Annotated in this window: 40 protein-coding genes (2 of these 40 only partly in view); 20 read left to right on the plus strand and 20 right to left on the minus strand. The window is 42.5% G+C overall.

Features of this window, described 5'->3' with window-relative positions; translation table 11 throughout:
- The 6 genes from LX92_RS11545 to LX92_RS11570 form a co-directional block, all read left to right on the plus strand.
- Positions 1–1,220, plus strand: partial view of a PhoPQ-activated pathogenicity-related family protein gene (locus tag LX92_RS11545; RefSeq protein WP_211315859.1) — the 3' portion only. Its footprint begins 199 nt before the window's first position; the window shows 1,220 of its 1,419 coding nt (coding positions 200–1,419); its start codon lies beyond the left edge, outside the window; its stop codon occupies positions 1,218–1,220.
- The gene (locus tag LX92_RS11550) at positions 1,204–2,121 is read left to right on the plus strand and encodes an alpha/beta hydrolase (RefSeq protein ID WP_109650659.1); all 918 of its coding nucleotides are present in this window, start codon (positions 1,204–1,206) and stop codon (positions 2,119–2,121) included. The genes LX92_RS11545 and LX92_RS11550 overlap by 17 nt, the downstream gene beginning before the upstream one ends.
- A gap of 5 nt (positions 2,122–2,126) precedes the next feature.
- Positions 2,127–3,146, plus strand: a complete 1,020-nt coding sequence (locus LX92_RS11555) for a polysaccharide deacetylase family protein (RefSeq protein ID WP_211315860.1) — start codon at positions 2,127–2,129, stop codon at positions 3,144–3,146.
- A gap of 147 nt (positions 3,147–3,293) precedes the next feature.
- Positions 3,294–4,376 (plus strand): sialidase family protein, encoded by a 1,083-nt coding sequence (locus LX92_RS11560; protein WP_211315861.1) that lies wholly within the window; start codon positions 3,294–3,296, stop codon positions 4,374–4,376.
- Positions 4,377–5,783 (plus strand): neutral/alkaline non-lysosomal ceramidase N-terminal domain-containing protein, encoded by a 1,407-nt coding sequence (locus tag LX92_RS11565; RefSeq protein WP_109650661.1) that lies wholly within the window; start codon positions 4,377–4,379, stop codon positions 5,781–5,783.
- Between the two features lie 10 nt (positions 5,784–5,793).
- On the plus strand, positions 5,794–7,350 hold the full coding sequence (locus LX92_RS11570) for a hypothetical protein (protein WP_109650663.1): 1,557 nt from the start codon (positions 5,794–5,796) through the stop codon (positions 7,348–7,350).
- A gap of 8 nt (positions 7,351–7,358) precedes the next feature.
- Here LX92_RS11570 and LX92_RS11575 read toward each other — a convergent pair whose 3' ends face one another.
- The 4 genes from LX92_RS11575 to LX92_RS11590 all read right to left on the minus strand — a co-directional run bounded on the left by LX92_RS11575 (position 7,359) and on the right by LX92_RS11590 (position 12,480).
- Positions 7,359–8,012 (minus strand): HAD family hydrolase, encoded by a 654-nt coding sequence (locus LX92_RS11575; RefSeq protein WP_109650665.1) that lies wholly within the window; start codon positions 8,010–8,012, stop codon positions 7,359–7,361.
- On the minus strand, positions 7,990–8,922 hold the full coding sequence (locus LX92_RS11580) for a dihydrodipicolinate synthase family protein (RefSeq protein WP_109650667.1): 933 nt from the start codon (positions 8,920–8,922) through the stop codon (positions 7,990–7,992). Before LX92_RS11580 ends, LX92_RS11575 begins: the two co-directional genes overlap by 23 nt.
- A gap of 44 nt (positions 8,923–8,966) precedes the next feature.
- Positions 8,967–11,222 carry a purple acid phosphatase family protein gene (locus LX92_RS11585; RefSeq protein WP_170117837.1) on the minus strand — a complete coding sequence of 752 codons (2,256 nt, stop codon included), beginning with the start codon at positions 11,220–11,222 and terminating at the stop codon, positions 8,967–8,969.
- Between the two features lie 124 nt (positions 11,223–11,346).
- Entirely contained in the window at positions 11,347–12,480 is a 1,134-nt protein-coding gene (locus LX92_RS11590) for a metallophosphoesterase family protein (protein ID WP_109650671.1), read from the minus strand.
- Between the two features lie 332 nt (positions 12,481–12,812).
- Here LX92_RS11590 and LX92_RS11595 point away from each other — a divergent pair, with 332 nt between their 5' ends.
- The gene (locus tag LX92_RS11595; RefSeq protein WP_109650673.1) at positions 12,813–14,390 is read left to right on the plus strand and encodes an FG-GAP repeat domain-containing protein; all 1,578 of its coding nucleotides are present in this window, start codon (positions 12,813–12,815) and stop codon (positions 14,388–14,390) included.
- A 133-nt stretch (positions 14,391–14,523) separates the two neighbouring features.
- On the opposite strand, the gene LX92_RS11600 is transcribed toward LX92_RS11595, so the two are convergent.
- Positions 14,524–15,609: a DUF6807 domain-containing protein gene (locus LX92_RS11600; RefSeq protein ID WP_211315862.1), complete on the minus strand. Its 1,086-nt coding sequence runs from the start codon at positions 15,607–15,609 to the stop codon at positions 14,524–14,526.
- Positions 15,610–15,677: 68 nt separating this feature from the next.
- Positions 15,678–17,162, minus strand: a complete 1,485-nt coding sequence (locus LX92_RS11605) for a Gfo/Idh/MocA family protein (RefSeq protein ID WP_109650675.1) — start codon at positions 17,160–17,162, stop codon at positions 15,678–15,680.
- 384 nt (positions 17,163–17,546) lie between these two features.
- On the opposite strand from LX92_RS11605, the gene LX92_RS11610 reads away from it, so the two are divergent.
- Positions 17,547–18,698 (plus strand): acetylxylan esterase, encoded by a 1,152-nt coding sequence (locus LX92_RS11610; RefSeq protein ID WP_109650677.1) that lies wholly within the window; start codon positions 17,547–17,549, stop codon positions 18,696–18,698.
- A 172-nt stretch (positions 18,699–18,870) separates the two neighbouring features.
- On the opposite strand, the gene LX92_RS11615 is transcribed toward LX92_RS11610, so the two are convergent.
- Both LX92_RS11615 and LX92_RS11620 read right to left on the minus strand, forming a co-directional pair.
- Positions 18,871–19,845 carry a metallophosphoesterase family protein gene (locus LX92_RS11615; protein ID WP_109650679.1) on the minus strand — a complete coding sequence of 325 codons (975 nt, stop codon included), beginning with the start codon at positions 19,843–19,845 and terminating at the stop codon, positions 18,871–18,873.
- A gap of 57 nt (positions 19,846–19,902) precedes the next feature.
- Positions 19,903–20,865 (minus strand): D-2-hydroxyacid dehydrogenase, encoded by a 963-nt coding sequence (locus LX92_RS11620; protein WP_109650681.1) that lies wholly within the window; start codon positions 20,863–20,865, stop codon positions 19,903–19,905.
- Positions 20,866–21,099: 234 nt separating this feature from the next.
- Here LX92_RS11620 and LX92_RS11625 point away from each other — a divergent pair, with 234 nt between their 5' ends.
- From LX92_RS11625 to LX92_RS11635, 3 genes are all read left to right on the plus strand, one after another.
- Positions 21,100–23,472, plus strand: coding sequence for a GH92 family glycosyl hydrolase (locus tag LX92_RS11625; RefSeq protein ID WP_109650683.1), 2,373 nt, complete (start codon positions 21,100–21,102; stop codon positions 23,470–23,472).
- A 200-nt stretch (positions 23,473–23,672) separates the two neighbouring features.
- Complete coding sequence (locus LX92_RS11630) at positions 23,673–25,910, plus strand: ligand-binding sensor domain-containing protein (RefSeq protein WP_109650685.1); 2,238 nt, start codon at positions 23,673–23,675, stop codon at positions 25,908–25,910.
- Positions 25,911–25,955: 45 nt separating this feature from the next.
- Positions 25,956–28,085 (plus strand): two-component regulator propeller domain-containing protein, encoded by a 2,130-nt coding sequence (locus LX92_RS11635; protein WP_109650688.1) that lies wholly within the window; start codon positions 25,956–25,958, stop codon positions 28,083–28,085.
- A gap of 51 nt (positions 28,086–28,136) precedes the next feature.
- On the opposite strand, the gene LX92_RS11640 is transcribed toward LX92_RS11635, so the two are convergent.
- The 9 genes from LX92_RS11640 to LX92_RS11680 form a co-directional block, all read right to left on the minus strand.
- Positions 28,137–29,369: a sugar MFS transporter gene (locus tag LX92_RS11640; protein ID WP_211315863.1), complete on the minus strand. Its 1,233-nt coding sequence runs from the start codon at positions 29,367–29,369 to the stop codon at positions 28,137–28,139.
- Positions 29,370–29,407: 38 nt separating this feature from the next.
- Positions 29,408–30,787: a DUF3748 domain-containing protein gene (locus tag LX92_RS11645; protein WP_109650692.1), complete on the minus strand. Its 1,380-nt coding sequence runs from the start codon at positions 30,785–30,787 to the stop codon at positions 29,408–29,410.
- 53 nt (positions 30,788–30,840) lie between these two features.
- Positions 30,841–31,476: a D-sedoheptulose-7-phosphate isomerase gene (locus tag LX92_RS11650; RefSeq protein ID WP_109650694.1), complete on the minus strand. Its 636-nt coding sequence runs from the start codon at positions 31,474–31,476 to the stop codon at positions 30,841–30,843.
- Positions 31,477–31,542: 66 nt separating this feature from the next.
- A complete protein-coding gene (locus LX92_RS11655) occupies positions 31,543–32,526 on the minus strand; it encodes an ROK family protein (protein WP_211315864.1) in 984 nt (327 codons plus the stop codon).
- Positions 32,527–32,593: 67 nt separating this feature from the next.
- Positions 32,594–34,924: a hypothetical protein gene (locus LX92_RS11660; RefSeq protein ID WP_211315865.1), complete on the minus strand. Its 2,331-nt coding sequence runs from the start codon at positions 34,922–34,924 to the stop codon at positions 32,594–32,596.
- A 34-nt stretch (positions 34,925–34,958) separates the two neighbouring features.
- Positions 34,959–35,654: a formylglycine-generating enzyme family protein gene (locus tag LX92_RS11665; RefSeq protein WP_109650697.1), complete on the minus strand. Its 696-nt coding sequence runs from the start codon at positions 35,652–35,654 to the stop codon at positions 34,959–34,961.
- A 15-nt stretch (positions 35,655–35,669) separates the two neighbouring features.
- A complete protein-coding gene (locus tag LX92_RS11670; protein ID WP_109650699.1) occupies positions 35,670–36,893 on the minus strand; it encodes a hypothetical protein in 1,224 nt (407 codons plus the stop codon).
- Between the two features lie 178 nt (positions 36,894–37,071).
- Positions 37,072–38,760, minus strand: coding sequence for a SusD/RagB family nutrient-binding outer membrane lipoprotein (locus LX92_RS11675; RefSeq protein ID WP_146197822.1), 1,689 nt, complete (start codon positions 38,758–38,760; stop codon positions 37,072–37,074).
- Between the two features lie 23 nt (positions 38,761–38,783).
- The gene (locus tag LX92_RS11680) at positions 38,784–42,143 is read right to left on the minus strand and encodes a SusC/RagA family TonB-linked outer membrane protein (protein WP_109650703.1); all 3,360 of its coding nucleotides are present in this window, start codon (positions 42,141–42,143) and stop codon (positions 38,784–38,786) included.
- Between the two features lie 560 nt (positions 42,144–42,703).
- Here LX92_RS11680 and LX92_RS11685 point away from each other — a divergent pair.
- Genes LX92_RS11685 through LX92_RS11725 form a run of 9 tightly spaced genes read left to right on the plus strand, consistent with a single transcriptional unit; the run spans position 42,704 to position 53,341 of the window.
- Positions 42,704–44,212 (plus strand): sodium:solute symporter family protein, encoded by a 1,509-nt coding sequence (locus LX92_RS11685; protein ID WP_109650705.1) that lies wholly within the window; start codon positions 42,704–42,706, stop codon positions 44,210–44,212.
- A 1-nt stretch (position 44,213) separates the two neighbouring features.
- Positions 44,214–44,429: a hypothetical protein gene (locus tag LX92_RS11690; RefSeq protein ID WP_109650707.1), complete on the plus strand. Its 216-nt coding sequence runs from the start codon at positions 44,214–44,216 to the stop codon at positions 44,427–44,429.
- 17 nt (positions 44,430–44,446) lie between these two features.
- Positions 44,447–44,680, plus strand: coding sequence for a manganese efflux pump (locus LX92_RS11695; protein ID WP_109650709.1), 234 nt, complete (start codon positions 44,447–44,449; stop codon positions 44,678–44,680).
- 10 nt (positions 44,681–44,690) lie between these two features.
- On the plus strand, positions 44,691–47,309 hold the full coding sequence (locus LX92_RS11700) for a glycoside hydrolase family 2 protein (RefSeq protein WP_170117838.1): 2,619 nt from the start codon (positions 44,691–44,693) through the stop codon (positions 47,307–47,309).
- 49 nt (positions 47,310–47,358) lie between these two features.
- Complete coding sequence (locus tag LX92_RS11705; protein WP_109650713.1) at positions 47,359–48,642, plus strand: DegT/DnrJ/EryC1/StrS family aminotransferase; 1,284 nt, start codon at positions 47,359–47,361, stop codon at positions 48,640–48,642.
- Between the two features lie 3 nt (positions 48,643–48,645).
- Complete coding sequence (locus LX92_RS11710) at positions 48,646–49,521, plus strand: glycerophosphodiester phosphodiesterase (RefSeq protein ID WP_109650715.1); 876 nt, start codon at positions 48,646–48,648, stop codon at positions 49,519–49,521.
- 31 nt (positions 49,522–49,552) lie between these two features.
- Positions 49,553–51,364 (plus strand): purple acid phosphatase family protein, encoded by a 1,812-nt coding sequence (locus LX92_RS11715; protein WP_109650717.1) that lies wholly within the window; start codon positions 49,553–49,555, stop codon positions 51,362–51,364.
- On the plus strand, positions 51,364–52,371 hold the full coding sequence (locus tag LX92_RS11720; protein WP_109650719.1) for a Gfo/Idh/MocA family protein: 1,008 nt from the start codon (positions 51,364–51,366) through the stop codon (positions 52,369–52,371). The genes LX92_RS11715 and LX92_RS11720 overlap by 1 nt, the downstream gene beginning before the upstream one ends.
- A gap of 4 nt (positions 52,372–52,375) precedes the next feature.
- Positions 52,376–53,341 carry an ROK family protein gene (locus LX92_RS11725; RefSeq protein WP_211315866.1) on the plus strand — a complete coding sequence of 322 codons (966 nt, stop codon included), beginning with the start codon at positions 52,376–52,378 and terminating at the stop codon, positions 53,339–53,341.
- 34 nt (positions 53,342–53,375) lie between these two features.
- Here LX92_RS11725 and glgX read toward each other — a convergent pair whose 3' ends face one another.
- The 3 genes in view from glgX to LX92_RS11740 are tightly spaced (each overlapping or abutting the next) and all read right to left on the minus strand, a layout consistent with a single transcriptional unit that may run on beyond the window.
- Positions 53,376–55,487, minus strand: a complete 2,112-nt coding sequence (gene glgX / locus LX92_RS11730) for a glycogen debranching protein GlgX (protein WP_109650721.1) — start codon at positions 55,485–55,487, stop codon at positions 53,376–53,378.
- On the minus strand, positions 55,484–56,656 hold the full coding sequence (locus LX92_RS11735) for an alpha-amylase family glycosyl hydrolase (RefSeq protein ID WP_109650724.1): 1,173 nt from the start codon (positions 56,654–56,656) through the stop codon (positions 55,484–55,486). The genes glgX and LX92_RS11735 overlap by 4 nt, the downstream gene beginning before the upstream one ends.
- Positions 56,653–57,671: the 3' portion of a pyruvate kinase gene (locus LX92_RS11740; protein WP_109650726.1), read on the minus strand. It continues 802 nt past the right edge of the window; the window shows 1,019 of its 1,821 coding nt (coding positions 803–1,821); its start codon lies off the right edge, out of view — the gene reads right to left on this strand; its stop codon occupies positions 56,653–56,655. The genes LX92_RS11735 and LX92_RS11740 overlap by 4 nt, the downstream gene beginning before the upstream one ends.

The raw sequence follows: 57,671 nt of genomic DNA on the forward strand, positions 1-57,671 counted from the left end.
TCAAGGATTCTTTTTCCATAGGGGGTGTAACCGCTTACGACCTTTTGTTAACCTCGCAAAAATGGCGTGAATTCACCTGGAAACACCAATTGACCCTTATGGTACCAGCAGAAATCAATTACGATGGGGCATTACTTTTTATTACAGGAGGAAGTCAATCCAATGGTATGCCCAATTGGAAATCAAAAGAGAAAACCGGAAGCGAAAGTGGTGCAATGGCCCAGATTGCCGAAAAAAACAAGGCAATCGTAGGCATTTTGCGACAGGTGCCCATGCAACCTTTATATGAAGGGGACTTAGTTGAAGACCAATTGATTTCCTATACCTTACATAACTATAAGAAAGATAAGGATCTATCATGGCCACTCCTATTCCCTATGGTCAAAAGCGCAGTACGCGGTATGGATGCCATTCAAGAATTCTCTGAGAAGAAACTACACCATCCCGTATCCCGATTTACGGTCACAGGGGCATCAAAACGCGGATGGACGACTTGGTTGACCGGGGCCAGTGATGAGCGTGTAGAAGCCATCGGACCCATGGTCATCGATGTACTCAATATGCCGATAAGCCTTGATTACCATATTGAGGCCTGGAAAGAGTACAGTATACAAATCAATGACTATATCAAACTTGAAATTCCCCAAACAGTCAATACCGAAGATGGCAATGCCCTAACCCAAATGATCGACCCATACTCCTATCGTGATCAATTGACCATGCCCAAAATTATATTTATCGGCACCAATGATGAATATTGGCCGGTTGATGCCATTAAGAATTATATCAATGATATTCCGGGTGAGAATTATATACATTACACCCCGAATGCCGGACATAACCTCAATGGGGGAGAAAAAGCATTGAAAGCCCTCAGTGCCTTTTGGGGCAGAACGTTAGCCAAAAAACCGTATGCCGATTTGGAATATGAGCTTTCAACCGATAAATCCTCGGCGCTATTAAAAGTTGGATCCGATGATGAAAACCTAACATCGGCCTTCCTTTGGTCAGCCAATTCCGAGGATCGTGATTTTAGGGATGAAAAATGGGATTCCATACCTGTGGAATTTTCCGGCCATGGGGAGGTACAAGAGCGAATCCCATTCCCAAAAGAAGGATTCAAGGCCTTTTATCTTGACCTCGAATACAAAGATTCCAACGGTGGCACCTATACCAAGAGCACCCGTATGTATTTGGCCGACGATGATGAAGTACTCTAAAAACAAACGTAATTGGCTAATCGGTATAAGCCTAATGGGCTTGGCCGCCTTGGGGGTATTCAAGTTGTTTTTTGACCCAAGTACCACGTTTCCCGTTTCGGATTATTATGAATACGACAAAGCCATTCCGCTGAAGGATACGACACATATAATTTTGGATACTACCGATTATCAAATGTTCAGCATTTCGTACACCAGTATCCATGATCAAAGGGTTAACGGATTATTAAGTATCCCCAAGAGCAGTTCAAAACCCTTGCCGACCATTATACTCATGCACGGCCTTGGAGACCACAAAGCCGTTGATTACGTCGCATATGGGAACGAACTCTTCCTTAAAAATGGTTATGCCGTATTGCGTATAGATATTAGCGCACATGGTGATAGGGAAAAAGACTTCTATGACTTCGACCTCACAGGTCCCAACAAATACTGGACACGCAATATCGTTAGTCAGACTGTTTTTGATTTGCGACGTGCGATAGACCTAATCGAGACAAAGCCAGAGCTCGACCCCGGTAAAATTGGATATTATGGCATTAGTCTGGGGGGTATCATCGGCTCCATATTTTGCAGTGTTGACGATCGGGTAAAAGTCCCTGTATTGGCATTGGCAGGGGGGCAATTGAATTTATTGTATGGGAAACAGGCTGCTACGAAGGAGGTCAAAGACTTTCTCGGCATCATTGAACCCCTCAATTTCATAGCCGATATTTCACCGAGGCCTTTGTTAATGTTAAATGCAAAAAACGATGAGATCGTACCACCTATTATGAGTAAATTACTTTACAGAAAAGCCAAAAAAGAAAAAGAAATAATTTGGTACGATGCCAAACATAGGGATGCTCCCCTTGATATTATTTTCGGTGATGGATTGGATTGGTTTAATCAATATTTATAAAAAAAATGAAAAATTACAAGCACTTAACAACCATTCTCTATTTTTTGATTCTATTCTCAGGATGCAAGGAGAAAAAGACCCCTACCACTACTCCCGAAACCACGATGGCAAACTCCGAAATCAATAAAAACCCCAGTACCTGGGCGGAGAAATTGGGTTGGCCAGCGGATAAAAAAGTCATTTTACTACACGCCGATGATATCGGCATGTGCCCCGAAGCCAATATTGCCGCAAAGAAGCAATTGACTGACGGGGTCATACAATCCGCTGCGGTAATGATTCCATGCCCCAACGCCCAGGAATTCATATCATGGGCCAAGGAAAACCAAAAATTGGACATAGGCCTTCACCTTACCTTGACCAGCGAATGGAAAACGTATCGCTGGGGCACTGTATCGGATAAATCCGAAGTACCGGGACTATTGGACGAGGAACATAAAATGTGGCATGAGGTACCCCAAGTAGTGCAACATGCCAGTGCGACAGAAATTGAAAAGGAAATAAGGGCGCAAATAGAACAATCCTTGGCCTGGGGTTATCGGCCAGACCATATCGACACCCACATGGGCACCTTATTTGGACATCCCTCCTACGTAAAAGTCTATATGAAGGTCGCACAGGAATATGGCATACCTGCCAATATAATAGACATATCCAATCCAAAAGTACTGGCAGAGTTCAGAAGTCAAGGTTACCCCATGGATGATAGTGTGGTTAGGATGACCGAAGCGTATAGCCTACCTAAACTCGATTATTTCACCAGTGTTCCCAAGGCCAAAACCTATCCCGAAAAAATCGCCAACTTTAAAAAGCTTATTGGCTCCTTGGATTCCGGACTTACCGAAATCATTTTCCATCCATCGGTGCTTACCGAAAACTTAAAGGGTATTACGAACTCTTGGCAACAACGCTCTTGGGAGGCACAAATGTTTTCCGACCCGGAACTCATCCAATTTTTCAAGGATGAAGGGATAATATTTACCAATTGGAGGGAAATCATGGAGCGTTTTCAAAAACAGAAATAATTCAACTATCCTAACACCCAATACCATTAAAACCGAAAAAACATTCAGCTATAGACAATATTTAATGTGTTTCGAATAATATTCAAGTAGCCTTGTGTTTAGATTAAGGTGTTATTTGTAATATATAAAATTTCAAATCCAAAAGGTATGAGACAATTTACTTTTTTCGCCCTGGTATTAATGATTTTCTCTTGTAAGGAAAAGTCTCCCCAATTACCCAAGGTCGTTCCCTTAAACCACCCAGCCGTGATCACCGAAGAATTCATTTATGAGATAGACAAGGCACCCACACCCGAGTGTCATGCCTCAACGGTAGCCGTAAGTAATGGGGTGATCGTCGCATCCTGGTTTGGTGGCACCAAGGAAAAAAACAAGGATGTAGGCATCTGGGTCGCTCGTAGAACGAACGGAAAATGGTCTTCCCCTATTGAAATCATCAATGGGGTACAGGAAGATGGCACCCGCTACCCGTGTTGGAATCCTGTTTTATTCAAACCTAAGGGAAAGCCGCTCTATTTGTTTTATAAGGTAGGCCCCAGTCCACAAGAATGGTGGGGACTTTATATGACCTCTAAAGACAATGGCCAAACATGGTCAGAACCGACAGAACTTCCTAAAGGCATTTTAGGCCCCATAAAAAACCAACCGATTCAACTGGCCGATGGAACCATTTTGTCCCCATCGAGCAACGAAACCACTTCCGGGGATTGGACCGTTCATTTAGAGTATAGTATGGATAGTGCAAACACATGGACCAAATCGAAACCTTTGAACCTACCAGAGGAATTTGGGGCCATACAACCTGTGATATTGAATTACGGAAACGGAAAGTTACAAGTATTGAGCCGTACCAAAAATGGTGTTGTAAGTGAAAACTGGTCCGATGACCATGGAAAAACCTGGAGCGCCATGACGGCTACTTCGTTACCGAACCCAAATTCAGGAATCGATGGGACCAGCCTTCTAGATGGACGACAATTTCTGGTGTATAACCCTACCGATAAAAATTGGGGTGACCGGGTACCTTTGAGTATTGGACTTTCAAAGGATGGCAAAAACTGGGACCGGGTGCTCGACTTGGAACCCTTACGCGAGAATACGGATAAGGAAGGAGAGGAATATTCCTATCCCACCGCTTTACAAGCTGAGGACGGAAAAATACATATCGTCTATACGTGGAACAGGAAAACGGTCAAATATGTGGTCATTGACCCCGTAAAACTTCAATAAATGAAAACAAAAAGATGGCATCGGCGACTTTTAAGGGTTTTTGCGACCCTCCTTGTCATCTTCCTTTTCCTCTTTATTTTTGCCACAAGGGCTATTGACAATACTCCGTATTTCGAAACGGACTATTACAAAAACACCATCGTGAACATGGATAGCGAAGTCAAAAGCATGACTGAAGCCAAAGGCTTGCTCTATTCAGGTTTCGCCAAGGTGAATATTACCCCGAAAATCGTTGAAGGCAACGCCGATGATACCAAAGGGGAATTCAATGCCATAAGAATGGCCGGTTATGGGGACGGAAAAATTGCAAAAGGTGCTCACGACCCATTATATGCAAAGGCCATTTCCCTTCAGGTCAATACCAAGGAAATAGTACTAATAAGTGCCGATATGGTCTTGATTCCCGAATCGGTAGTACTTCAAGTTTCGGAAAATCTAAAAAATAGGATTTCAAGAAAACAACTCTTTTTTGGTGCTACGCATACCCATGCCAGTATAGGCAATTGTATACCCGGTTTTGTTGGGGAAAGTTTTGGCGGGGAATTCAACCCTAAGGTGGTTCAATGGCTCAGTGATAAATTCACCTCCCTTATTTTAAAAGCATTGGACGACAAACAACCCTCAAAATTTGGATCCGGATATGTACAAATGCCGCACTTGGTACGAAATCGGATTATTGGTGAAACCGGCCGTCTCAATTCAAAATTTACCCTGTTATCAATCATTCAAGACAATGGGAAACATGCCGTCGCTGGTATTTTTTCGGCCCATGCCACCACAATTGGCCCTTGGAACGATACGTTCAGCGCCGACTACCCTGGCTACTTTCAGCGAGGTCTTGAAGCCAAGGGAATCGATTATGCCCTGTTTTTTGCCGGTACGGTAGGCAGCCAATCAAACAAAGGAAAAGGCAAAAAGTTCGATAAGGTGAAATATATCGGAGAAACTTTGGCTGACTCCGCAAAAGCAACACTTAACAAAATGCAATATGATTCGATCATGAATCTATCTGTCATCTCCCCTGAATTGGAAATACCCCGATTACAGGCTTTCTATGTGTCAGACAGCCGAAGATTTTCCCCGGCGGCAAGTCGACTGTTGATGCCTGAATTAAAATCGGTTTATATACAAGGACTACGATTAAATAACCTGATATGGATCGCCATGCCCTATGAACTGAGTGGTGAATATGGGATAGACCTCAAAAATGCCTTGGAACTAAAAGGCTATAATTCCGCCATGACGAGTTTTAACGGCCAATATCTTGGCTATATCGTTCCCTCGAAATATTATTATTACGATACGTATGAAGCCCGTTTGATGGGGTGGTACGGCCCTAGTATGGGCGATTATTTAATGGAACTGAACTATAGGTTGGCAAATATCCTCACACATTCACGATTATAATCCCAATAGTATGAAAAAAGTATTAAAAGTATTAGGCCTTCTGATTTTATTGATTGCCTTAATCATTGGCGGTATTTTTATCTATAACTGGCGCGATAGACACCCCAATTATAACATTGACCTGAAAACGATAAGCCAAAACCCTAGCCCCATAAAAGCCGGTTTTGCCAAACGCCCCATAACCCCGACTATTGTTGACACATGGAATGATGCCAATGGTGATAACAAATACAACGAGAAGGATGGGGACACCTATAACGACAATAACGACAATGGCACTTTTGATGCTTTCTGGATAGCCGGGATGAGCAATGCCAAACCTGCCCAAGGTGTTCATGATGATGTATGGTCGAGGGTAATGGTACTCGACGATGGTAAAAGTCGTGTTGCGATGGTATCCTTGGATGCCATTGGGTTCTTACATGGTGATATCATTGATATAAGAAAAAGGATCCCTAAGGAATTAGGTATCGATTATACCCTAATCGCTTCAACCCATACCCACGAAAGTAACGACCTGGTCGGTATTTGGGGTGAAAACATGTTCAATTCAGGGGTAAACCCGGAAATGTTGGAGTACGTCAAAGAACAAACTGTTGCTGCCGTTACCGAAGCGGTTAACAATCTTCGATCGGCAAAACTGGTTTTTGCTGAAGATTTAACGGAAAGGGATTCCGTACTGATCAAAGACACCCGGAAACCCATTGTAAAAGCTACTGGAATCCATTTAATGCAAGTTCTTGACGCCAATACCGATGCGACTTTAGGTACGCTTATCAATTGGTCTAACCACCCGGAAACGTTGTGGAGTCAAAACCTTTTGATCAGCTCCGATTTCCCCCATTATGTGAGGGAGGCCATTGAAAATGGGGTTTATAGTAACAATGAGCTTAAAGAGAAAGGTTTAGGAGGAGTCGCCATTTATTTCTCAGGGGTTATAGGTGGATTAATGGCCCCCCATCCTTCCATTTCCATTGAAGACCCTTATACGGGGGAATCCTTCGCTTTGCCCACTTATGAAAAAACAAAGGCGTTAGGGGACCAATTGGCACTAATGTCTTTGGAAGCTTTACGTAAAAGAGGCGATACCATGGCTACCTCAAATATTTCATTACGGGCTAAAACAATCTTGGCCCCTTTGGACAATACAACGTTTAAGATCGCAAGTGGCATTGGATTGATAAAAATGGGGGTCCCCGAATATTTTAAAACCCGTACCGAGGTCGGGGCCATTCGAATCGGACCTGCCATGTTCCTGAGTATTCCGGGAGAAATCTATCCTGAAATCATTTTTGGGGGCGTTGAAGCACCTGAAGGGCGGGAATTCGACATACAACCCTTAGAGACCCCCCCTATCCAAGAATTCATCAAAGACAAATACAAATTCTATTTAGGACTTTCGAACGATGAAATCGGGTATATTATACCGAAAAGTGAATGGGACACCGAAGAACCTTACCTCTATCTGGATAAGCGCGATACGTATGGGGAAGAAAATTCCCTGGGTCCTGAGACTGGCCCCCTTATCTATAACTCCCTAATAGAGGTCATTAACGATTTGGAATAAATCGATGCCTAAGCATTGAACTTGCTTATAAAATCGACGGTGATATCGGAATAGGCCGATATAATACGATCGGCAAGGGTCAATCGATCAGGCTTTTCACTATTCGTTATAGCAACACATGCCATACCCGCTGCCTTGGCCGATTTCACCCCATTTTCAGAATCTTCGATAACCAAACACCTATCGGGCTGGACACCTAGCTTTTCCGCAGTAAGCACATAGGGTTCTGGGTCGGGTTTTCCTTTTTGAACATCCTGGGAAGTTACCACCACTTCAAAATAGGGATGGAGTTTCAATAAGTCAATGACCGCACTTGCCTCCTCGTAGGTAGAGCTTGTCGTTAAAGCGAGATTGTAGTTTTCATGTAGTCTTTTGATCAAATCAAGGACCCCATCAAAAATTTTGAGATTGTCTTTGACCAAAATCGTGTAATAGCGTGTTTTGGAAGCCATCAAATCATTTATTTCCACATGTGCGATACCATAGGTCTCCATAATATCCTTAAACGCGGAAACATCGGTTCTTCCCAAACAGAACTTTCGATAAATTTCAGGGGACATTTCAAAGCCTATTTCCTTAAAAGCCCTTTCCGTGGCCAATTCATGGCAATCCTCGTCATCGGTAATGACCCCGTTCATATCAAAAATGATGGTCGTTATCATAATCTAATTTTAATTTTGCCTCTAGTTCCAGAATGCGGTTTATATGTTTATTGGCAATTTCCTGATGCACCCGGTCAAAGGGCAAACAGGGTTGTCTAACATTTGGCGTCGGGTATATCCCCTGTCTGTATAAAAGCTGTTTGAAAAAATTAATGGAAATATCCAAATGCTGGTTTGAGAAAGCCAAAATCGGTACGATCTGTCTGAACAATTTTTCGGATTCATTGATCTTACCTTGCTCAAACAACCTATAAATGGCCGTATATATAAAGTGCATTCCTGTGGGCATGAAGGCATGAACACCCCTTTGCAGCCCCTCGATCATTTGCGATACGGCCCACCCGCCACTAACATTCAGGCGCCCCTTGGTCAATTCCAAGATCCGTGAATATTTAATGCCTGCCGGAACCGTTTCAATTTTAAGACAACGAAAAGACGCTACATTCTCAAATAGTTCGCATATAAGATCGTCAGGTAAGCCATAACCCGTGGCATCCCAATCCTGAAGCATGATCATTTGGGGACCAAGTGCCGCCAATTCATAAAAGTGTGCTTTGAAACGCTCTTCGCCATCGTATGGGATTTGGAACAATACATTATCGCACCCCAATGCAAGATACTGCCGCAGCAATATTTTACTTTTAGCCAAATCGGTTTCCCCTGCCCCTGCAATTACGGGAACCTTGCCATTTACCGTTTCAAGCACGGTAGCCACCATTCCGAGGCGTTCACTATCGGACAACTTGTAAACCTCTGCGGCCATCGCCGGAACCAAAAAACCTGCCACTCCGGCACCTAAGGCCTCCTTTACATGGTTGCTAAGCGCCCCGTGATCAATAGTATCATTACGGTCAAAAGGTGTATTGAGTACGGTAACGATGCCCCTTAGGGGATAGGTTTCTTTTTTCAAAATATTTAAGGGTAATTGTTCTTTTTACTACACACGGTTAACGATTATTTATGGATCAATTCAAAATAGTCCATGATTCCTCCGTCCGAACCGTCACCATTCATTTTACGTGCGGTACATTTTAAGTGTTTTCCATCAATCTCGAAAACAACATAGTGATATTCATAAAATTCCCCAGCATCGGTATTGTCATTATCCTTTACCGCCTTATGGTCTGGGTAATCTATTTGTTCCCATTCAGAATATTTGTGGTTATCCAGATTGGATCCCCCTCCTCCCGATATAATATAAGTCGCATTATTGCCCTTGCCCGTTTTGGGATCATAAGGAGGATGGGGCAATCCCCTCTCATAGTCATGTGTATGGCCACTTAAGACAACATCTACCTTATTCGCCTCCATTAAAGGGACAATATACTTACGCAAAGGTGGTTCCCCGTCATATGGACCTCCCGACCAAGCTTCGGAATACGGTGGTTGGTGCATTAAGGTAAATATCCATTCGCTGTTTTTCTGGGCTTTTTTAAGGTCGTCCACAAACCAGTTGTATTGTTGGCTGTGAACAGTGATACCCTCACCCTCCTCAAAATTGGACTTATTGGGATCTAGAAAAATGAAATGAGAATTCCCATAGTCCACTGAAAAGTAATATTCCGTACTCCCAGGAGAATTACGTGGGTGATCGACATACTTTTCAAAAGGCGGAACTATCCGATCTTCACCATACCCCCCATATTCGTGGTTTCCGATGGAAATATAGGTGGGGGTGGTGCCACTAACATGGCGTAGTGGATAAAAATATTCATCGATCCAACCCGTCAGGTTTGTACCCGTAGATACCACATCACCAACATTCAAGATAATATCGGCTTGTTCAAGTGCCATCATTTTAACCAGATTGTCGTGCACTTTCGGATAAGACCGATTGTCTCCATAAACAATAACCTTGATCGGGGCATCTTTGGGCTTTCTGGTTCTAAACGTCTTCAATTCACTACGCAAATTGGCCGATTCGACCCTATAGGTATAAGTCTCATTGGGTTTAAGACCTACCAGAGTGATTTCGTGCATGGTTTTTGGAATTTCATTCTCAACGACTTCATGATCCAATTCACCGTTTTTCCCATAAACAACCTTTCCATAGGTAGGATATACCGTTTCCCACATCACGGTAATGGACTCCTCCTGCAAATTCTGTAAATAAGGGGGTATTACAAAGGCTGGTGATTCCTGAAGTTGTACCTCCGCACTTTCAAGCGCACTATTGGTAAAAGCCAATCTCGTTGCTAGATCGAGTGTTCGTGTTCGCTGTAATGTCTGGGAAAATTCATGGATTACCCCCATATTTGGTTTTGGGTGTCTTTCACAATAACGATCCAATCGATTTAGGGCCGAATTGACCTCTTCCAAGGTCTTTTTAAGTTGATAGGCCTCATCGCTTACCAAACGTACCTTTCGCAGATCGCCCGAACCCCATTCATTGAATACTTTTATGGCAATCCATAAGGCATCCCCAACATGTGCCGAGTTACTGAGCACAATATTCCCTTCTCCCCCGGTAAATCGCTGCCGTAATTTACCATTGACCCAGATTTCACCCCTATCATTGGCATTGACCGTTAGTCGCAATGTCCTATCCTTTACTTGGAAGGTGTCTATGGACTCCGGAATTCTTAATTTGGTCCGATACCAAGCATGGGTATATTCACCACGCCAACTCTTGCCGGCACTCCTTTCTTCCCAGGAGGAATCATCAAATGCGATTTCCGATGCCTTATCGTTGGCTTTGTGCTTGAATTTCCAATCGACTACATCTATGCCTTCCACGGGCAAAGGAAAATTCAAACCACTCATAAAAAGGGCATATCCCCTGGGCATTCCCGTAATTCGGGCATTATAAAAACGACTGTTATAATTACCGTTCTTGGTTTTTATCTGTATCGTATATTTTTTCCCTTCCTTAGCCGCTTCGGCCAATATCCCCTTTCCTGAATACCCGCTTGCCAAAAACAATTCCCTGCCATTTACATAGACCTGTGCCTGTGGTGAAACATTAATATGAAGGACAAGATCGTAACCAGCGAGGTATTTCGGAACAATAACTTCCTGTTTAAACCACTTTATTCCATTCTTCTCCCAAAAAGGTTTGTTCAATGTTTCCGGTTTCCAGAGCTGGGGCGTATCAGCCAACACCTCTTTCAAAGTCAAGTCCCCTTCATGGGCTTGCCATTGTTCAATTTCCAGATAAGGATGGGACTCCGATTTTTGTACGATTGTATCTTTTTGGGCTGATAATATCATCGTCCAAAAAAATAAGGTCAAAACTAAATACTTACTATGTATAACTTCCATTACTTGATTTAATAATAATTTAAAGGCAACCCATTAAGGTATAAAAACAACAGGGTCAAAATTGGTTCATTGGTTATTTAATCGTCCTTCTTTCCACCTTAATGGTATCAAACTCGTTGCCTTCAATATCGAACACATGCAATACGGCTTCATCCTGTTCAACTTCAACATTGATAAAGTGCTCTATTTTTTTATAATTAAGGGTTTCCGGCTGTACGGCATCAATATCATATAATGGCGCCCCTGCCCCTGCTGATGTGATAAAATGAACCCCCTTGTCATATGCATGGTGGTAATGATGGTCATGGCCATTTAAAAATACCTGTACGCCATATCGACTAAAAATATCGCCCCAAAAAGCACGGACCTTCTTTGACTCTTCCACACGACTTTTTTTCACACTGTATAAAGGGGTGTGCTGAAAAATAAAAACGAATCCTGCCTCACGGTTCAATTCCAAGACCTGTTCCAACCATTCCTTTTGTTTCTTTAGATATTCAATGCCCGATTCTTCCCAATAGGTATCTTCCATGCCCTCGGATGTGAAAGCGGGTATCGTTGTCCTTAAACCTTCACTATCCAATACAACGAACAACGCATCACCCACGGTAAAATAGTAGTAGCGTTCATTGTAGGGAAGGTCAAAAAAATCGTAATAATAGGGTGAATCCTTTTCATGATTGCCCAATACCGGATAGTAGGGCGTATTGGTCATAAAATCCTTATTGATCTTAAAAAAAGACTCCCAATCGCGCATTGAAAGTCCGTTGGCAACCAAATCCCCTGAATTCACAATAAACCTTGGATTTAGTTGCCCTACCTGTTCGATTATTCTCTTATGGACATTGTTTCTACTGCGTGTATCCCCTATTGCTACAAAATTAAAAGGTATGCTTTTATCCGGATACGTCCGCAACTTACCTTTTCCCTCATCGCTACCGTCATTCAAAACATCATAAACATATTCAGTGTCCGGTTCTAAATTGGCCAAATGTATTTTATGTTGTTTAAATTCCCGGATTGTGTCTTTTTCCCCCGCTATATCCGTAATGGTCATCTCACCCTCAAGGGTCGACCAACATATGGTCGCATCTTTTGTACTCATTTGTTGGATATAAGGTCCGAAGGCAATCTTATCACTGGTTTGCCCTGCAAGCTGTAGGATGGTAAAGAATAAAAAAAGTGTAATTGGAATCGTATTTTTCATGGTATCGGTTATAAGAAGTTTATTTCTGTTTATGAAATGAAGTTTACACAATAGCTTAAATCGATTGAACCTTCCTTAGTCATGTAACAAATATATTCAACCCAAACAAAGACGTATTAGTTTATCTTATTTGAAACCTATGTTATTTTAACCATTCACTCTTTTCAATTGCTCTATTTTTGTTTATGAAGTTAAAATTCCAACACATTGAATAACCAGAATTATAGATTCAGTGAAGGATCTATTTCGATACACTGGATTAATTCATATTGAAGTACCCGTATTCTGAGTTGAAATCCATATCTTCTTGACATCTTTTATCAATTGATTTTATGAAGCTTTTTTGTGTTTCCCTTTTATTTTTTACCTTATTTGTATCCTGCAAGGAAGAACCTAAAAGCAGTATTGTTCTACCTATTGAACCCAAGGCAACACTCTTGGGTGGGGACCAATTGGCAAAAGCACAATGTGCCGCTTGCCATCAATTTGTTCCTCCCCAGGTATTATCCAAATCAATATGGAAGGAAGATGTACTACCGGCCATGGGGCACCGATTGGGTATATTCAATGGTAGCAGACCACCAGATAGTATTTTTGGTTCTCCCCGGAATGCCATTATTGTCAAAAAAGCGAATATTTATCCGGAAACACCCCTATTGGCAAAGGCCGACTGGCAAAAAATCGTGGATTATTATATTGAAAACGCCCCAGATTCCCTTTTACCCCAAAAAAGAAACCATACTATCAAAATAGGGCTTAAACACTTCAAGTACAAAGAACCTTCCTATGCCCATCCTCCACCTTTAACCGCAATGGTTAAAATAAGGACCCATAAAAAGGGACTTGTTTTTAGTGATGGCAAGCGCAACAACAATGTGCTCACCTTTCTTGGTCCTGATCTGAAGTTTAGGAAGAATCTGCTTTTTAAAAACACCCCCGTCCATTTCCATGAAGATTCAGATACAATCTATTTGACTACAATCGGCAAGAACATTTTCCCTCATGATACCCATGACGGGGCCATACAGAAAATCGTTGATTCTAAAAAAGGTCAAGACCAAATAATCGTAAAACCTGTTATTGAAGAACTTCAACGCCCTGTTTTTATGGCTTATGGCGATTTGAACAATGATGGAAAAGAAGATATCGTAGCCTGTGAATATGGGGACCTAACGGGAAAATTGGTGTGGTATGAAAATCAGGGGGACTCCAAGTACATCCCAAAACCACTAATGAATAAGCCAGGGGCTATAACCGCGATTATCAATGACTACAATGCAGATGGCCTAAACGATATCTTTGTACTGATGGCCCAAGGGGACGAAGGTATTTTTTATTTTGAGAATAAGGGTGATGGCTCCTTCTTTGGGAAAAGATTATTTACCTTTTCCCCCCTCAATGGCAGTCAATATATGGAGCTTGGTGATTTCAACAATGATGGCCATAGCGACATTCTATATGTCTGCGGGGATAATGCGGACAAAACCCCGATTCTTAAAGATTATCATGGTATTTATATTTTCTTGAATGACGGAAACCTGAATTTCACCCAAGGATATTTTTACCAACAAAATGGGGCCTACAAAGCCATGGCAAGGGATTTTGACCTTGATGGGGATTTGGATATTGCGGCAATTTCATTTTTCCCGGATTACTTGAACCATCCTAAAGAAAGTTTTGTATACCTTGAAAACATAGGTGATTTGACCTTCAAGGATTTCTCCTTTCCTGAAGCAACAAATGGACGGTGGATCACTATGGATGTCGGGGATATTGATGACGATGGGGATATTGACATCGCCTTAGGTTCCTTTGTTTACTTTATAGCGAAAGGTGATACTACGGGATTGAGCAAAAAATGGCTTAAAGAAAGTCCTTCCGTCATTTTGCTCGAAAACACACTTAAGTAAAAAGTAGCCTCGTAGCGGCCCCACCCCACAATACACCTATACGTTTAATATCGGGTCCTTTTAACAGGTCTATGGGTATAAAACAGAGCACCTTAGCTTCACTATCTATGTATCGATATACGGTAATCCAATCTTAAATACCAGCGAAGTCGATATAGGCCTTGTCCAATTGGGCTTTATCAATCTTGCCATCAAAAACAGCTATTCGATAGGTAAAGGTAACCGACTCATTAGGTAGTAAAGAAAAATTCAATACCTCCTTGCCATCACTGAATATTTTTTGTCCTAGCGGATTGGCCGCAAACAAACCATAACCACGGGCATGCCAATATGTAGGATACCCCACGTTATTTGGACTATCCATAATAACCACGGTTACATCCTTATTGTCAATGGTTCCAAAAAGCGCCACCCATTTGGCCCTAGTACCCCATACCGCATCACCCTCAATACCCGTACTGCTTAAATAATGTCCATTGACCCCTTCATTATCCAAAACGGGCACATCGGTCTTATTCCCTTGGGCATCACTGAGTGTCACGGGCTTTTTACTAGGGTGCTCCAGTCCACGAGCGGTACGAATAGCTATCATCCCTTCTTTGTTATCCTTAAAAACGATAGGGTCGTCCAATGCTTTTAGGGTAACTACCCGATCAATAATCCGTTCTCCATTTTTAGCATAAAAAACAAATTTGGTATCTTCTTCCAACATTATGGAACCGTCGGGTTTCAACCAATTGGCCGCTACTTCCAAATCAGCCTTCCCGGCACCTCCATCCATGGCAATAATTCGATCATGCCGAATGGTTCCCATTTTATCACTTTGTTCTTCGGGAATGGCATCCGAATTGTTCCAAAAATCCAACCCGTTTACATCACCGTAATTGAACCATGCCCCTATATGGTGCGGATGATCGGTACGCTCCTTTCCTTTTGGTGCTATGGGATAACCGCGGGTAATGGTTGCTCCGTTGGCTGCATTGATAGGATAGAGCGTAGTTTTTTTAAGAACCGGAAGGTCATCGGTATACAAATAGGATGTAAATAATTTTCCATCGACCAAAACATCAATTTTAGCCTCATTCGTGTTATCTGTCACCTCTATATTATGCTTCCCGACTTTTACGACTTCGCCCATTTTCTTTTGTTCCTGTTTGCAACTATAAAAGCCAAGGGCCAAAAAAGTAACAACAAAAAGTGATGTTCTAATTTTCTTCATCTTCAAAAATTATAAATTTTTAATTATTCCTATTTTCTATCCTTCATTCACCCGAATCGCAAGTATTTTTAGACCACGTCGGGAACCGTAAATCCCTTTCGGTACTCCCTAGTGAGCATTTTGTTTGCCTCTTTATCCTTAACGAAGGACTCTTGGTTACCGTCAATCCGTAATTCCCTTCCCAGTCGATAAGCAACATTGGCTATCAATGGAAGTACTGTTGATTGATGACCCGTTTCTATATCACAAGTCAATTCAGACCTATCATTGTTACGAACGGCGGAAATGAAATTATCAAATATGGCATCTCCCCCTCCGCTTCCGGTCAAATCAAGGGGATCATAAGAATCGTCTTTTTCCCCAGAGGTAGGTCCAGCCTCGTTTTTGCGACCAAAAAAGGTTTGCCAATTACCACCGGCATCAATCTGCATCCACCCTTCCGTTCCTAAAACAATGGTTCCTATTTTAACAGGGGTCGCATTGGTGGTTGCCGATATTTTACCATCACCGGTAAGCTGTATATTGGGTAAAAGCACACCTTCCGGATTTGTGGTTAAGCCCCGGGTTCCAAATTCCAGGATTTTGCCATCTTCATATTCGAAAAGTGACGTTTGTGAATTTGGGGTCTCTTGCGATGAATTATATCCATAATAACCCCCCATTGAATTTACCCTGACCGGCAGTTCATCTTTCCCCAAAGCCCATCGGGCCACGTCAAACTGATGGGGACCTTGATTACCCGTGTCTCCATTACCATAGTCCCAATGCCAATGCCAATTGTAATGGAACCTATTTCTGTTGAAAGTCCGTTTAGGTGCCGGGCCAAGCCACATATCATAATGTACCTTGTCCAAATACGGTTGGGTATAGGGTGTCTCATAACTTCCAGACTCCAAATTCATCCGGAATTTTTCACCGGTCTTCATCGCCCCATCAGGATATTGACCAATATTCGCCCTCGGCTTAAAACAGAGTCCTCGAGTCATATATACCTCACCCAATTTACCATCGCGAATGAACTTCATGGCCCTAATCGTACTATCTATGGAACGGTTTTGATAACCGACCTGTACCAATACATTGTGTTTTCGTGAGGCCTCTATCATTTTTCGACCTTCAAAAACATTATGCGAGGATGGTTTTTCAACATACACATGCTTACCTGCCTGTGCCGCCCAAATGGTTGACAGGGCATGCCAATGGTTTGGGGTCGCAACGGATACCGCATCAATCTCATTATCATCAAAAACACGTCGCATGTCCCATTCTGTTTTGGGGCGGTACCCTCCCAATTCCTCCACTTGATCCAGGCGTTCCTTGAAGAGGTTTTCATCTACATCAACAAGATATTTTAAACGTACATTCTTCATTTTCCCAAAATTATCGATATGGGTCCCTCCCCTTCCCCGGATACCGATAACCGCCATTTGAATGGCATCGTTCGAGCCAAGGATACGACCATAAGAAAGAGCACTAGTAGAAAGCATTGAGGCCCCCACTAATCCAGCAGACCCTTTCTTGATAAATTTTCTCCTGGTGATTTTTTTCTTCATAATACTCTGTTTTTATATATGCGTTTGTCTATTTTTCTTTTGGGGATTTCAACAAAGTAAACCATAATAAAAACGTGATGCTTCAACTATTTTGCTCTTTATACGTGCTCGTTTGACCTTTTCGTTTTATAGTTTCTGCAACCCTAACCGTTCTTAAATCAATCCATTAAAGGGATTTTCTATTTTTTTAAAAAAATCCATCTTTATTTATGTTTAAATCCAAAATGTCAATATTCCATGTAAAAACAGTAAAATAGAAGAAACACAACAAGTAAGGTATATACTATATTTAGGATTCGGAATGGGCTTTTGCCCTTCCTTAGATTCTACCCACAGGAAAAAATAGTTTTCTGGATAAGATATCAATCAACTAAAACGAAACGAATGGGAAAGCTTTTTATTTATGTGTTTTTTATGACCCTCGCGCTCAATGCCCAAGAAGACATGTTGTGCCAAGGAAGCTATTGGACAGAAGACCAAGCCAATTTGAAGATGAAGGACTTCGCCACCCAATGGAATGACCTTCCTTCTTGGGAAAAACGAGCCAATATCCTTCGAACAGGAATTATTAAAGGGATGAAATTGGATAAAATGCCACAAGTCAAGGGTAATTTCAATCCAATCATTCGAGACAAGAAAGTAATGGATGGTTATTCCGTTGAAAATATTGCCATCGAAAGCTTTCCCGGATTTTATATCACCGGAAACCTATACCGACCCAATGACCCCGATAAAAAAAATGCAGCCATTCTTTCCCCCCATGGCCATTTATCGGACAAGCGCTTAAAAGAGGATGTACAAACCCGGTGTGCCGTACTGGCCCGAATGGGTGCTATTGTGTTTGCCTACGATATGGTCGGTTATGCCGAATCAACACAGGTAACTCACAAAATGCCGATTGCCTTATTGTTACAAACCTGGAACAGTAAGCGGGTACTTGAGTACCTGCTCTCTCGACCGGATGTTGACCCTGAACGGATCGGAATGACAGGAGGCTCTGGTGGGGGTACACAAACCTTTGTACTGGCCGCTATCGACAACCGTATAAAAGTCGCCGCACCAACCGTTCAGGTTTCCGCCCATTTCTTTGGAGGTTGTGTCTGTGAAAGCGGTATGCCAATCCATAAAAGTGCTAACCATCAGACCAATAATGTGGAAATTGCCGCGCTTTGCGCACCACGACCCCTTTTACTTATTTCAAATGGATCGGATTGGACAAGGAATACACCGCGAATCGAATACCCATATATTCAGAAAGTATATGCCTTGTACAATGCAGAGCATAAGGTTGAAAATGTCCATTTTCCTATGGAAAAACATGATTACGGCCCCTCAAAACGTGCAGCGGCTTATATGTTCTTTGCCTACCGTCTCAAATTGGACAAGGGCAAGGTCACCATTACAAATGGGGTTAAGGAGGATTTTGTTACGATTTTACCCAAAGATGACCTAAAAGTGTTTACAAAAACCCACCCAAGGCCTGAAAATGCCATAATAGGAGATCAGGCTATCATGGATTATTTGGGAATCCATTAAAAGGGACCTCCAGCATACGGTCCAATGACATCCAACTCAAAAGAAAAACAAAATGGGTATATGGGATTACTATCGATATGCCTATATACCCGGCTAGGTCACCCAATTGTCCATGGAGGGAGGTTCACACAAAATGTGTCATCACGTTACTCCATATTTCTTCTCTTTAGGTTTATCCTTGCCCGACCTCGATTCCTGTGTTTGCTGTTTTCAGGCGTTCATTTTCCCATCCATGGTCGACATATTCCCATGTGAAGTCATCACCTTGCACTTTGATCTTCATAAAACCTTCTTTGGTGTTGTGTCTTCGACCTTTCCATCCGTTTCCTGCAATAGAGCCACCGGTTAAAAAATGGAATCGGTCATTTACAAATCCATATTCCTTCCAATGGATATGTCCCTGCAACACCAATTTTAAATTGTAACCTTCCAACATCCTAAACACTTCAAAGCCGTTGCTCACCGTACGGCTTCCCTCACTCCCATTTAACTGGGAATAGGCACATATCATAGGAATATGGGTCGTTATTACAATGGGTGTTGCCTTATCGACCTTGTTTAGGTCTTCGGCCAACCACTGCAATTGCTCTTTATGAAAAACACCTTTGTACCGCTTGCTTTCCGTTACATCCAACGAATTCAAAGTGATAAAATGCCAACCCTTATGATCAAATGAATAATAGGTGTCCCCGAAATGTCTTTCCCACATGCCATACTTATAATCAGGATGGTCCGGACCTTCGGGACTTTCCTCATAAATCCCGAATAAATCATGGTTTCCGATACAATTATAAACCGGCATTTCAAACCCCTTGCTCATATCCTTATACAAGCTAAACAGCGATTCACTCTTTTCAAAATTACCGCGCATGACATCATAAACAAGGTCACCTCCAGTGATAACAAAATCAGGATTCAACCCATTCACCTTATCGATGGCCATCTGAAAACCTTTTGGGGCATTCATTTCCGGCTTGATATGGATATCGGTCAAAAAAGCGAATTCAAAGGAATCACCCGCATCCGTTTTTGTCCCCAAAGTGCCTTGTCGGCATGAGTTTGATAGAAAAGGAACTGCCGCCGCTGCCAATCCCGTGCGGAACAAGAAAGATCTTCTTCCCAAACCATCTTTATTACGATCTTTCATTAATAAGGTATTTATTCAACATATGTCAGAGTATTCGAAATGGAAAACCCATTCGTATCAATTCACTTTATTAATAGGATTACCCTGTAGGTATGCGTTAAGATTATCGATAGCCAAATTCAACAACCTAGCCCTGGATTCCTTCGAGGCCCATGCAATATGGGGGGTAATGATACAGTTTTTGGCCTTTAAGAGCGGGTTATCCGCTTCAATGGGTTCCGTCGATACCACATCAATGGCCGCACCGGCCACTTTTCCATGATCCAAGGCCTCCTTTAAATCCTTTTCGACAACCAACTGTCCCCGGGCTGTATTTATGAGCATTACACCATCCTTCATCTTAGCTATGTTGGCCGCATTTATAATTCCTTCGGTATCAGGAGTCAATGGACAGTGTAGACTAATAACATCCGATTCCGTCAATAGCCCATCCATATCAACATACTTACAGGTCGTTGTTTCCAATTCGGGCCGCCTACGGCTAGCAGAGGCTAAAATATTCATTCCAAAGGCCTCGGCTAATTTAGCGGTTGCCCTTCCTATTCGTCCAAAACCAATAATCCCCATGGTCTTCCCTTCCAGTTCGACCAAAGGATAGTTCCAAAAGCTAAAATCCTTGCTATTCGTCCATTCCCCCTGTTTTACGGCTCGATTGTGTTCACCAACATGATGGCATATCTCAAGAAGTAAGGCCATCGTCATTTGAGCTACGGCAGTGGTACCATAGGTGGGTACATTGGTGACCGTTATACCCAAATCTTTTGTCGCCTGCATATCGACTACATTATACCCTGTAGCCAAAACCCCTATATATTTTAAAGATGGCGTCCTTTCAAGGACTTCTTTTGGCAAAGGTGTTTTATTTGTGAAAATGACCTCGGCATTACCAATGGCATCCACGATTACCTCATTGGAGAATTCGGTTCTATCGTATACCGTCAATTCGCCCAAAGCCTCTAATTTTTCCCAACTCAAATCGCCGGGGTTCAAGGTATACCCATCAAGGACTACTATTTTCATTCTAATATATTTTACTCAAAAGACCCATTATCCCCTGCCCAAAACAGTTGTTTTAAAATGGCTTCTTTACAAATATAAGACTTAAGACATTCCTATTATTTCCGCTATCTTATCCCATTTACATGTTATTTTAACTATCGGATTATATTTACTAATTTATCTTTGTTAAGCAGGTAATATTCTTTAGGTGACTAAGAAATAACCTCAACCAAACTTTAAAACCGGAGGATTCCCATGAAAAATTTACTGAACCTGATATATCCACTTACGTTTTCAATGTTCTTTGCATGTACCCAGATCGGTTATACACAGGCCAAGACGCCCAGTGCGTATGTGGACCCCTTTATTGGTACCGACTTTTTTGGGCACACCTATCCCGGTGCAGCATTACCCAATGCACTTGTGCATTTAAGTCCGGATGTATATACAGAGGGCTGGACCTACTGTGCGGGTTATATCTATTCTGAAAGTTCAATCATGGGTTTCAGCCACACCCACTGGAGTGGTGTTGGCATGGTCAATGGTGGCGAGATATTACTGATGCCCACGGTGAACCAAAAACTACAGATCGTACCGGGTTCCTTGGAAGATCCCGATGCAGGGTATCGCTCACGATTCGACCACTCCGAAGAGCGTGCCACACCGGGCTATTACACGGTAAAACTAAAGGATTATGATGTTAACGTTGAACTAACGGCTACCCAACGGGCTGGTTTTCATCGTTATACATTCCCAGAATCAACGAATTCGCGCATTATTTTGGATGTTGGCCATCAAATCGGGGATATGACCAAAGGCGAACTATCCGAACTCAAGATTGTCGATGACCACCGTATTGAAGGTGCGAAAGGTGCAGGGCTAGGAAAAGTGTATTTTGTAGCGGAGTTCAGCAAACCCTTTTTATATTATGGCACTTTTGACGCCACGTATAAGACCCCTGAATCCAATGGCAGTATTTTCCCATACAAAAACGCCGAGGTAGGTGATAAAATAGGGGCATTTGTACAATACCATACTGCAAAAGACGAACAGGTTTTAGTAAAAGTAGGCCTATCCTACACCAGTATTGAGGGTGCGCGAAGAAACCTCCAGCAGGAAATACCTAACTGGGATTTTGATGGTGTAAGGGATAACGCAAAAAAAATATGGGACAAGGAGCTTTCAAAAATCACCGTTAAAGGAGGCTCTGAAGACCAAAAACAGATTTTCACCACCGCACTCTACCGATCTCTGTTAGCGCAATATATTTCACAGGATGTCGATGGTAAATATTTTGGTTCGGATGGAAAAATACACGAAGCCAAGGACTTCGATTTTTATGGGTCTTTTTCATGTTGGGACACTTACCGAACCCAGCATCCCTTACTAACCCTTGTGGCTCCTGAACACGTAAACGACTATATCAAATCGATAGCGGCAAAGGTTGAAAATTATGGATGGCTACCAGCCCAACACTTTTTAAACGTCTATGGGGAGTCCATGGTCGGCGATCACCTGATCCCGATTATTGTGGACGCCTATTTAAAAGGGTATCGCGATTTCGATATCAACCTATTGTACAAGGCGATGAGAAAAAAAGCTTTGGAACTACCCAAATCCCCCATTTCGAAGGATGTGGGGCGCTCGGGGTTGACTTATTATCTTGAAAAAGGATATGCCCCCATCGATAAGGTGACCGAGGCAGTACCCAATACCCTTGAATTGGCCTATGATGACTGGTGTATTGCCCAATTGGCCAAAGCGCTTAACAAACCAAATGACTATGCCCTATTCATGAAACGGGCCAACAATTACAAGAATGTCTGGGATTCCAAAACCCAATTCATGCGCCCCAAAAAATATGATGGCACTTGGCTCCCTGAAATCGGGGACAACAAGCAGGAAATCATCAAGAATGGTGACCACAGTTATTACAAATACTTTGACCCCTTATTGGTTGGTCGACGTCCAAATCGCCACTATACCGAATCGAATGCCTGGCAATATATATGGTCTGTACAACATGACCCGCAAGGACTCATATCCCTTTTCGGGAACAAAAAAGAATTTATCGCCAAGCTCGATACCTTTTTTGAGATGAGTCCGGTTATTAGTCCACCAAAGTATGTAGGTGTGGTCGGCACCATAGGGCAATATGTCCATGGCAACCAACCTTCGCATCATGTTGCCTATTTATACAATTATGCCGGCCAGCCATGGAAAACACAATTCAGGGCCCGCCAAGTAATGGATAAAATGTACCGAATAGGTCCTGGCGGCCTTCCGGGAAATGAGGATATGGGTTCACTTTCATCCTGGTATGTGTTAAGTGCCATGGGTATTTACCCTATGGCCCCAGGAAATACTGTTTATACGATTGGCAGTCCGCTTTTTGATGAATTGAGTCTACACCCCACAAAAAACAAAACATTTACGGTACGCGCCCAAAACAATTCCAAGAAGAACGTATACATCCAATCCGCAACCTTCAACGGTAAACCTTTCAACAGAACATGGATTACCCATGAGGAAATTGTCAAAGGAGGTGTTCTTCAATTTAAGATGGGACCACAGCCAAACACGAAATGGGGCACGGACAAAATACCTACATCCTTATTACCCAACTAGAAAACTTCAATTATTCTAACACTATATAGGTATATATTGCCAACATTATTTTAAAAGGTCAATATTCCATGTAAACCTTGTAGAATATAGGTGGTAATGTACTTATAAAATCGGTTTATTTGTTTTGAATGTTATGCAGTGTTTTGCTTAACCGTATATCAACATCATTAACAATTAACCATCCTAACCTCATAGATATTATGAAAAAGATCAATCAATACTGCATTTTGATGATTTCACTTCTCGTGGTTTCCTGTAACAACCCTGATAAGGAAAAAGAACAAACATCCTCAATGCCTATATATGAAGACATCCCTTACCTTCAAGATTATAGCATAAAATACAATTGGACCCAAGATCAGGATATATCCAAGGTATATATGGATAGGAATGGCGTAATCCAAGTGCTTTCTACAGACGGCCTTCTACGAACACATGATGGACAATTTTTATATCCCGGCACGCTGCTGAAAGACAAGACATATCGCCCACTTACCGATAAGCAAATAAGTGGACTTACCCTGTATGAAAACCAATTTGTCTATTTAGATGATAAGGCGGTTTTCAGCAATGCATGGGCAGGTAGTCTTTACCTTTCCCACAATCTACCCAAGGCCCATATTTTGGCTGCGGGATCCAATTTCGATTTTCTGATCAGTGATGGTAAGTCCCTTCAATTTCTATCAAAGGATAAGGCCCCTTGGGAAGGAGCAATCGATGACCGACTTTTGGACATACGGTACCATGCCGACCAAAAAACATTCTGGATTTTAGGAGCGCACAGTATTTCTAGTTTTGATGCGACCACCAGTACTTTAAAAACAACACAACAAGAACAACAATTGACGGCATTGGCCCTACAGGGTGATCATTTGGTCATAGGCACTTCAAATGGTTATTTTGAACTCAATCCCAAAACGGTAACGAAGGTTGGCCCGCTGCAAAACAAACTACCGGTTACCGATATTACTTATATCGAAACCATCGACGATCATCTCTGGTTTGGATCTTCCGAAGGCGCCTTCAAATTACGTGATGATGGTAAATTCGATTACTACTACGGAAAGCGTTGGTTGCCCAACAACCATGTAAAACATATATCCAAAGGAAATGATAACTCCATCTTGATTTTGACCGATACCGGTCTGGGCCAAATCGTATTCGAAGAAATGACCCTTTTTGACAAGGCCGAATATTATGAAAAACAAGTAAGGGACCGTCATATCCGTTTAGGCTTCAATGCCTCTTTGGTCGATATGGACAATGGAAATATTGATACCGGACGACTTTCGGATTCCGATAACGATGGCTTATGGACAACCATGTATCTGGCAGGGGAGGTTTTTCGCTATGCGGTGACCCAATCTGATGATGCCTTACAGAATTGTAGGGAATCCATGGAGGCTATGGAGCGGTTATTCAGTATCAATCCAGTTCCTGGGTTTCCCTCACGATCCTTTGAGCGCAGTGGTTATATTGAAAAATTGCACGACCCGGACAGATGGCAACACTCCAACGACCCGGAGTGGGATTGGAAATCGACCACCAGTAGCGATGAGGCTATCGGGCATATATTTGCTTACGGTGTCATGGCTGAATTGATGGACAATGACCTGAAAGACCGAGCCATAACCCTTATCGATACCTTGATGAGCCATATCGTCCGCAATGACTTGTACATGGTTGATTATGATGGAAAACCCACTACTTGGGGCAAATGGAACCCCGATTATGTGAATGCCAGACCGAAAATGGTGGGCGATCGAAAAATAAACTCTTCCAATATTATTGGTATGTTACAGACTGCCTATCATTTCACTGGAAAGGAAAAATATAAAGAAAAAGCCTTCGACCTGATGAATAACCATGGCTATCTCGAAAACCTTATGTGGCCGATGAAGGATGTAGCCCCCGCCCCTGACGATGCGGACGACTGGAGTAAGATGCTATCGGAATCATGGAACCATTCCGATGATGAAATGTATTTTGTGGGGTACTGGGGATTATACAATTATGCTTTCAACGACACGCTTAAAACAAAATTCAAAGCATCCATTCTTGACCATTGGGAAATTGAACGACCTGAAAAAGAAGGCGCATGGAACATTATGACGGCATTGACCGGTACTTCCGAATTTGACCTTGACGAAGCCGTATGGTATCTCAAAGAGCATCCTATGGATATGGTTTCATGGGATGTCAAAAATAGCCATAGAAAGGATTTGGATTTTATAGCCCCCAATTTTAGGGAGCAGACCACGAAAGAGGTACTTCCCCCTGATGAAAGAAAGATACAACGCCATAATGGTAATATGTTTCGATTGGATAAAATCGGAAATGACGGTGGTGAAGAATATTCGGCTGGGGATATTTGGCTCCTCCCCTATTGGATGGGCCGATATTTGGGCGTGATCAGTGAACCCCAACCTTTGGATTAACAGTCCAAGGCCACTTTTAAAACAAACCATTCAATACGATATCCTATGCGAACCATTTTACTGATTTCAATAGCATTACTGCAATTCTCTTTTATATCAATTGGGGAGAAAGATAAATTCCGACAGGATGTTGCCGTAATGCATGGTAGCGAACAGGGGCTCCCCCAAGGAGCCTTTACTGAAATACAGTTATACAACAATATACCCATTGCGATAGCTTCCGGGGGAACCTACGAATGGAACGGTAGCCAATGGACAAGGATAGAGGGTTCCAAACCGGAACATTCATTATCACAATTCAAAAAATTACCAGAAGGTACAGGAAAAGTACTCTCCGAAGTAACCTATAAAGGCGAGACCTATCTGGGTTGTGAAAACGGTCTATACGTTAAGGCCAAAAAAGGCAAATGGAAGCAGGTATTACCCTTTGACGAAAATTATAGCTGGGCCTTGAAAAAAGTCGCCGCCCTGGTTGTAGATACGAACGGCAATCTATGGTTTGGGTCCAAGGAAGGGATTGGTAAAAACACCAATGGGAAATGGCAATTGTTTACGGGAAAGGAAGGCGTTCCCTATACCCAATTCACTTGTGCTTCGGCAGGACCCCAGGGCGAAGTATGGTTCGGCACGGAAAATGGCGCCATAAGGGCCGAAAACGACTATTTTTACTATCGTACCACACGACGTTGGCTACCTGACAATCATGTAAACGACATTGCCGTAGACCAAGAAGGCACCGCTTGGTTTGCAACGGACAAAGGCATTGGTCAAATTATTCCCAAAGAGATGACCTATGAGGAAAAGGCAGCCTATTTCACCCATCTAACGGAAGAAAGACATAACAGAATGGGGTTCATTTGCCAAAACCACCTCAGCAAGCAATTCGATATAGACAGCTATGAACTGGCCATCTCTGACAACGATGGCCAATATACCGCCATGTACGGTGCCGCACAGGCTTTTAGATATGCCATAACGGGTGATAAGGAAGCAAAGGCAATTGCGGATAGAAGCTTTAAGGCAGTAAAGTGGCTGGTCGATATTACACCTGAGCCAGGTTTTCCCGCCCGTGTTATCATTCCCGTTGATTGGCACGAAACGGTAAACGAACAATACAGTAAGGAGTACAACAAAAGGCATCAGAAAAACGACCCCTTCTGGAAGGATATCTATCCCCGTTTTCCGCTAAGTCAGGATGGCAAATACCGTTGGAAATGTGATACCAGTTCTGACGAGTTGGCGGGACATTACTTCTATTATGGAATCTACTACGACCTTGTCGCTGAAACCGAAGAAGAGAAAGCAGCGGTTAAACAAGTAGTGGCCGATGTTACCGACCATCTTATCCGCCATAGTTTCAAATTGGTCGACTACGATGGTAAACCCACACGTTGGGGCAGTTTTGACCCTGACTACTTTAACTCGATTTGGGGTTGGGATCAGCGCGGCCTAAATTCGATGATGATGCTCTCCTTTCTTAATGTAGCCAGCCATGTTACCGAAGACCCAAAATATGACGAGGTGTCCAAAATGCTGCGTGACGAAGAAAATTACCACATTAATGCCATGCATCCCAAGGAATTTTTTCCTCCTGAAAACGTAGTCCCATGGGACAACAACCTTGGGTTAATGAGTTTTTACGGTCTGATCAACTATGAAAAAGACCCCGAACTCCTTATGATGTATCGTCTTTCCTTGGAATATGCCTGGTTAAATATCAGCAAACAAAAGAATGCCTTTTGGGATGGACTTTACGGAGCATTGGCAAATACTTTTACCAAAAAAGTAAACGAAGGTTATTTCAATACACGTGAATTGTTCAAGGAGAATCCCTTGTTTGCCCAATCGGTCATTGACCGCTATGGGAAAAGCAGTCTTGACACCCGATATATCAAGGAAACCCTACAACGTATTCCCTTAGACCTCATCGGTTATGAAATGGACAACACCCATCGTCTTGATGTACTTTTCGACCCCACCCCAGCCCAGGAAGCTGATATGGGATGGCGCATGGACTCCTATGCGCTCCCTATTGACGAACGCGGGCATGTTCGGTTGGACAGGGATGCTTTTGACCTTCACGATTCAGAAGGAAATGGTTATTCAGAACACGAAGGCACTTTCTATCTTTTACCCTATTACTTCGCGAAGTACCATGATTTAATTCCCCAGTAAGGTCAATCGGAAAATACTAAAACAAGCCAATTATCTTTCCCGAAGCAAAGCCTAATTTTGTGCTTCGACTTGGGCGAATTCATTGGCTCCGGGTTTATACCCATTTACCGCATAATAAATGATAAATGCGTAACATAGAAGTGGCAATATATAAGAAAGATGGAGACCGATAGCCGGCATATCGGCCAAAACCCCTTGTAACAGTGGTAATATCGCCCCGCCAACCGGTGCCATTACCAAAATACCCGAAGCCTTGTTGGTATATTTACCAAGTCCCTTAATAGACAAGGTAAAAATATTGGACCACATTATCGAATTAAACAAGCCTACAGCCAGCATGGCCCACATGGCGACATAACCATTGGTGAGTATCGTCACGGCCAGCAACAGAACAGAGGCCAATGCGGAAAAACACAATACTTTTTGGGCGCTAGCCTTTTGTAGAATAGCTGACCCCAAAAAACGACCTATCATCAATCCGGCCCAATAAAGAGGAATATAGGTCGCCGCTTTTTTCTCGGCAAATCCGGCAATATAGGGTTCCCCCAAAAAGTTCACGATAAAACTGCCTATGGCCACTTCCGCACCGACATATAACATCAAAGCAATGACACCCAATCGCAATTGCCTGAATTTCAATACATTTCCCTTAACTTTCACCCCATCGGTCTCCAACACCTTCGGTAGCTTCAGAAAAAAGAAAACAATAGCTATCAAAAAGGCGAAAATCGCCAAGCCTACGTATGGCCCCTCAACAGCGGCCGCGGCTTCTTTCGGGGTGTCATAATGACCCAAGATTAAAAATCCACCCGCCAAAGGAGCCAATGTGGTAGCCAAGGAATTGATTCCCTGGGCCAAATTCAACCGACTGGAAGCCGTTTCAGGTTTCCCTAAAATAATCACATAGGGGTTCGCCACTACCTGCAGAATCACACTGCCCGTAGCCATGGTAAACAATCCGAATAAAAACAACGGATACGAAACAGCCCATGAAGCGGGCAAAAACAAAAGTGCCCCCAAACCAATCGTTATCAAGCCGGCAGAGATACCCTTTTTATATCCAATGCGCTCAACGAGTAGACTGGCAGGAATCGCCATTAAGAAATACGCCCCAAAGAAACAGAACTGTATCAGCATGGTTTCGGTGTAGCTCATATCGAATAACCCCTTGAAATGGGGAATCAATATGTCGTTTAAGGAAACAATGGCCCCCCAAATAAAAAATAATGAAGTCATTAAGGCAAAAGCACCCCTAAAATTATTCGTCTGTGTTGCGTTCTTCAATGGTATGGATTTAAGTTATTATCTGGAGGGCCTTGATTTTAATGGGTAAGGGCATCATGCAGTTCTAAAATGAATATCTGTTTATACAGATTGCTTTGAGCATCGTCTATAATTCGTGAACTGGTTGCATTGGGCATGTCAACATTATAGGCCAGTATTTTTCCATCAGGGGACACAACCAAAGCTTCCCGGTCCAAATCACTGGGAGTCAATACAATTGATTTTCCGAAGCCGTCCGGTCCACCAACAAAACTGGCATAAACTTTTCCATCACTAATGGAAAACAACCATTGATCGGAGGGATGCCAACGGACATAACCGGCATCTGCCGTATAATTTGTGACCTGCATCGGTCTGCTTTTCGGATCTACCGCCAAATCGGAACCGCCAACCGGAATTACAAACACTTGTAATATGCCCTTTTCGTCCTTTGATAAATAAGCGATCTGTTCCCCCGAGTATGATCCCCGCACAATACCCTCATCAGTGGTACTATGGGTCAATCTTTTTATTTTGATACCCACGGGAGGTTCGGGATATGTATTGGCATCACCGGAATACGCCGATGTAATATCGACGGTATTGGGTATTTCAGCGACGAAAAGCGAAGTTTCATAATCAACTCCGTTTTCGGCACGAACCTTTCCTATAAAGGCACGTTTCGTTCCCAAGGAATCTACCCAAGAGTCGCCGTAGGCCTTTTCAATTTCACCAGGTTTCGATTCGCCCTTTTTTACGGGTTTCAACATTACCGCAAAATAATGGCTGAATCCTTCCGGAGCACTCTTATTAACTTCCATATAACCGATGGTACGGTCATAGTCCTGTTGCAGAAAGTCATCATAGGTAAAACCGATACGCCGCCCGTTTCTGGAATATTCATGTCGGTGGGTACCCCCTCGTTGTGCTCCCGGGGTTATTGGCCTATCGGTAACCACGTCCCTTAAGTCAGCAATTGAAATTTCTCCCTTTCCATCGGCGCTGACGATGGCCCCATTTCTGTTTCGTATGTCATAATGACCCCTTTCGTCAACTTCCTCCAATTGGGGACCGTGAATAAAAACCACCTTGTTTTCTGTAGGATGATACGAAACCGCGGCAACACCAGGAGCACCATGCTCCCCGGAAACGGATTCCGGTTGCAATAGTACGGTTTCCTCTCCCGTTGCCAAGGCTACTTTTTCTATGGACTTACTATTGGCCAGGTTGGTATTGAACACCATATAACGCGTATCGTAACACAAAAAGCGTCCGTCTGGGGAGAAATTATCATTGTTATCCAGGGCGTGTGTCTTTGCATTGAAGGTAATCTGTTTTTCGGTCATGATGTTGTTTTTGGAGGCTACTCGTTCCTTACAACCTATCATGAGGGAAAAGACCATAATCAATAAGGAACCTGGGATTTTTAAAGTGCGCATTTATATAATTGTTACTTTAACAGCTACTAGATAAAATACTTATATTCAATATCTTAAAAGAAAGTCTCTTCTACTATAATACAAAGGGCATGGTATATAGGCAAATGATATTCCTGTACCGCTGCTGTGCTCGTCGCGGGGACGCATACTGCCACATCGCATAACGATTTGATCTTGCCTCCCGTTTCCCCAAGCAAACCAACTACTTTCATCCCCATGGCTTTGGCGGTAAAACAGGCATCAACAACATTGACGGAATTCCCCGAAGTGCTAATGGCCAATAAAACGTCATTCTTTCGACCATAGCCCAACACTTGTTGTGCGAAAATGAAATCGCCCCCTATATCATTTGAAATTGCGGAAATCAAACCACCATGGGCATTCAATGAGATTGCCGGCAACCCCCTTTCCAGTTTCGATGCCAGAGTCGCTCCCCTTTCCCCAGAGCTTTCAAGAAGGTTTTTTTTGAATTCAGAGGTAACAGGGCGTTTTTTGGAAAAGCTTTTCATCAACTCCCCCACAATATGATCCGAATCGGACGCACTTCCTCCATTACCGCAGACCAACAATTTACCTTCGTTTCGATAACATTCGACCCATGTTTCACCTGCTTCCCTGACTACATCCTTACAGCTTTCAAGCGATGGATAACGCCGTATTAAGTTTTCTATTATATCTTCCCTATTCATATGAACTCTTTATCTTTCGCCAAAAAGGCTACCCCTGTTAATTTCGTTTTATTTTCGGTTTCCTATTTATTGCATGGCTACACCCAATGCAGCATAATCCCCTATTTTATCGCCTAATTGGGCCGGTAAAATACGACAAACTTCCAAGGCTTCCGGAATGGCTTCTTTTTCAAGCACTTTATAGACCAATGGTTTTAATAAGGCTTCGTTCCTGGCGTAAATACTACCGATGACGATGCATTCGGGATTCAAGGTATCTATAAGTATGGCCAATGCCCTACCGAGATACTCCGCAGTGGTTTTCACAATTTCCAACGCCACCCAATCACCCTGTATGGCCGCGGTAAAAACCGATTTGGCCGTAATGGCATCGATATCTTCCGCTGAGGGACAAAATCCGACAGTTATACCGTTCTTTAATTTATGTTCAACGGTACTTTTGGCCAAACGGGCAATACCTCCCCCACTACAAAATCCTTCAAATGACCCGGCTTTACCAAAACCTACAGGTCCGTCTTCAGCCATACGAATATGCCCTACTTCCCCCCCTAGGTCATTGGTTCCAGAGTATATTTTTCCGTTCAGGATGAGTCCAGCTCCCATTCCAGTCCCAAAAGTCAAAAAGATCATATTCTCAGTGCCTTTTCCGGCACCCATCATCCACTCGGCCAGGGCACAGGCATTGGCATCGTTTTGGATCGCTACATCTATTCCAAATTCCTGCTCAAGAATCTCTACTATTGGAATATTATCCCAGCCCGGTAAATTGGGCGGCGATTTTATCAATCCCTTCTTAGAATCAAGGGGACCTCCACAACTTATTCCAATTTTCGCCAATTTTTTACGATCGTATTCTTCAAAAAGCCGATGGATATGTTGTTTGAATTCATCTAGGATAACCGTTGGGCCACGCTCCACTTTAGTTTCAAAAAACACCTTCTCGTAGATATTGAAATCATCATCGCCCAAAACTACGGCGCATTTGGTACCTCCGATATCCAGACCTACATAGTAGGTCGAAGGTTCTTTAGCATGGTTCTGTTTCATCATTTATTTCGTGTTGTGTTGCTTAAATAACCAAGGATTGCACCATGAGGATAGATCAATAAAAACATCGCTATTGCTTTAATATCCACACATCGGTAACCCTAGATTGCTTTCTCCAATTCAAATGTTCCTCATCGGGTTTATCAAAAGTGATCTTCAATTTCCCTTCTTGGATCAGATCTTTCGGAAGCGGAAATTCCTTAAATTGCTCAAATCCTTTTTCGTATTTGGTAGGCTTCAATCGTTGGCCATTAGCCCGCAAAAGCGCCTCTCCATATCCTGAAACACGTATGAGGTAACTGGCATCGGCATCAAGTCCGTCATATTCCAAGGTTGGGGAAAATTGAAATAATTGGGTAGACAACCGTTTTCTACTTACTCCGTCATTTTCCCAAAGATAGTCAATGGCATCATCGGTCTCGGAGGTGACATGTTTGGCATCGGCACTCGAAATATTATCATAAAAACTTCCTTCACCAGGAAATTCATACGTTCTAATAAATTCGAGTCTGGCCAATTTTTCATTTTCGGTAGAGAACTTTTTAACCTTTTCAAATTCGTCTTCGAGCCACCACCTATTATTCAAAGGGTAATCTATAAAATCTAAAATAGCCCCGCGTTCCGCACTACGGGCATTATACTTTGATACACTGGTCTGTGCGCCAATGGAACGAAAAAGCGCCTCGGCATAGTCAAAAACTTTCTGTTTTAAATTTTGGGCCACCAACTCGGTATCCGCTTTTTCCAAATAAACAAGCGCTTCATTTATCGCGTTCTCCGCCCCTATTGTTTCGGCATTGGCAAGAACATCGTAGGCTTTCGATTCGAGACCTTTTTCATAGGTAAGCCTTTCCTGTATATAAGCATCGTAATACGCACGCATAACCAATTGTTGCCACCTCCAATTACTATTCAGCTCTGGGTGTTGGGTTTCCATCTTCTGCCAAAGGGCCAAGGTTGTTGTAATTACTTCATTACCTAAAGCCGGACCAACCCAATTCTGTTCCAAATCAAAAATCCCTTTAGTGGCTTCTTCGGCGACTTTTGGTCCGAAGAAAAACTGGCAGTACTCAAAAACAATATCGTGTACATCTTGCTTGGAATCCCAGCCCAGTTGGCTCCAAACCACTTTGTTCACATCATCATGGGATCCGTCGGAATAGGTGATAAAACCATCGGTATACCCAATATCCCCATGAAACAGCTTGGTATATTGAAGCGGTTGGGGATTACAGGGCTCACGCCCCAAGGTCAATGCAAATGCCTGATCCCAGCGCTCTACAGGATAGTGACACCGTACCGTATGGGTGATATCGGGATAAAAACGGTGTAAATATTTTTCAGGTAATAGCTCACGCTCAACATCTATGGGCGGACTACTTGGTCCATAAACAAGCCCTTTAAGCCAATCTGGATTATCAGTTTTCAGATATTCGAAAAAGTAAGAAACTTTCTCTTCGTTGAAACCCTGTAGGGATACCCATATTCCTGCATCGGGATGATATTTTTTTAATACTACGGATAGATCCTTGAGATAAGGTATCAATTTGGAAGGGTGATTTTCGCCTGGATCGCCACCGGGAACAAACACCCCATCCAATCTTGGACATCGGGCATAGAAGGCCTCTTGTTCGTCCAAACCTTCTTGATGCGCATTCGGGACGCTTAAATCATGCGGAGCGGGGGTCCAAACCCAATAATCCGCATCATATTTTTCACATATTTCACTCAAACGCACTTCCATTTCCTGTGGATCCACTTTAAAATGGGGACTGGAGGAAGGCTCTTGAAAAGGGATGTTTTCAAAACTGTTGGCACCAAAAAGTACTTGTTCCCGAAAATGCTGGTCGAATTGTTCAACCGTCCAAGCGTCCCAGGAATTCGCCGTATTGCGATACCCAAATTGATGTCCACGAAGGGTATATTCCGGAGCGGAAACGATATTTAGATCATTGGCAATCTTAATGTGTCCCGATTCCATTTTAGCAATCCGCAACAGTCTACCTATACCGTAAAGTACCCCTCGGGCATCGGCCCCGATAATCCATAAAATATTCTTTTCCCCTTCTTTTTGATGCACAATGCGATAGCCTTCCGCCTTGATGGGTTTTTTATCGACACCTTTTGGACCAGGAACCTTTTCTCCGAAGACATCGGTCTCACCCTGTAAGACCAAGGCTATTGTTGTATTGGAACCCCAATCGTTTGATTTTACAAGTTCAATGGTCGTACGTTTTTCAATTTCCTCTACCAGTACATTACCTACGGTTTCATACATGGGGTTTTTAATTTCCTTGGAAACCAGAATGGTAGCCCTTGACAAATCAAAACCATCATTCCCTTGTTGTGTACAAGAGGTGTTCAAGACTAATAGCAGTACTAATAATATCACTTTTGGCATTGTTCTTTTTTTTTTGAATTCTCGATTGCTACTTCTATTCAATATCCAAGACACATCTAAACCCAACAGGGTAATTACTGATCTTTTCAGGCAATACATAGTACCGTTGCGAGGTACGGACAAACGAATGGTTATTAAAATTAGAACCACCGCGCATAACTTTATACTTTTCCCCATACTGCTCCATAGGGGTATTATTGCCTGGATAGGGTTTGTACCAATCGGCCGTCCATTCCCATACACCCCCAGCCATATCATAACAACCGTAGGGACTTGCGGGTTTGGCAATCGAGGTACCCCTTGTACTTTTTTGGTCCCAAACAACATAGGTGTTATCATAGGTGTTTCCCCAAGGAAATACGCGACCGTCAATTCCCCTTGCTGCTTTTTCCCACTCCTTTTCGGTGGGCAATCGCTTTCCGGCCCATTTGGCATAGGCATCGGCCTGAGACCAAGTAACGATGGCAGCATTATCCTTTTTTGAGGCTGGAAATTCAAAATTGGGATCGAATTTGGCAAACTCCGTATTGCTTATTTCATACTTGTCAATAAAGAAAGCTTTTGTATATGCTATTTGCTGGGGTTGCTCATCATGGTCACCATACTTGCTACCCATAATAAAGCCTCCTTCCGCCACTAGGACCATACCTTCCGGCGGTTTACGCAAGTCCTGCGAAAAGATGATCGAAGTGCCCATTAAAACAATAAGGACGGTATAAAATATTTTCATGCTTCCGATTTCAATTTACCATTTTTCATCTATAATGCCATAATATCTTCCAAACCAATAGTTACGGATCATGGCCGCGGCCGTTCTTTCTTCCTCCGATTTCACTTTTTTAAAGCTTCCGTCTTTTTGAGGGATATTGAACTCCTTCATACGACGTTCGAATCCCCACATATCTTTTATGGCCTGCCTTCTCTCCTCCGTCATGATATCTTCACCCGTGAGTACTTGGTAAACCATAACAAACCAAATAGTACTTTCCCATGTGAACTCGATGTCTTTCCAATCGTACCAGTGTCGATTGAGGTTCATTCTGTACTTATTCAATAGCTTAGGGTCGTCTTCAAAACGCATCAACATATAAAGGGAACGTGCGGCATGGTAATCGTCCCCTACATTCCGCCATTCTTTAGGAAATAGAATTTTAGAATTGATTTGATGATCATCATACTGATAGCGGTCGATAAGCATATGATACGCCGCGTTAAAACGTTCTTTGCCCGTAATGCGGTGTGTAACCTTAAGTGCCGCCAACATTTCTAGGGAATTAAGGGATTGATGCGGAAGATCGGGACAAAAATTGCCCCATAAGGTCATTTTGCCGTCAAGGTCTGTAAGTTTAAAATTGTTGTCTATGACCCGCCCAATAAATCGATCCAATAGTCCGGCTGCTTTATCTTTGTATTCGGCGTCAGCACAGATTTCCCAAAAAGTACCTACTCCATAGAAAATCGAAGTGAATTTATCCGCACTTAAATCGCCCAACCATCGATAACCCGGCATGGATGTGGATTGATGCCACTCATGGTACCACATCACCTCTTCATGCCATAACGGCTCATCGGTTTGGTTGAAACTTCGGGCAACAAGGCCACTTACCCCCGTAACTTTCTCCAGTTTTAATATGGCTTCAAAAATCTGGTTGGCAATGTCCCTATCCTTTTCATCTTTAGTAAGTGCGTATTTATGGGAATAGGCGGCCAACATTTCGGAAGTTGGGTCTAAACAGTCGGCCTGGGAACCGACAATGGGTCTATCCAAACCTGCTGGAGGAAAAATAACATGTTGCATAATCGCACCCTCATTCCAATGATTCCCCAACATCAATTTATCAAATTGGGCCACCTTTTTATGTAAGGGGTCGGTTTTGCTTGGAAATTTATTGACTTTCTGGGCCCTTGTTTGTATTGCGACAAATAAGAAACAAAGGAATAGTAAACAAGGTCGTAATTTATTATCCATATCCAAAATTTAATTCTTGACTGTCTGTTGCGATACCCAACATACATTAACTTCCAAAGGGATACCCCAAACCTGGGTTTATCATAAAGAAAATTACCTGGGTTTCCCCAGGTAATTCCAACTAATTAACTCAAACAACAAATGAAAATAAATCATTTTATTTTTTAATAACATTGTATTACCATGGTGTGGCCACACCTTGTACAATCCATGGTCTAGCGTAAGGGCTATCATTGGGATCGGTAGTACTATAAGGGGTTCCTTCCAAAGAAGCTGCCGCAGCACTGTTATTTACACTGTTATTATTGATTTCATCATCTGGATAGATAAATCTTAGAGGCATTACGTCTTCCCTGGCAAAAGGTCCAGCGCTTAAATCAGGTAGCCCGGTTCTTCTCCAATCCATATAGGCCTCATCCCCATTGAACATATTGGCGATCCACTTTTGTTCCAGAACCTGTTCCAAAGTACCACTATAGGCAACTCCTGCATTCATAATATAATCGGAATAGGTATCACCAACACCCCAAACTTCCAAGGAGGCCTTGATACCTTCCAAGTAATTCCCTTCCGCATCGGAACCCCAACCTCGTATGGCTGCTTCCGCTTTTAGGAATGACAATTCCGCATAAGAAAACAATCTGGCTTTTAACAAGTTCCCACCATCATCTTTCTGGTTAAACACTTCATTCATTCTTGACACATAGGAATTTGTACCCCCTCTTGAACCCTCTGAGTTCAAATTATACTCATAAGGATCAACAGCACTTACAGCCACAGGTAGACCCACATAAACGCTGCTGGTATCTATTAGTTTTTTACCTGCTTGTAAATCCGCGGCGTATGTTGCTTGGGTGTATATCGCATAATCATTGGCATCCAAGGATTCTTCGCTGATATAGCGAATACCATCTTCTTCAGCCATGTCACCACCGCCAGGTACTTCTGCTGCAGGTACCACCTTCGTAGGTACTGCAACGGGTGCAAACCAAACAGCTATTCTTGGATCTTCCAACTCCTTCAGCTTATCTGTTAGGGTTGTACAGGGTTTTACCCTGTAAAAATCAGATGCTGAACCAAACTGTCCACTACTTGGCCAAGATTGACTATCAATACCTCCAATATAACTTAGGACCAGTTCGTCTTCAATTTCACTGATCAAAGGTTTTGCAAGTGTAGTTGTAACCCCGGCTTGGGCGAAAGCAGGTAATTTTTCAGATAAACGCATATAATAGCGTAAGGCCAAGGAATTGGCCAATTTTTGCCACTTTGAGGCATCGCCTCCGTAAAATACATCTTGTTTTTCTACCACTCCTTGGTAACTTGAAGCACCTAAAAGGCTTGATGCAGTTTCCAAATCCGCAATAATACCCTTATAAACGGTCTCTTGGGTATCATAGGTTGGGCGCTCTCCTTCCAAATCACTTCCTTTTAAGGCTTCAGTATAAGGAATATCACCATAATAGTCGGTTAAATTACCGAACAACATTGATTTTAAAATCAAGGTAACACCCTCATGAAAAGGTAAACCAAGTTCTACCGCTCTTTCATAAGCTACTTTGTTGGTTCTTAAAAGTTCGTAATTATCATTCCAGATAGAACCCGTTTCCCAATCGTAACGATTGTTCGACCAAGAATCTTTCTGTATGAACTGCGATGCAGCCCCTGTATCACCAGAATAACCCCTACTTGTGGTACTTGTTGCCAAGCCGGTCATTACCGAGCTGATCAATAAATTGGGATCAACCTCACTGGATTCTACCCCATTTGGGTTTTCATTTATTTCAACAAGCCCATCATCACAAGAAACTATAACTAACAATGGAACAAATAGAAATAGTAATGCTATGTTTTTAACTGATTTCATATTCTTATTATTTTTTATTTTATTTAGAAACTTGCGTTTAATTTTATACCTACAGGTATCGCCCAAGGCTGAATATTATACCTTTCAACACCTTGAGAAAGGTTCCCGTTGGAATATTGAAAAGCAGATTCTGGATCAATATTGATTCCGGCTTTTGTCCATAAAATGATATTACGACTGAACAATGAAAGCGATAGGTTGCGCATTGCCAATTTCTCGGCTATTTTGCTAGAGAATGTATAGCCAATTGAAATTTGTCTAAGTTTTACATAATCCGCATCAAAGGTAGAAGCTCTGGTAAAATCCCAAGCGTAGTTATCACCATAGGTATGGTATTGCGTACCTGGACCACCGATGTTTTCTTGATCGGCAATAAAATTACCATCATCATCATAGGTTCCAATAACACCAGGTAAGAATACACCATCGTTCAAACCATCAACCGGAAAACCACCATCTGCAGCTGTTGGCCCTCCAACAAGTGGATAAAAGTCTCCATCGGGTGATAAGAAAACATCTGCATTTTCCCTAATATAGGTTGGAATATCTCCAACATCACTTAAATTATAAACTTTATCCAGCCATCTTGTGGTTTGTAAATCAGATTCTCCATAACGGTGTGTCTGTGAAACGAACTGTCCGCCTTTTCTCCAGTCGAAGTTCATGGATAAATTCCAATTTTTGTATTGGATGGATGTCTGAAGACCCATTTTGAAATCTGGGTTATAATTCCCAATAACAGGAGCAACCCTGTTGCCGTCCTCATCAGACAACGTACTGTCACTATTTTCCCATCCTTCATCATCCAACAAAGGCCATCCGTAATAAGGTGAATTTACATCTTCTACCCGAACGAAATCCCTATCAACAATCTGACCTACTTCTTCACCTACCCAGGTAAAAGCACCACCTTTTGCTTGATTCCAAAACCTTACATAATCGGTTCCATCTGCCAATTCAGTGATAATCGTTTTGTTCGTAGTATAGGTTAGGTTCACATTCCAACGTAAATCCTTACTATCAATCAATACTCCGCCCAAACTAGCCTCAAAACCTTTACTGTTCAGGTTACCTGCATTAAAAAGTTTACTTGTCGCCCCGGAAGATATCGGAAGGGATTTTTGAAATATTTGATTTTCGTTATTGGACTCATAGTAGGTGAAATCCATACTCAAACGATTTTTGAAAAGCGAAAGATCAACACCATATTCCGTGGAGGTGTTAAGCTCTGCCTTGATTTTATCGTTTTTCAATGCTTCATCTACAGTCAATTGGGATGCGGCACCCCAATCCCCAGAATTGCTTAAGATAGCATACAAGTTGTGTGGACTGGTATCATTACCTGCCTGTGCCCAACCAACACGCAACTTGAATAAAGACACATTAGGGCCCATATCAAATATGTTGTTCACCAATATACTTGATGAAATAGAAGGATACAAGAAGCTGTTTTCGCTTTCCGGCAAGGTACTTGACCAATCGTTTCTAAGGGTTGCATCTACATACACCATATCCTTATAACTAATATTACCTAAGGCATACAAGCTATTTACACGCTCTTTTGATCGTGTTTCATCATAATCAATGTTGTCAGATGCAATATTGGACAGGAGGAATAAATTCGGTATAATCAAACCTGAACCCCCATTTTTTGTTTGGGTAGAAACGAAACTGTTATTTACGTTTCTTACATTTCCACCACCAGATAAACCAAAATCAAAATTTTCACTCAATTTATCCCTGTACGACAGTAAAAAGTCACCATTGCTTTCTACTCCATTAAGGTTTTGCAAGCCATAGGCCCCGTTCATTTCCCTACTGAAACCACTTGATATCTTGGTTTCCCTTTCTTCATGGGAATCATTATAAGCATAACGCACCATTAAAGAAAGCTTGTCTGTAAACTTGTAGTCCACTTGAACATTACCCATCAGTCTTTTTCTCTCAAAGCCATTGTTTATTTCATAGGCCATGAAATAAGGGTTGTTATATTCAAAATCAGATGGATCATCCCCAAAATTATAGGGTGTATTCTGAGTCTGCCCCTCTACCAACCAATAATCCCGTAAATCGCGAATATCAATATGTGGGTTAATATCATATACAGCCTGTAATGGGTTTGCATTTCTTTCGGTGGTTGATGGTCTATTATCCGCACCCGAAATAGAATATTTCAAACTTGCCGTAATTTTCATTTTATCATTGACATCAAAACTACTATTGATACCAAAGTTATTTCGGTGTAAATCAGAATTTGGGATAAAACCTTCGTGTCTCATATTGGTATAAGACATACGATAGTTCATTCGATCGGTATTATTCTCTACTGCAATCGTATTTGTTAATGTATATGCAGATTGAAAGAAATTTTTGGCATTGTTCTTACCCCTTGAAGTCAAAGGTGTGGCAGCTGCAACACCACTTGCAATTTCTTCTGCGGTATAAGGCCATTGAACCGCACTTAATCCTTTATCCAATTCTGGACCGATCCACCCGGATGCAGTTTCATCAATTTGGGTAATGGTAGGGTCTGGTCGACTACCGTTTGCAAAACGAGTGCTCTTTTCCAAAAATTTGTAAGGTGATTCATATACGTTACTTGAACTAAATGAAATTCCTAGGCCCTTACTTTTTTTACCCGATTTTGTAGTGATCATGATAACACCATTGGCACCTCTAGAACCATAAAGTGCAGCAGCACTGGGTCCTTTTAAGACGGATACGTTGGCTATGTCATCTGGGTTTATATCACCGATACCACCACCATAATCCACAGCAATACCACTACCTGTACTACCAATATTGGTTAGACCACTTGAAAGCGGCACCCCATCAATCACATATAAAGGCTGGTTATCCGTTGTTAATGAAGAGGCTCCACGAAGAATAACACTTACAGTTGATCCTGCACCACCCGTAGAATTAATCTGAACCCCGGAAACCCTACCGTTTAAGGCGTTCAAGGCGTTCTCCTGCGTCACGGTAGTAAGTTCTTCTCCTTGTACTTCTGAAACTGAATACCCTAGGGACTTCTTTTCCCTGGAAATACCCAATGCCGTAACAACTACTTCATCAAGCGCCTCGGAAGACGTTTCCAAAGACACATTTATGGTTGATCGGTTACCGACAACCACCTCTTGGGTAGTCATTCCCAAATAGGAAAAAACAAGTACGGCATTACTATCCGGTACTTGGATGGTATAATTTCCATCAAAATCAGTACTTACTCCCGTTATGGTTCCTTTTAAAACAACCGAAACCCCTGGTAATAATTCCCCATCGGTACTATTGACTACTCCCGTTACCTCTTGTTGTGCCACTATACTCCCAGCAAACATGCTGAATATCAAGAGTAGTAACAAGTTCGTTTTTCGTTTTTTCATATTATTTCATTTTTTTAAAAGGTTGATTATTAGGTTTTTTTGAATGTGAGTTTCACAAAACTATTTTAATTCCTTCTTATAATTACATGGTATATTATTAATTATATATGTTTTTTTAACCTATGCACCCCCTGTTTTATGATAAAAACAAATAATAGTTAAGATATCATCAATTCTAAGCGAAAAACTTTAAGAAGACTTCAATGACACATTCCGATTCAACCCTATTAATTACAGGGGCGCCATTAGGCAATTGAAACATTACCGCTCTTAGAGTGCATCACACCTTATATTATATCGCCATATTCAGATATTTTACCCCTTACGGAAGTCACCCCTATTGCACGGCCCCTCGTATACAGTATCCTATTATTTACTATGGCTCTATGGTATCCTATATATATAGACGCCAAAAACTATACATATATTAACTTATTAGTACCCTTTAAATCACCTAAAACACCCCTTAGGTTGAAATATCATGTAAATCAAACAAGATATAATAAACCATTTGATTTCAATTAATTTTAATTTGTACATATCATCTAACAATATTCAATATGCTTTCAGGAATCGACTATTTTATTGTAATCGCCTACATCGTGGGAATGTTATTACTAGGACTCTATTTTAAAAAATTCGTTAATAGTTCGGAAGACTACTTTCTTGGGGGCAAAAGCCTACCTTTTTGGGCCATTGGTATGTCTATCGTTGTTTCGGATATTGGGGCCTTGGATTTTGTAGGGGTTTCAGGACAAGCCTATCGTTATGGAATCTCAGTAGGGAATTTCGACTGGGTGGGCTCTGTACCTGCCATGTTATTGGCGGCATTTATTTTTATCCCTTATTTCTGGCGGGGAGGAATGTATACCATCCCTGAATATCTGGGAAGAAGGTATAACCAAAAGGTAAGGACCATTGCTTCCGTAACCTGGATCATGTTTTTTGCCTTGGATTTGGGTGTTCTTTTTTGGGCCAGTGCGGTACTATTGAATGTTCTTATGGGTTGGCCCATATGGATTTCCATTATTTCCACTGCAGGGGTAGTCGGACTTTATACTTATTTTGGTGGGATCACCGCAGTGATCATGACCGATGTCGTGCAATTCGTCATCATGTTCATTGGAGGGTTTGCCCTGGTTTTTCTCAGTCTTTACGAAGTTGGGGGTTGGGATAGTATGGTCGACAAAATTGCAACAATGGGACCTGAGTATAGAAACCATTTCGATATCATTCAACCACAGGATACGAAATCCCCCTTCCCCTGGACAGGGATTTTATTCGGCCTGACCTTTGTTATGGCCAACGCGTATATGATAGGCAACCAGTCTATTGTACAGCGCTGCCTTACCGCCAAAAACGAATGGCACGCAAAAGCAAGTATGATTTTTGGTTCTGCCCTTAAAATGTTCATTCCCATATTGGTTTTGTTTCCGGGTCTTATGGCTGTGGTAGTCCATCCCGGATTGGCAGACGGTGACCAAGCCCTTCCATTGATGATCAAATCGATTCTACCTCCTGGTTTGGTAGGCTTGATGTTTGCAGCATTCTTCGCGGGCTTAATGTCCAGTGTGGATTCATTGTTGAATTCCACGGCAACCTTATTTACGAAGGATATTTACGAACCGTTTATTAAAAAAGGTGCCAGTGACAAACATTATTTAAAGGTGGGACAGATAACCACCCTTGTGTTGTTGATAATCGGTGTGGCCACCTCACCAATAAGCAGTGATTTCCCTGGTATTTATGTTGCCATACAAACCTTTATGTCTTATTTCCAAGGGCCGATATTCTCCATTCTCCTATTGGGTATATTCTGGAAAAGAACTACGGAATGGGGTGGACTTTCGGCATTGGTGATTGGTATTGGATTTGCCATTTATCTAAATGTCTTTAAAGAGCAATTCTTTACCATAGAAGATCCTTTCCTTTATATTTCCTGGTGGTCATTCCTATTAGGGGCCATCATAAATGTGGTTGTTAGTTTATTGACCAAGAAACATTCGGAGGAGGAATTGCAAGGCTTGGTGTTTAGTTCTAAAATTTTGGTAAAAAACAAAAAACTGTAATATGTTCAATTTTGACTGGCTTTCCGGTGTTTCGCAAGAAACTGCAAAAATGATATTTCTTTCCTTGTATGCACTAATAGGTCTTTTAGTGCTGCTATTGCCCAATGAGTACATTTACGAGGGTATAGCCAAGGAAGATCGCCACTGGTGGAACAATTTAAAACTATGGTCAATTGCCGTGCTATCCATATTGGCATCGATCTATAATCATTTTTAACCCCTTAATCAAAAAGTATGGAGACAAATGAAATAAATGCGGGAATTAAGGCCGCTCAAATTAACAATGCCCTTGGGTTTTTCATTATGGCTTTTGGGGTTATTGTTCTTTTTGCAATGATCTTTACCGAAACTTTTGTAGAACATATGACGGACATGGTTGCCGGATTACTTCTAATCGCTATTGGAGGAGGTATGATATGGAAAGCAAAATCAAACTTAAAAAAATATAGAAAATCGAAGGAATCATAATGTAATGCCTATGTTGAACAAAACCTTCAAAATCAAATTGACAGAAGACTGGAAAATCCAATCTTCCGAACATATTTCCCAAACAGGACAGGAGATCTCTACCGATCCCAATCTTTCAACAAACTGGTTACAGACCCAGGTCCCCACTACGGTTTTGGGGGCTTTGGTCGCAAACAAAGTGTACGAAGATCCTTATTTTGGTGAGAATCTCAAGGCTATCCCAACCCAACAGTTCAAGACTCCTTGGTGGTTTATCACCAAATTTACAATCCATCCCGAACAGGCCGACCTATTTGCCCATTTGAATTTTGACGGAATCAATTACAAAGCCAACATTTGGCTCAACGGCCATTTGATTGCCGATAGTAAGACTGTCGATGGGGCGTATCGTCGTACTTCCTTTGACATTAGTACATATACTACGGTTGGGAACAATATTTTGGCCGTGGAGGTCATCCCTCCCAAACCGGGTGATTTCAGCACTGGATTTGTCGATTGGAATCCCGCCCCACCGGATGGGAATATGGGCATATTTCGTCCTGTAACACTCCTTTTGCACGGTGGCGTACATATTGAGAATCCATTTGTACAAACAGCCCTTCATTATAACGGCAATACCGAGGCAAAACTTTTAATAGCAACGGAACTTCATAACGATAGTGCACTGGCCATATCGGGAACATTGATAGGTACGATAGGTAATATCAGATTTACATTGCCCATTACAGTACCCCCGAAAGGCAAAGAGACCATCAAAGTGGATCCCACTGAATTTCCCCAATTACTTATTAAAGACCCAAAACTTTGGTGGCCCATACACATGGGTGAACCCCATTTATACCATCTGGATTTGACCTTCAAAATCGATGAACAGACCTCGAGTACCACAAGTACCCGTTTCGGCATTCGACAGGTCTCCGATTATTGGTTGGACGATACCCATCGCGGATTCAAGATAAACGGCAAAAAAGTATTGATCAAGGGAGCTGGGTGGACAGATGATCTTTTGTTGATGGATACCCATGAAAAAATAGAGGCCCAGGTAAACTATGTAAAACAAATGAACCTCAACTGTATTCGCCTCGAAGGCTTTTGGGGGAATGATAAAAAACTATATGACCTCTGCGACGAACATGGAATTCTGTTAATGGTCGGATGGAGTTGCCATTGGGAGCATGAAATCCATATGGGTGTGCCCGTAAACGAACGATTCGGGGGGGTATATAAGAAAGAGGACATTGCACACGTAGCCCAAGCTTGGGAAGATCAGGTCATTTGGCTGCGCAACCACCCCAGCATTTTTGTATGGACGGTGGCCAGTGACAAAGTTCCCATTACCGAATTGGAAGAAAAATATATAGAAACCTTCTCCGAATATGACCCTACCCGCCCCTATCTAAATTCTACGGGTGGTGTGGGCAGTGACCAACATGTCATCGGCAGTGAGGATGTAATCAGTGAAATCAGCGGTTCATCAGGCGTTAAAATGCTCGGACCTTACGCTTATACAGCCCCTATATACTGGTTTACCGACACCAAATTCGGAGGGGCCTATGGTTTCAATACCGAAACCGGTCCTGGTGCCCAAGTACCCCAATTGGATAGTTTAAGGAAGTTTATCCCCGAAGACAAACTGTGGCCCATCAATGAAACTTGGGACTATCATTGCGGCATGTACGAGTTCGCCGATCTAAGCCGTTTTACAAAGGCAATCAATGAGCGCTATGGCACACCTGAATCGATTGAGGAATTCGACAAAAAGGCCCAAGCCATGAACTATGAGCTTATGCGCCCTATGTTCGAAGCCTTTCAGGTGAATAAAAAGAAGGCCACAGGTGTTGTTCAGTGGATGCTCAATGCAGCATGGCCAAAAATGTACTGGCAATTATATGATTATTACCTATTGCCAACTGCGGCCTTTTATGCCGTACAAAAAGCATGTGCCCCATTGCAGCTCATCTATAATTATGGAGATCATCAAATTTATGCCGTAAACGATTACCTGCATAGCGTTATGGATTTGACTGCCCAGGTCCAGGTATACGATATAAACTCGGAAATACGATTTGAAGCGGAAAAAACGTTCAATGCATCCCCGGATTCAGCAGTATCATTGTTGCCCTTGGATTCGTTGGAAAATCTTTCATCAACCTATTTTGTAAACCTTCGTCTGTTCGATTCAGAAAAAAAACAAATCAGCACGAACTTTTACTGGTTGTCTACCCAAGAAGAAACGTTGGACTATGAGGCCGATCTTGGCGAATTTGCCTTCCATACCCCCAGCAAACAATACGCCAACCTAAAAGCCCTAAGCAAGTTGCCAAACATCTCCTTGGACGTCTCCTATCACATCGAAAGGAAAAAAGGGGAACAAGTGGCGGTTGTGACCCTAAAGAACAGTAACGATTGCATTGCATTCTTGGTTCATATGAAGATAATAAACAAGAAAAGTGGGGAAGTCATAGTCCCTGTTTTATGGGATGACAATTTCATAAGCCTAATACCCCAGGAAGAACGTACCATACGGGCCACTTTCAACGTGGATACCGATGTGGAAATCAAGGTCGAAGGATGGAATGTAGACCGAACCGATTATAACGTGGGTCCATCCCCTAAGGTGATCGATTGAACAACTATGCGCGACAACCCAATACGAAGTAGGTTAAAAATATAACAGAATGAAGAAATTAGCGATACAGGGAGGTACTCCTGCCCGTGACATAAAAGCAAATCCATGGCCCCAATGGCCGGTTTGGGGCCAAGAAGAAGAGAAGGCCCTCATCGAAGTGCTTCATAGCGGTGTATGGTCTTATAATGGACCAAAGGAAACCGAGTTCAACAAACTATTTGCCGAATTTACCGGTGTTAAGCATTCGATCTGTACCGTTAACGGAACGGTTACCCTGCAAATCGCTCTTGAGGCATTGGGTGTTGGGTATGGAGACGAGGTAATCATTCCCGGACTTACTTGGCAAGCGACGGCCGCAACAGTAATTGATGTTAACGCTACCCCTATTTTAGTCGATGTTCTTGAGGATACATGGTGTATTGACCCGGAAGCGGTCAAAAAAGCCATCACCCCCAGAACAAAGGCGATTATACCTGTACACCTTTATGGTGGATTTTCCGATATGGATGCCATTATGGCCATCGCCAAGGAACATAATCTCTTCGTTGTTGAAGATTGCGCCCATAAACACGGTGGTGAGTGGAAAGGACAAAAAGCAGGGAGTATAGGCCATATCGGCAGTTTCAGCTTTCAGTTGTCCAAACACCTGACCGCTGGTGAAGGAGGAGCGGTAACGACCAACGATATTGATCTGGCCGAAAAATTGGACGCCCTCAGAAATTGTGGCCGACGACCCGAGGGAGACTCCCTTATCGGAGCAGATAAAGGTATAGGTGACTATGGTGATGATGGCAATTTTATTCAATCAGGAAATCTTCGGATTACCGAATTCCAAGCTGCCATTCTTGTTGAGGGACTCAAAAGGCTGCCCGAACAGAATGCTAATAGGGATGCCAATGGGGCTTATTTGAATGAGCTATTGAACAGCATTCCCGGTATTCACCCTTTAAAAAGGGACCCTAGGGAAACCAAAAAAGCATATTTCAATTTTGCCTTTAGATATGATAGGCAAGCATTTAAGGACCTATCCGTACAGGATTTCAGAAGTGCACTTGAAGCCGAATTGAACATTGTGGTCGATGCGTGCTACGAACCATTGAACAATTGTTCCTTATATGTACCCCACACCAAACCCGCCCGCTATAAACTTAGTGATGCTTATTGGAAGGCCATAGACCCCAAAAGATTCCCTTTGCCCATTTGTGAGCGCCTATATCATGATGAATCGGTTTGCCTACACCATAAAATCCTGATGGGCACCAAGGCCGATATGGAGCTGATTGCGATGGCTATTGAAAAGATATATCATAATACCCATGAAATTACAAACTAAAGAATGACAAACCATTACAAGTATCTTATTCTTATGATGATGGCTGTTTTGGGCAGTTCGCCGCTTTTTGCACAAAAGGGGACGAACCGGACCGAACCTCCAAAATTACCATCAAAAGGTATCTGTGCCCATAGGGGAGCTGTCGAAAAACATCCCGAAAACACCATTGCTGCCTTTAAGGAGGCCATTAGACTCGGTGCCCAAATGATTGAATTCGACGTGCGCCTATCCAAGGACAAACAGCTTGTAATCATGCATGACACTTTAGTCGATCGAACAACCAATGGTTCAGGATACCTTCATGAAATGACCCTTCGGGAATTAAAAAAGCTCGATGCCGGCTCATGGAAATCCATCCAATTCAAAGGTGAAAAAATACCAACACTGCAAGAGGTGTTGGAAATAATGCCAGACAGCATTTGGCTCAACATCCACTTAAAAGGCGGTAAAAAATTGGGTAGGAAGACGGCTAAATTGATTGTTGCCGAAAAAAGGTTGCACCAAGCTATACTCGCCTGTGAAAAAGATGCCGCAAAGAAGGTCAGAAAGGTCAATGCCGCAATTAAAATGTGCAATATGGAGCGTTCCTCCTCTAGACAAAAATACATTGACGAAACCTTGGCAGAAAGGTTTGCTTTCATTCAACTCAAGAAAAGCCGCGAAAACGATTCCCTTGCCATCGATATTGCAAGACTCAAAAAGAATGGGGTGCACATAAATTACGTGCAAGCCGAAACCCCGAATCATATGCTCCAATTATTGGATCAAGGTATCGATTTTGTCCTCACGGACCACCTGACCCTTCTATTGGATGCTTTTTCAAATAACAATCAGTCCTATTCTTCCCAAAATAAGAATAGTACCCTTAACCCACAATGAACCGATTACGGACCTTATTCAATGAATTATCATGACTAAATCCTTATTTAAAGAAAGTATTGTTAAACGGGCATTATTACATATAGCCGTCATATTTTTTATTGTTTCCTGTACTGCTGACCCGAAGAACAACCAACACTCCGAATCCACGATCAAAGAAGTAATGGATAGTGTGATCACAAGAGTGTATGCAAACGTTTCCCCCAATGAATACCCTACTATTGACGATGCCTTTATGCTCGACTTTTTGACCAAAGAAGAAAAATCCGTCTTGGCGACCCAATACCAGTATTTCAAGGTCAACGTACCCGTTACGGTATCGTTGATGCGAAACATCAATCAAAAAACAATTCCATTTTGGTTGAAAGAAAGTGGTTTTCAGAAAACAAAGGACCAAGTTAAAAACGAAGTGTACACCTATGAAATATGGCAAAAGGACTTTGAACCGGGTTGGGTACATTTGGGAATCCCTGGTTTTGACAAACACCGACCCGTATATTTCATCACTGTTGGGCCAAAGAACATATCCGATGAACTCAAAATAACAGAAACATACCCTTCCGAATACTCTTTGGAAACCATGAAAAAAGGAGCTTTCACTTATCACGATTGGTCCGATCTAACCATTACCGAGTTACCCGCGGAACTAGAAGGCCAAGTTTTATTTACCACCGTAAGGGGCCGGGCACGGGAAGCCCATGTTCAAGGAGCTTTTAGGGAGACTGTATTTCCTTCCTCCAATAAACCCGACCAAATTGTACTTACTTGGAGTAAGGAACCTACCAATTCCATCGATATCCAATGGAGAACCGACACCTCGGTTAAAAATGGGGATGTCGCCTACTGGAAGACGGGAACAAACGATACGGTCTTTGTACATGCAACGACTAAACCGATGGAAGATCGTATGTTGTATAATGACCGCTATATTCATCGCCATACCGCACACTTGGATGGACTTGATAATGGATCATCCTACGAATACAAGGTCGGTTCAAAAACGGACGATTCTTGGTCAAAGCCTTATAATTTCAAAACAGAGGCCGATCAAACCACTGACTTTTCATTCATATGGTTTGGTGATACGCATAAAGACCCGAAATGGGCGGAAAACCTTCAAAAAGCCAATTTGCGCCATCCTGAAATCTCCTTTTATTCCATAGCAGGGGATATTGTAACAACTGGATTATATCGAAATGAGTGGGATGAATTTTTCGGGTATGAAAAAGAGGTGTTTTCCAAGAAACCCTTAATGCCCGTACCGGGAAACCACGACCGCCAAGACGGATTAGGGGCTTGGATGTACTACGAACTCTTCAGTTTACCCGAAAATGGACCTAAGGAAGTTCACCCTGAAAGCACATATGCCTTTGAATATGGTAACGCCTTGTTTCTTATGATTGATTCGACACACCCGAATGAGGCCCAGACCGAATGGATTGAGGAACAGCTACGGAATTCCAAGGCTACGTGGAAATTTGCCATGTTCCATTTTCCTCCTTACAACTTTGAAGAACCCTATTTAGACATTCAGGAAGCATGGTGCGGCATTTTTGACACCTACCATGTTGATATGGTCATGTCTGGTCATATACATTATTACATGCGCTCTAAACCCATAAATCATGGTAAGGTGGTAGACGCCTTTAACAAAGGTACCGTATATGCGGTTTCCATAGGCACCAACGGCAACCATGATGATATTGGCCAAGAGCCTTATGCGGAAAAACGATTCAAGGAAGGTAGGTATTATCAGCACATGACCATAAAAAACGGCATACTTCAATATAACGCTTATAATGAAGCCGGTGAGATCGTTGATTCATTTGAAATAAAAAAATAATGAAAAAAATAAATATCGCCCTGATCGGGGCAGGTTATATATCGGATTATCATGCTCGTGGACTTTTGACCATGCCCCAAGTGGCACTGGTGGCTGTTGTATCCAAACATTTGGGGAACGCCGAAAAATTTGCATCCAAGTATGGTATAAAAAATGCGTATTCCTCGATTACACCCGTAGTTGAAGACCCAACCATAGATGCCGTAATCATCAGCACCCCCAATTCCTTCCATGCGCCATATGCCATTGAATTCCTAAAGAACGGTAAGGATGTATTTTTGGAAAAACCCATGGCCATGAATGCTGGGGAAGGGGAACAAATTGCCCAAGTAGCGGATGAGAAAGACCGATTGGTCATGGTAGGCCATATGTGGCGTTTTGATACGGACACCCAATTTATCAAGGATAGCATTGATGCCGGTAAATTGGGAAAAGTGTTCAAAACCAAAGGATACGGTATTCATGAAAATTGGGGACCCACGGGCTGGTTTACCCAAAAAAAACTGGCAGGCGGTGGAGCCTTGGCCGATATGGGAGTCCATGCCATTGATACCATAAGATACTTACTGGGAGACCCTAAACCCGTGCAGGTCTATGCCAAGATTGCAACAAATTTCGGGGACTATGATGTTGACGATTCCGGGATTATCGTCATTACATGGGACAATGGAACGGAAAGTATTATTGAAAGTGGATGGTGGCACCCACATATGGATGGACCTGAAGCCAGCAGTGGCGTATTCGGCACCGAAGGCTATGCTAGCCTTTTTCCCACATTCTTAAAATTAAAAAAAGGGGAAGAATCCTCTGAAGAAATAGTGCCTACCCTCCCAAAAAGGGATGAACACTGTGATCAAATCATATACACCCGTCAAATGCAATATTTTATAGATTGTATCAAGACCAGAAAACACCCTATTCCAGGTTTGAACGAAGGTCAAGTTGTACTTCGGATTGTCGATGCGGCCTATGAATCCGCAAAAAAACAAACAGTAATAAACCTATAGACACATGACCCACATGGAAAATTTAAAATATGCCATCGGAATCGATTTAGGGGGAACCTTTGTTAAAGTGGCCTTGGTCTGTGAAACAGGTGCCATTCGTTTCTCCCACAAACTCCCTATCGGGGTCGAGGCCACGAAAAACGTTATTCTAGATACCATTGAACAAATTATTCAAACTGCCCTTATTGAGTCTTTCGAAAAAAAGCTACAAGTTGTAGGGATCGGGATCGGCACCCCCGGTATTGTCTTTGACGGAATTGTTATCGGTGCTGCGGACAACCTCGACGGATGGGAACAAATTGACCTTTCCGGTTATTTTTCAAAACGTTTTAAACTACCGGTCAGTGTCGATAATGATGCCAATTTAATGGGGTATGGCGAACTGAATTACGGGGCGGCAAGGGGCTGTACCGATGTCGTATGCCTAACTATAGGCACTGGTATTGGCGGGGCCATTATTATCAATGGATCTGTATACAGCGGCTACAAAAGCAGGGGCGGTGAATTGGGCCATATTGTCATTGAACATAACGGAATAGATTGCAATTGTGGTGGTCGGGGCTGTCTTGAGGCCTATGCCTCTACCTCGGCATTGATTAGGCGTTACAAGGAATTATCGGGGGATGACAGTGAAAATATCGATGGGTACCATATTGTCAAAAAATTTAAACAGGACGATCCTGATGCCCTAAAAAGCATTCAAGAACATACCGAATATCTCGGACATGGCATTGCTTCTTTCATAAACACCTTCGCTCCCCAAAAAATAGTTCTGGGAGGGGGAATTTCGGATGCTGGGCAATTTTATATCGATATGATCCAAAAAGTCGCAACACAACATATGATGCCCGATTGCGGGGGACACACTGAAATCGTGGCCGCCCAGTTAGGCAATATTGCCGGTAGCTTGGGGGCGGCAGCCATGGTTTTTGGGGAAATCAATGGAAAACACCAGTTCAGTGTTGTTTAAAACGATTTTCACAAACCACCTTATAAATACAGCTTTAAATTTTAGAATAAAAATCTGTAAACCAAGCACTTGAAGGTGCAATGAGAAGAACCACCGACCTAGCTTTGACCAAATACGAATCCCCTTCCACTATTTCCGCATTTTCGAGCAAAACGATATCCTCCGGTGAAGGCAAGGACGTATCGATAATGCGAAACCAATTTTTCTTATTGAAATCATGGGAATCCGGAATTTCAAATTCCATGTCCTCGGTATAGGCATTGCAGGCAAGGAATAACACGGATTCCTTTTTAGCGGACCTTACGGTGCCTGCCAAACTATGTGAAGTTGGACTCCAATCCGGTTGTCCCAATCGAATACCGTTCCAATCGATTTGTCGTTTGGTCTGAAGGAATTCCATCAAAGGCAATGCATCGTCGGCTTCACTCAAATTCGTATTTAACCGAAAACCATTCAATACCCGAACAAAGCGATGAAGGGATGCATTCTTCTTCAAAAGGTCCCAATCGAACCAACTGATTTCATTATCCTGGCAATAGGCGTTGTTATTCCCTTGCTGTGTTCTTCGAATCTCATCCCCCATCAAAATCATGGGGGTACCATAAGAAAGAAGGGTAACCGCCAGGAAATTCTTTATCTGCTGTTCCCTTTTCTGCTCTACGGCCGGATCGGTCGACGGACCTTCCTCCCCAAAGTTGTAACTCAGACTATTGTTGGTCCCATCCCGGTTATCCTGTCCATTGGCCCAATTGTGTTTAACGTTGTAACTGACCAGATCATTTAAGGTAAAACCATCATGGCAGGTTATGAAATTGATACTGGTATCCGCCGGTTGGTTTTTATGCCCATAAAGATCGGGACTTGCCAATATCCTAGAGGCAAAATTCGATATTGAACCTTCATCACCTCTTAAAAAACTACGCACGTCATCCCGAAACTTACCGTTCCATTCTTTCCATTTGTCCCCTATAAAGTTACCCACCTGATAGAGCCCTGCAGCATCCCAGGCTTCAGCTATGAGTTTGGATCCGGCAAGGATTGGATCCGATTGGATATCCCAGAGTATGGGTGGATTTTGTTGGGGGTTACCGAACTCATCCCGTGATAATACGGAAGCGAGATCAAAACGGAATCCGTCAACATGCATTTCAGAGACCCAAAAACGAAGACTGTCCAAAATCATTCTTCGAGCTATGGAATGGTTGGCATTGATCGTATTTCCACAGCCGGAATAATTCCCATAAGACCCATCCGCATTCAGTAGGTAATAGGCCTTGTTTTCTATTCCCTTTAAACACAAGGTAGGTCCCTCGACCCCATTTTCGGCGGTATGGTTATAGACCACATCGAGAATCACTTCAATATCCGCCTTGTGTAAGGCTTTTACCATGTCGCGGAATTCATCCAATGGTCCCAATATATCCTTACGGGAACTATATGCCCTATGAGGGGCGAAAAAAGATACCGGACTATATCCCCAGTAATTCTTTTTCCCTTCTGGGGCATCCTGATTATCGAACTGAAATACAGGCAATAATTCCACGGCTGTAATCCCCAAATCCTTTAAATAGGGTATTTTTTCTATCAACCCCGCATAGGTTCCCCTTTTTCCTTCTTCCATACCTGAATTAGGATGTTTGGTAAAACCTTTTACATGCAGTTCATAAATAATGGTCTGTGTAAAGGAGTGGCGTGGACAGCGATCTTCTTCCCAATCATAGGTGCTGGTATCTACCACAACACTTTTCATGGCACTGCTGACATTATTACCGGGCCTGGTGGCTAACTCGCGTTGATATGTCCGGGGTGTGACCACCAATTTGCTATAGGGATCCAACAAGACTTTTTGGGAATCAAAACGATATCCATGTTCAGGACTGAACGGACCATAGATGCGATAGGCATATATTTGACCCGCCTTTAGACCTGGAACGAAAACATGCCAATAGGCCTCCGTTCTATTCTGTTTATTATCAAGAACTATCGTTTCATTAGGTTCGGAATCGTCCGGGTCATTGAACAACAACAGCTCCACAGCCGTGCTGTTCTTGGAAAAAAGACTGAAATTAACCCCATTGGCCTTAAGCGATGCTCCGATCGGGTAAGGCCAACCTTTTGTAGTTTGCCTATTCGTTTTCAAAATCATTGATTCTCTTGATTTCTATATTTTGTTATCAAATTTTTAAACCCTTCAACAAATTGCCTATTAATACCTTCCCAATCGAATGGTGCCCTTACGGCCAAATCGGAATGGGGGATTGAATTGTGGATAGGCACCTTGTTATACCGACAATTTTCAGTACCATAATAGATTACCACAGGCTGCCCGGTCGAAAGCAATATTTCGAAGGCATTCAACATAACTTGTATATCCCCATTACAATGCAAAAGAAACCGATCCATATCATGATTATCCAAGAAAGTGACCATAATATAATCGGTGGGTACCTGTTGAAAATGTTTCCGTATTTTGGATTTCAATTCTTTGTTGGATCGCAGATCTTCCCCATTTTTGACCGCTTCGACCAGAATATCGTTCAAGGCAAAATCCAACACCCCATCCAGCTCCCCATAATACTCCAGTTGAATCCCTTCCTGTGAAATCCCGAATTTCCTTTTATTCGTTTTATTTTTTAATCCCGTGGTCTTTATCAGTTTTTTATCCAACCCATCACACCAAACCTCCCCTATGAACACGGCTTTGGGATATTTCGCCTTCATTGTCTTTCTGAACACCTTCCAAAACCCGTGTGATGGACCTATGGCATGGTCTATTCTATAACCATCGAGACCCAATGACAACCAATAATCGGCAACCCCCAACATGTAGTTCCTAGCTTCCCTATTGTTCAGGTTTAATTTGGGCAACTCCCCAAAATCCAAGAAACAACGATACCGATCTGGCCAATTTTCAAAAATGAACCAATCGTGATATTCACTGTTCTTATTATGCTGAGCATCTCGAAAAAAGGGATGCTGATAAGAACAATGGTTGGGCACAAAATCCGCTATGACATATAGCCCTTTCTTATGGGCTTCCCGAATCAGTCTTTTTAAATCGTCCTCAGTACCAAAGTGGGGATCGACCTTTTTAAAATCGGTGATATGGTAGCCATGATAATTAAGGGTTTGGTAAAATGGGGATAGCCAAAGCACATTAATACCCAATTCCACGAAGTAATCCAGTTTTTGTAACACGCCGTTAATAGTCCCACCCAGAAACCCTGGGGAATTTCTTGTTTTCCCGAAGCCATTGAACCTATCGATAAAAACCTGATAGATTATCGCTTTCCTAAACCAATCAAGGGTGCTCATAGCTTCTCCATCTTTGGGAGCATTTTCTCATTTTTTTCATGAAATTGTTCCATACGGGAAAGAATTTTATCCAACAATTGCAATACATCGTTGATATAAGGTCCTTTATTCAACATTACACATTCTGCCTTCAGTGAGGCTGTTGCATCGGTAATCTCAGCCCTGGAGGGCAACCCCTTTTTCGCGTAATTCTCCAACACCTGCGTGGCCCATACCACAGGAACATGGGCGGCCCCGCACAAGGTCAATATTTCTTCCTGAACCTTACCAATGGCATCCCAACCCGTTTCAACAGCAAGGTCTCCCCTAGCGATCATTACGCCTATATATTTAACCTTCATAGCCGTAAGAAGAATCTCGAAAAGGTTATCAAATGCAAATCGTGTCTCTATTTTTAGAATAATACTCAATTTATCGACAGCATCCCATTTTTCCAATTCAGCCAACAACTCCTCTACATCCTTCTTGGAATTCACAAAGGAAAAGTTGACCACATCGGCATGTTTCACCACAAACTCCAGATCGATCTTATCTTTTTCAGTAAGCCCACTGATACCTAACTCGGTAGTGGGAAAGTTCATTCCCTTTTCAGCCTTCAGCTTGGATCCCTTTTCATTGGCCCGCACAATGCGTACCTCAATACGGTCCGAAAACAGGCTTTCGATACGCCCTTCTATCTTTCCGTCATCGAACAAAATCGTCTCCCCTACTTTTACGCGGTCAAATACCTCAGGAAGCTGACAGGAGATGATCGCCTGTTCAACAAGATTCCCATCTTCATCAAATTTTGCGGGAACCCCCATTTGATTGCCTCTTGTAATCGTAAGCATGTCATTGGTCCTCAATAAAATCGATTGCTCAATCGCAGGAAGCTCCCCAACAACAACCTTTCCCAATGCGCGATTTACGCACTCCAAGGTTGTACCCGTACTTACATAACACGTTTTGCCACAATGCAACAACACCTGTTTATCACCTACTTTTATCACCTTCAGTTTTCGCTTCTTGTTTCTTG

Origin of the sequence: Maribacter polysiphoniae, from assembly GCF_003148665.1 — a bacterium.
Lineage (GTDB): Bacteria > Bacteroidota > Bacteroidia > Flavobacteriales > Flavobacteriaceae > Maribacter_A > Maribacter_A polysiphoniae.

What these genes read in the sequence shown, in the direction of transcription:
- LX92_RS11550 (WP_109650659.1), top strand. Translation starts at nt 1,204, where the DNA reads ATGATGAAGTACTCTAAAAACAAACGTAATTGGCTAATCGGTATAAGC.
- LX92_RS11555 (WP_211315860.1), top strand. Translation starts at nt 2,127, where the DNA reads ATGAAAAATTACAAGCACTTAACAACCATTCTCTATTTTTTGATTCTA.
- LX92_RS11560 (WP_211315861.1), top strand. Translation starts at nt 3,294, where the DNA reads ATGAGACAATTTACTTTTTTCGCCCTGGTATTAATGATTTTCTCTTGT.
- LX92_RS11565 (WP_109650661.1), top strand. Translation starts at nt 4,377, where the DNA reads ATGAAAACAAAAAGATGGCATCGGCGACTTTTAAGGGTTTTTGCGACC.
- LX92_RS11570 (WP_109650663.1), top strand. Translation starts at nt 5,794, where the DNA reads ATGAAAAAAGTATTAAAAGTATTAGGCCTTCTGATTTTATTGATTGCC.
- LX92_RS11575 (WP_109650665.1), bottom strand. Translation starts at nt 8,012, where the DNA reads ATGATAACGACCATCATTTTTGATATGAACGGGGTCATTACCGATGAC.
- LX92_RS11585 (WP_170117837.1), bottom strand. Translation starts at nt 11,222, where the DNA reads ATGATATTATCAGCCCAAAAAGATACAATCGTACAAAAATCGGAGTCC.
- LX92_RS11590 (WP_109650671.1), bottom strand. Translation starts at nt 12,480, where the DNA reads ATGAAAAATACGATTCCAATTACACTTTTTTTATTCTTTACCATCCTA.
- LX92_RS11595 (WP_109650673.1), top strand. Translation starts at nt 12,813, where the DNA reads ATGAAGCTTTTTTGTGTTTCCCTTTTATTTTTTACCTTATTTGTATCC.
- LX92_RS11600 (WP_211315862.1), bottom strand. Translation starts at nt 15,609, where the DNA reads ATGAAGAAAATTAGAACATCACTTTTTGTTGTTACTTTTTTGGCCCTT.
- LX92_RS11605 (WP_109650675.1), bottom strand. Translation starts at nt 17,162, where the DNA reads ATGAAGAAAAAAATCACCAGGAGAAAATTTATCAAGAAAGGGTCTGCT.
- LX92_RS11610 (WP_109650677.1), top strand. Translation starts at nt 17,547, where the DNA reads ATGGGAAAGCTTTTTATTTATGTGTTTTTTATGACCCTCGCGCTCAAT.
- LX92_RS11615 (WP_109650679.1), bottom strand. Translation starts at nt 19,845, where the DNA reads ATGAAAGATCGTAATAAAGATGGTTTGGGAAGAAGATCTTTCTTGTTC.
- LX92_RS11620 (WP_109650681.1), bottom strand. Translation starts at nt 20,865, where the DNA reads ATGAAAATAGTAGTCCTTGATGGGTATACCTTGAACCCCGGCGATTTG.
- LX92_RS11625 (WP_109650683.1), top strand. Translation starts at nt 21,100, where the DNA reads ATGAAAAATTTACTGAACCTGATATATCCACTTACGTTTTCAATGTTC.
- LX92_RS11630 (WP_109650685.1), top strand. Translation starts at nt 23,673, where the DNA reads ATGAAAAAGATCAATCAATACTGCATTTTGATGATTTCACTTCTCGTG.
- LX92_RS11635 (WP_109650688.1), top strand. Translation starts at nt 25,956, where the DNA reads ATGCGAACCATTTTACTGATTTCAATAGCATTACTGCAATTCTCTTTT.
- LX92_RS11645 (WP_109650692.1), bottom strand. Translation starts at nt 30,787, where the DNA reads ATGCGCACTTTAAAAATCCCAGGTTCCTTATTGATTATGGTCTTTTCC.
- LX92_RS11650 (WP_109650694.1), bottom strand. Translation starts at nt 31,476, where the DNA reads ATGAATAGGGAAGATATAATAGAAAACTTAATACGGCGTTATCCATCG.
- LX92_RS11655 (WP_211315864.1), bottom strand. Translation starts at nt 32,526, where the DNA reads ATGATGAAACAGAACCATGCTAAAGAACCTTCGACCTACTATGTAGGT.
- LX92_RS11660 (WP_211315865.1), bottom strand. Translation starts at nt 34,924, where the DNA reads ATGCCAAAAGTGATATTATTAGTACTGCTATTAGTCTTGAACACCTCT.
- LX92_RS11665 (WP_109650697.1), bottom strand. Translation starts at nt 35,654, where the DNA reads ATGAAAATATTTTATACCGTCCTTATTGTTTTAATGGGCACTTCGATC.
- LX92_RS11670 (WP_109650699.1), bottom strand. Translation starts at nt 36,893, where the DNA reads ATGGATAATAAATTACGACCTTGTTTACTATTCCTTTGTTTCTTATTT.
- LX92_RS11675 (WP_146197822.1), bottom strand. Translation starts at nt 38,760, where the DNA reads ATGAAATCAGTTAAAAACATAGCATTACTATTTCTATTTGTTCCATTG.
- LX92_RS11680 (WP_109650703.1), bottom strand. Translation starts at nt 42,143, where the DNA reads ATGAAAAAACGAAAAACGAACTTGTTACTACTCTTGATATTCAGCATG.
- LX92_RS11685 (WP_109650705.1), top strand. Translation starts at nt 42,704, where the DNA reads ATGCTTTCAGGAATCGACTATTTTATTGTAATCGCCTACATCGTGGGA.
- LX92_RS11690 (WP_109650707.1), top strand. Translation starts at nt 44,214, where the DNA reads ATGTTCAATTTTGACTGGCTTTCCGGTGTTTCGCAAGAAACTGCAAAA.
- LX92_RS11695 (WP_109650709.1), top strand. Translation starts at nt 44,447, where the DNA reads ATGGAGACAAATGAAATAAATGCGGGAATTAAGGCCGCTCAAATTAAC.
- LX92_RS11700 (WP_170117838.1), top strand. Translation starts at nt 44,691, where the DNA reads ATGTTGAACAAAACCTTCAAAATCAAATTGACAGAAGACTGGAAAATC.
- LX92_RS11705 (WP_109650713.1), top strand. Translation starts at nt 47,359, where the DNA reads ATGAAGAAATTAGCGATACAGGGAGGTACTCCTGCCCGTGACATAAAA.
- LX92_RS11710 (WP_109650715.1), top strand. Translation starts at nt 48,646, where the DNA reads ATGACAAACCATTACAAGTATCTTATTCTTATGATGATGGCTGTTTTG.
- LX92_RS11715 (WP_109650717.1), top strand. Translation starts at nt 49,553, where the DNA reads ATGACTAAATCCTTATTTAAAGAAAGTATTGTTAAACGGGCATTATTA.
- LX92_RS11720 (WP_109650719.1), top strand. Translation starts at nt 51,364, where the DNA reads ATGAAAAAAATAAATATCGCCCTGATCGGGGCAGGTTATATATCGGAT.
- LX92_RS11725 (WP_211315866.1), top strand. Translation starts at nt 52,376, where the DNA reads ATGACCCACATGGAAAATTTAAAATATGCCATCGGAATCGATTTAGGG.
- glgX (WP_109650721.1), bottom strand. Translation starts at nt 55,487, where the DNA reads ATGATTTTGAAAACGAATAGGCAAACTACAAAAGGTTGGCCTTACCCG.
- LX92_RS11735 (WP_109650724.1), bottom strand. Translation starts at nt 56,656, where the DNA reads ATGAGCACCCTTGATTGGTTTAGGAAAGCGATAATCTATCAGGTTTTT.